We start from the raw sequence: 45,584 nt of genomic DNA, 5'->3' as shown, positions 1-45,584 counted from the left end.
CGGTGGCGCGGGGGAGGGCAACGATGACCTGGGCTCGGGTGGCGGCGCGGGCGGCGGAGTTGTGCTCATCCGGGCCAGGACGTTCTCGGGCGCTGGGCGCTTCTCCGCGGATGGGTTCGCCGCCAGCCACACGCCGGGCGACGATGGCGCGGGCGGTGGTGGCGCGGGCGGTGTCCTCATCCTTCGCGCGCAGGACGCACTGTCCTGCGGGAGCGCCCAGGCCGCGGGTGGCAACGGTGGCAACGTCAACTACCCGGGCTGGGTGCTCGGCCCGGGCGGTGGTGGTGGTGGCGGCGCTGTGCTGTTGCAAGGGGCGACGGCGTCGTGCCCCAGGATTGTGTCGGGCGGCGTTGCCGGGACCCTCACCCCGTCGGATGGCGGAACGCATGGCGCGGGTACGGGGAGCGAAGGCTTCGTCGAGGAATACCACGTGGCCTACCGCACGCCCGGGACGCCGTCTGTCAGCGCTCCCGTGTCCGGAGCGGTGGGCGTTCCTCTCCGTCCTCGCTTCGAAGGCCGGGCGGACCCTGGTGTTCGAGTCCTCGTGTTCGTCGATGGCGTGGAGCGGCTTCAGGTGAGCTCTGGCGCGGATGGTGTGTTCACCGCTGGCATTCCTCCGTATCAGGCGCCGCTCGATGTCGGAACGCACACGGTCCACGTGGTGACGGAGGCGATGGGGGCGTACAGCGCGCCCTCCGCGCCTGTGTCGTTCTCTGTCGCGGCCACCCTGGAGGATGGCGGCGTGGTGGTGGAGCCCATCCTGGTGATTCCGCAGGACGGAGAGACGGTGGGAACCACGCCGCTGTTCGCGGGCGTCGCGCCCAACGGGCAGACGGTGGGCATCGAGGTGGACAACGGCCCCGAGGTCATCATCCCCGTGGATGGCGCGGGCCGCTTCCGCTACCAGTGGCCTGCTGAATCGCCGCTGGCGCCGGGCCCTCATTTCGTCACGGTTCATTCGCACAACGAGGCGGGAATCAGCGGGCCCTACTCGCAGCCCATCCGATTCGAGTCCCAGGCGGTGAGCAGCGAGGGTGACGGAGGGACGTCCGGGCAGGATGCGGGCGCGTCCCAGGGAGATGGTGGCCCCCAGGTCCCGGAGGACGGTTGGCCGGTGCTGGTGGTCCCCGCTGATGGCGAGGTCGTGGACTCCACGCCGCTCTTCGCGGGCGCGGCAACGGCTGGCGCCACGGTGGTCATCGAGGTGGACGGCATGGAAGTCGCCACGGTGACGGCCGATGACACCGGGGCCTTCCGTTACCAGGTGCCCCGCGAGAGCGCGCTGTCCGTGGGCTCGCACGAGGTCGCGGCGCAGGAGTACCTCGTCACCTCCAGTCGCGTGCCGGCGCGCTCGCGGACCACGGGCTTCGAGGTGCGGGGGCCCGCGGCGCTCGACGTGGGGTGTGGCTGCGGCGCCTCGCCCGTGGGCGTGGTGGGCTCCTGGGTGTTGCTGGCGGGACTGGCCGGCCTGTCGCGGCGGCGGCGCGGATAGCGGTCCGCGAACGGCCGGCCTGCCCGGTGCGCTAGTCGTCGCCGAGCAGGCTGCCCAGGCCGACGCCCCCCAGCACGCTGCCCTCGTCGCGAGCGCCACCCGGGCGCGCGGCGGAGAGGATGCGGCCCGCGAGCCGGCTGAACGGGAGCGACTGGAGCCACACCTTGCCGGGGCCGCGCAGCGTGGCGAAGAAGAGGCCCTCGCCGCCGAAGAAGGCCGTCTTGATGCCGCTCACCATCTGGATGTCGTAGTCCACGGTGGGCTGGAACGCGACGATGCAGCCGGTGTCCACGCGCAGCAGCTCACCCGGGCCCAGCGTGCGCTCGTGCAGCGTGCCGCCGGCGTGGATGAAGGCGAGCCCGTCACCCTGGAGCCGTTGCATGATGAAGCCCTCGCCGCCGAACAGGCCGGTGCCCAGCTTCTTCTGGAAGGCGATGCCCAGCGACACGCCCTTGGCCGCGGCGAGGAAGCTGTCCTTCTGCGCAATGAGCTCGCCGCCGAGCTCACGCAGGTTCACCGGGATGATTTTTCCCGGGTAGGGCGCGGCGAAGGACACCTTGCGCTTGCCGCTCCCGCTCTTGTTGAGGAAGACGGTGGTGAAGAGGGACTCACCCGTCAGCAGGCGCTTGCCCGCGCCGAGCAGCGAGCCGAAGAAGCCGCTCGTCTTCTCCGAGCCGTCACCGAAGATGGTCTCCATCTCGATGCCGTCCTCCATGTACATGAGGGTGCCGGCTTCGGCGACCGCGGCTTCTCCGGGGTCCAACTCCACCTCGACGAACTGCAGGTCCTCGCCGTAGATGTGGAAGTCCACTTCGTGCATGCGTGCCATGGATGCGCTCCGTCGTGAGGAAACGGCGCGCACCATAGCCGCCCAGCGGTGGGGCTACCGCGACAGAATCAAAGCCAGGGTGGCCACGAGCCGGGCGTCGTCGCCGCCAATGGCAGGCGGAATCGACAGCGATACCGGGTTCTCCAATCCGGCGAGGCACGAACGCCAGCCTTGATAGCGGCCTTCCTCGGAGGCGGTGAGCTGATAGCTGCACCGGCCCACGTCGCCCTTGAACGTCCGCGGCGTCACCTGGAAGTCGGTGAGCTGCCCGCCGAACGTGCCCTTGGCGCGCAGGGCTCCTTCTTCCTGCGTCATCCGCAGGTCCACGGGGCCGCTTCCATAGATGCCGCGGATCCGCGCGGCGTCCAGCGTGAGGTTGAGGGGCCTGCCGAAGGCGCGGCCTCGAAAGGAGCCGTCGCTGAAGCCGACCTGCAGGTCAGGGCTGGTGAGGTCGCGGTCGGTGACACGCGCGTTGAGCGCGACCCGAGGCGTTCGCAGGTCCAGGTACTGGACGGGCTGGGCCCAGGCCGAGCCGGCCGCTGCAAGCAATGCGGCTGTGAAGATACGTGAAGTTCTCATGTGTTGAACGTAGCTGGCTCGCCAACCCGTCACCCGTGTCTTAGGTGTGGTGCACGAGATGAGGCGTTGGCCCGCCTGGCGTACGGGCGGGTTGCCGGGCATCGGCCATGGAGGTCGTCATGTCCCCGCGTTCCGGGCGCGGTCAGGGCTGGTGCCGGTGAGAAGGAGGTGGTCGTTCGTGGCGGAGCTGACCCCAGGTGTGGAGCAGGAGGCCCGGCGGCCCGCCGTGTCCCTGTCGCTGGCATGGCGGTGGTTGATGTCGCTGGGTGGCATCCTCACGTTGATGGGCGGGCTGCACGCGTACATCGCGGTGCGCCTGTTCGTGAGCCCGCGGCTGCCCCTGCCGTGGGCATGGCTGGGGCCCTTCCTGGTGGCGCTGCTCTTCCTGTCGCTGCCGGTGGGAATGGTGGTGTCGCGCCGCGAACCGACCCTCTGGACGCAGGTGCTCCAGTGGACGTCCTACGTGTGGCTGGGCGCCTTCGGCATCCTGCTGAGCGCGGTGGTGGTCGCGGACCTGGTGGGGCTGGGCCTGTCGTGGTCGGGCGTGGTGACGGACGCGGTGGCCCTGGCCAGGGGCAAGGCCCTGGTGGCGGTGGGGGTGACAGTGCCGGCGGTGGTGTACGCCTTCATCACGGCGCGTGGCCGGGCGACGGTGGAGCGGGTGACGGTGCCGGTGGTGGGCCTGGCGCCCGGGCTCAGCGGCCTGAAGGTGGTGCAGATTTCGGACATCCACGTGGGGCCCACGTTGGACGGCCGCTGGCTGCGGCGCGTGGTGGAGCAGGTGAACGCGCTCCAGCCGGACGTGGTGGCCGTGACGGGCGACCTGGTGGACGGCGCCGTGGACGCGCTACGGGACGAGGTCATGCCCCTGTCGGAGCTGCGCGCGTCCCTGGGCGTCTTCTACGTCACCGGCAATCACGAGTACTACCACGGGGGACCGGCCTGGGCAGCGGAGGTGGCGCGCCTGGGGCTCACCGTCCTTCAGAACGAGCACCGGGTGGTGGAGCGCGACGGAGCGCGGCTCACCATCGCGGGGGTGACGGACCATGACGCGGGCCACATCATCCCCTCGCATGCCAGCCGTCCGGAGTTGGCGCTGCGCGGGGCGCCGCAGGGCGTGCCGCGTCTGTTGTTGGCTCACCAGCCCCGGTCCGCCCTGCGCGTGGCGGAGGCTGGCGTGGTGGTGGACCTGCAGCTTTCCGGGCACACGCACGGCGGACAGGTGTTTCCCTTCATGTTCCTCATCAAGTTGCAGCAGCCGGTGGTGCGCGGTCTGGCAACCATTGCCGGGGTGCGCGTCTATACCCACAGGGGGACAGGCTATTGGGGGCCTCCGCTGCGGTTGGGGCCCTCGCCTGAGATTGCGGAACTGACCCTGGTGCCTGCCCCGGGTTGATTGCGCACCATGTGCAACTGTTGAGTATCCGCCTAGAGTCCGGGGCCTTCTTTACTGAAGAGGGTCACTCCCCTGGATCTGGCAACGCTCAACAAGCTGCTCGCGGTCGGTGTGCAGAACGGTGCATCGGACATCCACTTCCGGCCGGGGGATCCGCCCATCTACCGGGTCAATGGCGCGCTCCGGCCCTTGAAGATGGAGAAGCTACACGCGGACCATACGCGACAGGTGGCAGTCCATGTCGTGTCGGACCCCGAGGTGAAGAAGCAGATTGACACACTTCAGGAGTGCGACGCGTCCTACAGCCTCCCGGGCGTGGCGCGCTTCCGGGTGAATATCTACCGGCAGCGGGGCTCGCTGGCGTGCATCCTGCGCATCATCCCGGATGAAATCCCAACCATTGACGGGCTGGGATTGCCGCAGGTGTTGAAGAAGATTGCCGGCAACGAGCGCGGGTTGGTGCTGGTGACGGGGGCGACGGGCTCGGGGAAGAGCTCCACGCTGGCGGCAATGATTGACCACATCAACCGCACGGAGAACCTGCACGTCCTCACCATCGAGGACCCCATCGAGTTCATCTACAAGAACATCAAGTCCTCCATCTCCCAGCGGGAGATTGGTCCGGATACGCAGAGCTTCGCGATTGCGCTGCGCGCGGCGCTGCGCCAGGACCCGGACGTCATCCTGGTGGGCGAGATGCGCGACACGGAGACCATCGACATCGCGCTCAAGGCGTCGGAGACGGGCCACCTGGTGCTCTCCACGGTGCACACGACGGATGCGTCACGCACCATCAACCGCCTGGTGTCGGTGTTCCCCGCCGAAGAGCAGACGATGGTGCGCATGCGCCTGGCGGACTGCCTCAAGGCCACGGTGTCGCAGCGCCTGCTGCCCAGGGCCAGCGGGAAGGGCCGCACCGTGGCGTTGGAAATCATGGTGCAGACGAAGACGGTGGAGCAGTACATCCGCGACGACCGCGCCAACGAGCTGAAGGACGTCATCGAGAAGGGCCGAGACATGTTCGGCATGCAGTCCTTCGACCAACACCTGACGCAGCTCTATCGGGAGGGGCTCATCACCCTGGAGACGGCGCAGAGCGCGGCCTCCAACCCGGCCGACTTCCAGCGCGCGCTCGAGTTCGAGTGAGCGCCGGGCCCGGATGACGGGGCGGGCAGCCGCCTCGCCCGGGCTTGAGGGCCTGGCGCTCGCTCCCCGTCAGGACAGGGCCACCGAGGCGAAGGTCGGCTGCGCGCAGGGAGCCTTGCGCCCTGTACAATCCACGCCACTGCGAGGGGGCTGCCGATGCTGACGTTCGAAGTGGATGCCGTCGAGGAGGCTTCGGCGCCTCCCGTCACCGCGCCGTTGGGGACGTTCGTGAAGGACGCGCTCTGGATGGCGCCTGGGCCGGACACGCGGGTGCTGGAGACCCACGGCGTGCATCCGTTGCTCGCCGCCGTCCACACGGCCTTCGCCGAGCATCGGCCGCTGGTTCTCTCGCCGGACGCCATCTGGCTCACGATGGCGCAGGGGGTGGCGCAGCACATCCGGTTGAACGCGGAGGCGCTCCGCGGCCGGCTTGTCCAGCATGAAGGCCGCAAGAAGCTGACCGTCGAGGTGGATCAGCTGCCGACGAATGACGCGGACTTCCTGATACTGTTCTCCGCGTTCCGCTGCCAGCTCCGCCAGGCCCTGGGCCCCGGGCTGCCCCGGTTGCTGTCGTGTGATTTCTCCACCAGCACCGACATCGAGCGCATGGCGGGAGACGTGGTGCTGATGGACGCCATGTCGCCGTACTTCGACTATGAGATGCTGTGTGTTTGCGGCATCCCCCGAATCACCCTGCTGGGGACGCCCGAGGACTGGCGGTCCATCCGCCGCCGCATCGACGTCATCCAGGAGCTGGACCTGGCGTGGTGGACGTCTTCCCTGGTGCCCATCGTGGACGCCTTCGTGAGCGCGGCCGAAGGGAACCCCGACCGTGAGTACTGGAAGCAGCTCTACAAGCCCAAGGCGGCGTATGGAGTGGACCTCGCCACGGGCTGGATGGCGCGGCTGTTCCCCTACGTCGCGACTCGTGGGGCCTACACGGAGAGGAACCCGCTCCTGAGCATCTCGCATGCCGAGATGATGGCTTCGCGTGCGACGGCGCCGACGCTCGCGTGGAATGCCCCGCGGCTTGGTGTGGCGCTGAAGGATGTTCCCGCGAACCTGTCGAGCGTGGCGCTGCATGTGGAGACACAGCCCGTTGTCTTTCGTGAGACGTGGACACTGGAGGCGGGCGTCCTGAGCGTGGCGGTGGATGGCACGGGCGCGCTCCTGCCCAGAGCCGGGGTCGTCGTGCGGCGCGGCGATGGCTGCTCGCTGATGGAACTCGTGGAGCGAATCCTCGCGGAGCACACAGGGACACGCGCCACCCGCGTGGGTACCTTCAGCGGAGCCGCAGAGCTCAACGCCCTTTATGATCAGCTTCAGGAGGCCACGCTTCTACCCGGCGGCCGTGCGTGGCGCCTCCGGCCCTGTTCTGAGCACGCGGAGGTCCGCATCCCCATCGACAATGATGGGCGCAATGTGTCGGCGGTTCTGGCACTCGTCGACCTCCCTGATGGCACCGTGCTCGCGTGGCGGGATGGACTGGACAGTGGCCTCCATTGCGTCGTCCGTTTGAACGCGAGCCAACTGGTGCCTTTGCCGAAGCCCAAGCCGGATGAAATCCAAGGCTGGACGGTGGCCGGTGGGCGGCCCGGAATCCCCATCCTGCGCGCCCAGCAACGGGCCGCAGAGGTTCCCGTCGTCGGTACTTCCCTCGTGGCCGTCCTCGCCCAGGCGCTCCAGCATGGCGGCTCCACGGACCTCCCCACCCAGGGAACGCTCGGCGAGCGGCTGTTGCCCTGGGAACTCCCGCGAAGCTAGCGGGCGCGCGGCAATCCCCAAGGGAAATAGCAGGGTCAAATCAGACCCGATACATGTGGATAGGTGTTACCTCTGACCCGCTGAACGGGCGTTTCAGGGCACCCGACTCCGTGGGTTTGAAGGTCCAGGAATTGAAGCAAAGGTTGATATTTCCGCTATTGCTGGTTATTGTCGCGTTGTGTCCAGCGCCCCCGCCCCCCTGATTCGCCGTGCGCAGTCCCTCCTCGATGCCCGCCATCTGGTGGAGGCTGGCGCACTGCGTCTGCCCCTCGAGCCCACTGCCGCGCCCGTACGGCGTCACCGGAGCGCGCCCAAGGGGCCTCGGGTGATGCTCGTCTCGGAGGAGCCGCTCTTCCGGCTGGCGATGGGCCGCGAGCTGGCGTCAGACTTCGAACTGGTCCCCACGTTGGGCATCGCGTCGGCGGATCGGCGGATGGACCTGGGCGTGGTGCCCGAGGCGGTGATCGTGGACCTGGACTCCGTGGCGCGAGCGGCCGTGCCGACCTTCCTGGCACGGCTGGTGGAGCGCGACCTGGCGGGGCCACGCATCCTCGTATCGTCCTACTTCCGTCCCGAGGTGGCGGCGGCCTACAGCGCCTCCAGCCTCACGCACTTCGCGCTGTCCCGCCCGTGGCGCCCGGGCGCGCTGCGCACGCTGGTGGAGTCCGTCATGGGGCTCTCCGGGCTGCGCGCCATGACCGCGGGGCGCTGAGGAACATGGCATGAGCCACGCGGCCCCCTTCTCCGAGCGGCTGGTGGATGCGGGCCGGGGTCTGCTCACGGGTTTCTCGAGCGCGTCGGTGGGCGTGGCTCGCAGCGTGGGCGTGGTGCTGAAGGCGATGGGCGGAGGCGTGGCGCAGTGCGCGCGCGGCCGGCCTCGTGAGGGACTGCCCCAACTGGGACAGGGCCTGACGCGCGTGGCGCAGCTCCCCGCGGATGCCGTGTTGATGGTGGGCGGGCGCGTGCTCAGCTCGGTGCAGGTGCTGGTCGGTCTGGAGCCGCCGGGCCGCCGCCTCTCGGCGGAGGAAATCTCCCGCCTGCGGCCCATCTTCGGAGACAGCCTGAACTACGCGGTGGTGCGGTTGAAGGTCGGCCGGCTGGGCCTGCTGGGCCTCCCCGGGCGGGCCTTCGCGCACGGCAACACCGTCTTCGTTCCGCCTCGGAGTGGGGGCGTGGACTTCGGCCTGCTCGTTCATGAGCTGACGCACGTGTGGCAGCACCAGCACGGCGGCACGGCCTACCTGAGCGCCGCGCTGGCCGCGCAGTGGTCCGGCGATGGATACGACTGGCGCAAGGGCGTGAGCCGCGAGAAGCGTTGGGCTCAGCTCAACCCCGAGCAACAGGCCCAGCTCATCGAGGACGCGGCCGTCGCCGGCCTCATCCCCTTCACCGCGTCTGTGTCCCCGCGCATGAAGCTGCGGGGCTGGTCAGACGCGGCGCTCGACCTGCTGGATGAGGCCGTGGTCTGCCTGCACGCGGGCCGCGGCGCGCCCTGAGCGCTCACAGCTTGGGCGGGTCGTGCTCGGCGAGGAGCCGGGACACGCCTACCGGGAGGGGCTCGCGAAGCTGGGCGCAGCCCGCTCATCCTGGCCGCGCTGTCGCTGGCGCCGCGACGCTGAGTCGTCGCGGGGGGCCTGAACGCCAGCGGGGCCCCGGGCCCGACGAGAAGGTCGGACGCGGAGCCCCGTGGGTGCTCGCTCATGACTGTGCGGGCGCTCAGCCCCGGTACTGGTGCACCGCCATGATGGGGTAGTTCATGCTGGAGATGGTGACGCGCTGCGAGCCATCCGAGTTGACGTTGTTGGAGCCGATGAACGTCGGCTTGCCGTCCTTCCAGCCCGCGAACATCACCACGTGCTGGCCGCCGTTGGTCTTCATGGAGACCACGTCACCCGGCTTCGCGTCCTTCAGGTCGATGCGCTTGAACTGGGGGTCCCTGTCCAGCTTGGCCATCAGGCCCATCACGCTGTTGTCGTGCTGCGAGTCGGAAATCTGGCCGGACTGCTCCAGCACGGCGGACACGAAGTTGGCGCAGTTGACGTTGTTGGGGACCCAGTCCTCCATGTCCGCGCCCACGCCGTTCTTCTCCAGCTTCAGCGAGCCCGCGTTCTTGCCCAGGTGCTGCGACGCGATTTCGAAGGGGCTGCCCTTGGGGCCGCGGATGCCGGGGCCGGAGCTGCTGGGGCCCTGCACGTCCTGCGTACCGCCGCTGCTGCCGCCGCCGCCCGTGGCGCCACCCGCGCGGCCCGCGGAGCCGCTCTCGAAGGAGTCCTTCGAACCGGGGATGTTCAGCGACTTGCCGGCGTAGATGAGGTCCGCGTTCTTGATCTGCGGATTCGCCTTCATCAGCGCGCTGACACTGGTGTTGTAGCGCTGCGCCAGGTGGGAGAGGGTGTCGCCCGACTTGATGCGGTAGCTGCTGCTCATGGGGGGCTCCGTAGGCTCTGGAGCGGCGCGAGGGCGCCGCATGTGCGTCTTGCACCTATTCTCGAAGCCTGAGACCCGGAGTTGCGTGCCTCTTGATTTTCAAGGCCAGCGCCCCGGAACCCCCCGTGATTCCAGCGAATTTCCCCGACGGTGGGTCGAAAAACACTTCAAAAGGCGTCCTGGCCTCCGCGGAGGCTGCCAGCGCCAGCGAGCTGCCCTACCTTGGGCGGCATGAGCGCGCTGTCCCGGAGATTGAACCTGGACTGGGTGCTGCCCTCGCTGGCGGTGGGGGGCCGCTTCCCCATCGATACGGCGGAGCACCTCGCGGGGGCGCTTGGCATCCGCTGTGTGGTGGACGTGCGGGTGGAGGCCTGTGATGACGAGCACGTCCTGCGCGAGCACGGCATCACCTTGTTGCACCTGCCCACCGAGGACCTCCGGGCCATCCGTGGCGACCGGCTGGATGACGGCGTCGCGTGGGTGACGGACCAGCTGGCCCGGGGCCACAAGGTCTATATCCACTGTGAGCATGGGGTGGGGCGCAGCGCGCTGCTCGCCTTGTGCGTCCTGGTGGCGCTGGGGCATCCGCCGTTGGAGGCGCTGTCCCTGGCGAAGCGGCGGCGCTGGCAGGTGTCACCCAGCACGGAGCAACTGCGCACCTTCATGGCGTGGGCGGAGGCCTGGCGTCAGCGGAACGCGGCGACGTGGCGTGTGCCCACGTTGGAGGAGCTGGCCGCGATTGCGCACAGCCACCTGACCCAGCCGCCACCCGCTTCCCGCGAGAATGAGGACTGAGGGAGCGCCGCGATGCTGGTGTGTCCGGAGCGCATCCGCGAGAAGTGGAGCCGACCACGGAGGCGCGGGCGCTGGTCAGTGCCTGGTGGGTGTGGACGCGCGGATGTAATGACGTGCAATCCCGGCTTTACTGTCGTCCCCTGACATCTGGTGGCTGGCGGGTGCCGAGGCGCTTGAAGCGGGCCAAGGCTCCGCGCATGGTGTTGGTGTGAGCTCCATTCCTCATCCTGACTTCACGGCCGCGCGTTTCGCCTCCTGTCCGGACGCGCGCTTCCAGCCTGCGCCCGCGGACGGCGTGTTGCCGGAGGGTTTCTTCACCACGACGAATCTCCCCACCTACGTGCGCGTGGGCGGCGCGTGGCGCATGCCGCGCGAGCCGCGCATGGACGGGGCGCTGGTGCTGGATGCGCAAGGCGAGCTGTGGATTCGCGAAGGCCGTCGCGTGCGTGCGGGCGAGCGCGTGGTGGTGGGCTTCGCGGAGGACGGCAGCGAAGGCGTGTTCGTGAACGCCGCCTACCTCGCGGATGAGGGCGAGGGGGAGTTCAAGTTCATGACGAGCGCGGTGTCCCGCGAGAAGCCCATCGACTACGCGCACATGGCCCGGGTGCTGGTGGACGAGCGGGAGCGCGGGGGCTACCCCATCTGGGTGACGGGGCCGGCGCTGGTGCATTCGCGAGCGCGCGCGGACATGACGTGGTTCGTCGCCAATGGCTTCGTGGGCGCGCTGCTGGCGGGCAACGCGGTGGCGGTGCATGACATCGAAGCCTCCATCTTCGGCACCACGCTGGGGATGAGCGGCTCGGGCGAGGCCACCTCGGGCGGCCACGGCCTGCACATGCGCGCCATCAACAAGGTGCGGGCGGCGGGTTCCATCGCCAAGGCGGTGGAGGCCGGGGTGATTACCAACGGCATCATGCACGCGTGCGTGGTGCACAAGGTGCCCTTCGTGCTGACGGGCTCCATCCGTGACGACGGGCCGCTTCCGGACGTGGTGACGGACAACCTGGAGGCGCAGGTGGCGATGCGCGAGCACGCGGTGAAGTCCACCATGGCGGTGATGATCGCCACGGCGCTGCATGCCATCGCCACCGGAAACATGCTGCCGGCGTTCGTCACGGAGAAGGACGGCTCGCTGCGAGAGCTGCCCACCATCTGCGTGGACTCGTCCGAGTTCGTGGTGAGCAAGCTGAAGGACCGCGGCACGCACCAGGCCTTTGGCGTGGTGACGAACGCGCAGGACTTCATGCATGTCCTGCGGCTGTACGTGGAGCGTGACCTGGCGGCGCGCGGGCTGCCGGTGCCGGGGGACGCGCTGAGGAAGTAGCGAGCGCCTCCCGGCCGCGACGGCGGGCCTGGCATCAGTGGCCAGGCTCGCCTGGGTGTCTTCGCGTCAGAACGACTCTTCCGGCACCTCCATCAGGTCCAGGTTGCCGTGCTCCACCATGCGGGCGGCGTGGGCGACGCCGGGCAGCACCTCGTGGCAGAACCAGCGGGCGCTGGCGAGCTTGCCCACGTAGAAGGCGCGGTCCCCGGGGTTGCTCTTCATGCGCTCCAGCGCGACCTCCGCGTGGCGCACCAGCAGCCAGCCGATGACGACCTCCGCGACGGCGGCCAGCACGCGGTTGCCCTGCAAGCCCACGTGATAGACGGACTCGCCCAGCTTGCCCATCAGCGTGCCGAGCATCGTCTCCAGGTCGCCCAGCGCGCGGCCCAGCGCGGCGCGCTCGGCCTCCAGCTCCTTGCCCTCTCCGGTGCGCTCGGCCGTCTCGCGAATCTGGGACAGCAGGCCCTGGAGCGTCGCGCCGCCGTCGCGCGCCACCTTGCGCATGAGCAAGTCGAGCGCCTGGATGTGCGTGGTGCCCTCGTAGAGCGTGTCGATTTTCTGGTCCCGGATGTACTGCTCCACCGGATAGTCCTGCAGGTAGCCGGAGCCGCCGTGGACCTGGAGCGACAGCGCCAGCAGCTCGTAGGCCTTCTCCGAGCAGTAGCCCTTCACCAGCGGCAGCAGCATGTCGTTGAGCGTGTCCAGCTCACCCGCCTCGGTGGCGCGGTGGCCGCCCTTGCGCTCCACGCCGTCCTGGATGAACGCGGTGTAGAGGCACAGCGCGCGCATGCCCTCCGCGTGGGCCTTCTGCGCCATCAGCATTCGGCGCACGTCGGGGTGACGGAAGATGGGCACGCGGGGCGCCGTCTTGTCCCGGGCCTGCATCAGGTCCGCGCCCTGGAGGCGGTCCTTGGAGAAGGCCAGCGCGCGGCCGTAGCCGGCGGACAGCGTGGCCATGGACTTCACGCCCACCGCCATGCGGGCCTGCTCGATGATGTAGAACATCTGCCGGATGCCGTCGTGGACCTCGCCCAGCAGCAGGCCGCGGCAGGGCTTCCCGTCGCCGAAGGTCAGCTCACAGGTGACGGAGCCCTTCAGCCCCATCTTCTTCTCCAGCTTGGTGCACACCACGCCGTTGGCTTCACCCAGGCTGCCGTCCTCGTTCACCCAGTACTTGGGCACGACGAACAGCGACAGGCCCTTGGTGCCGGGCGCCGCGCCTTCCGGACGCGCGAGCACCATGTGGATGATGTTCTCGGACATGTCCGAGTCGCCGTTGGTGATGAAGCGCTTCACCCCTTCGATTTCCCAGACGTCGTCGGAGACACGGCGGGCCTTGGTGCGGGCGGCGCCCACGTCGCTGCCGGCGTCGGGCTCGGTGAGCACCATGGAGCCACCCCAGCGGCGGTCCAGCATGTGCGGCAGGAAGCGCTGCTTCTGCGCGTCCGTGCCCAGCCGGTCGATGATGCGCGCCAGCAGGTTGCCCAGCGTGTAGAAGGCCAGCGAGGCATTGGCGCCCACCAGCAGCTCGAACGCGGCCCAGCCCAGGGAGGGCGGCGCGCCCAGGCCACCCAGGTGTGGCGGCTGCTCCAACAGGTGCATGCCCGCGTCGAAGAAGGCGTTCATCGCCTTCTTGAGTCCGGGCGGCAGCGTCACCTCGCCATTCTCGAGCTTCGGCGGGTTGTGCTCCGGCTCCTCGAAGCTCTGGGCCAGCTCGTTGGTGCTGAGCTGGGCGAACATCTGAAGCATCTGGCGTGCGGCCGTCTCGTCCAGGTCGCCAAAGGGTGCGTGGCCCAGCGAGGCTCGGCCGATATCGAGGAACTCGAAGAGGTTGAACTCGATATCGCGCAGGTTGGGGACGTAGTGGTTCGAAGACGACATCTCGGGCTCCTCGCGGGTGTGGGGCCGCGAGGCTAACCCGAGATTGATTCGCGAGTCAGTGACTCTTGAGCTGCAGGGTGGGCACCGCGCCCTCGCCGAGGACGAGGTGCACCTGCCCCACCTTGGACGCGAGGTCCTTGTAGGCTTCCAGTTCCTTGAGGCGCACCAGCAGCGGGTTCTCCGCCAGCACCTTGGCCGTCTGCGCCATGGAGCGGGTGGCGGCCGTCTCCTCGCGCCGCAGGATGACGTTGGCCTCCGCTTCCTTCTGCGCCTGGATGACGCGGTTGAGCAGCTCCTTCATCTCCCCCGGGAGGACGACGTCCTTGATGCCGAAGCGCAGCAGGTCCAGGCCCACCGTGTGGGCGCGGTCCTTCACCTGGGTGAAGAGGCTTTCGGCCACGGCTTCTCGCGATGCGAGCAGCTCATCCAGCGTCCGCTCCGACACGGCCTCGCGCGCGGCCAGTTGCATGGCCAGGTAGAGGACGTCATCCGGAGCGCGGGACACGACGGCGAGCCGGCGCGCGTCCGAGACGCGGAAGGCCGCTGACAGGTTGAGGCGCAGCGTGACGCGGTCCTTCGTCATCACCTCCTGGCCGGTGACGTGGAGCAGGCGCTCGCGCAGGTCGATGACGGCCAGCTGTACCTTGCGGGCGACGGTCCACGCGGCGTGGCGGCCCGGAGGAAGTTCGGCGTCCAGCACGCCATCCACGTAGCGGAGCACGACGGTGCCCTCGGTGGCGGTGGCCTCCGTGTAGTCGCTGGCGGGGACCAGGGCGCGCACGTCGTCACGCATCGGCGCCGTGGTGACACCCGAGGTGTCCACGCGCTCCACGCGCACGGTGGGCGCGCCGGGCGTCAGCTGACGGCTGGGAAGGCGCTCCACCGTCCACACCTGGTGCAGGCCCCGGCCGAGCCACCGCACGGGGCGGCCCTTGTGGAAGAGGATGGCGCGCTCGTCGGCGCTCAGCTCCACGACCTGCAGGTCCGTCTCCGGCACGAGGGCCAGGAACGCCGGGTCGAGCTGGACGAGCGGCTGCTCGGTGCTCACGCGCACCAGTCGCACCTTTCGGAAGGGGTGGAGCAGCCAGTACCGGCCGGGAACGAGGTAGCGCTCCGGCTTCTCGTCCACCAGCACGAACGCCCGCTCATTCTGCCCGATATCCACACGCATGATGCTCATCGCGCACCTCCTTTCCCCCGCCGGGGGAGCTTGAAGAACCGGGACGTTTCAGTGCGCGTCGTCGCGCGTGTCCCGGGTACTGCTGAAAAGCGAGGGCCCCACCGTTCACGGACGTGGAGCGCGGACTGCCTGTCCTGGCCGCTTCCTGGCTGCTCGCGCCTGCGCGCCGGGCACCTCCGCGGACGGCGGCAGGGGCTTCCGTTGACGGCTCGGAAGGGGCCTTGTCGCCCTGGCGGAACACCGGGCATCGAGGTGGGAGGAGTGGGAAGCGGTGGACCCGCGCTCGCGTCAGGTCGCGGCGGAGCCCTCTGGATTGAACGAAGGAATCGAACCTTCTCCGCAGGATTTGGACCTGTGCTCTACCAGTGAGCTAGTTCGGAGCCAGGCGCATCAGACGCCTGCTTCCTGTTGGACCCGACGGGGGCCCGGCCGGGCGGTCCGACATGAGGAAACCACCGCGAGCGATGGACCCGGGGACACCCGCGCCGGAACCTGGGTGCAGCGCGCCCATGTCCGGAGCTGGGAGCCCGGGGACAGCCCCGTGACGCCTCTGGATTCCGCCGAGGTCGAGCGACGGCCCGTGGCGTGGAGTCTGACATGGCGAAAGGCGCCGGTGTTCAGGCTGCCCTTGCGCATGCTGGAATGGCCGGGTCGCGCTCCGCATCGGGACTCAGGCATCGGAAGTCGGGCGCCGAGCCTTCCTATTCGCATGCGCGAGGAGTGGTTCCATTGCGTCAGTCGAGACTTGTTCCGATGGGCGTCGCACTGCTTCTGCTTCAGTGGGCCTGTGTCGCTGGAAGGGAGGCTTCGTCATCGCTGGAGGCGGGCGCTGCCTATGTCGTGTCGCCGTCAGTTGAAGGGCAGGGGGAGTCCCACGGTGCCTTCTTTCCCCTGGGGTGGGATGAAGGCGCTGGGTACGCCGGAACGGAGCCACTCGCGCTTCGGCCAGTGAGGCGAGGAGGAGGAGGTCGCCCGAGTCGCCAGCCGCCAGCGCTCAATCCTCGGCCATCAACCATGCAGACCCAGGTCGCTGCTCGCCGGAGCGCGGACCATGCGGTGGTCGTCCAGGCTCGGCAGGTCTACCAGCAGCGGCTGTAGGCGGCTCAAGCGACCTACCCGAACAGCATTGGGTATGAGAACCACCACTTCATCCCGTTGTACCTGGGCGGCGCGAATAACGGGCAGACGTACCGGTTGCCGACCGCGTACCACAAAGCCGTGACGCAACATTTCCGCCGAGCCTGGCCGTATGGCCAGGGGCGTCGCCCCACACCGCAGGAACTTCAAAAGATTCTCTTGGAGGTCTACTCCGAGTATCCCATTCCCCAGTTGATTGGCATCACGCCTTGAGCATGCGAGAGACCATCGAGTTCAGAATCGCCGAGCGGGATGCTCGGGAGCACCTTGACCCGGGGCTCGGCGTCTCGTTGGGCGGCTCCATCCGCAAGGTGGTGCTGCCCGTCGACGATGCCTGCGTCGCACGGATTGCACAGCTCAACCACGCTTACGCGAAGCATGGTGGCGCGTTCTTCATGTCCTGGCGGCTGCACCGGCGCTACACGGCACGGGAGCTTCAATCCGCGGAGGTGCTCAATCTCGTCGTTCGCGCGCACTTCGAGCCGACAGGGGCCATGTGCGGTACGACGTATGATGAGTCATCCACCTGCCGGCACTGTGGCGCAGGCGCTCGGCAAGTCTCCGACCTCATTCTCGACACCCGACGCATTCCGAAGGGCAAGGACATCGCCCAGACCCTCGCTGGAGAGGTGGTGGTGTCATCACGGCTCGCGTCGGCTTTCCAGATGCACGGTCTTCGCGGTGCGGAGTTCCGGCCGGTGCTTCATCAGGGGAGGGGCAAGCTCCTGCCTTCGGATTGGTTCCAGCTTGTCGTCACTTCGAAGCCCCTGACGCTGAATGCGAGGACGGTGGCGGGAAACAACCCGTTCGACCTCGACGAGCGCAACGTATTCCGCTGCCCCTCGGGCCACACCGCTGGTCTCAACCAGATTTCGGAGCTGTACGTCGACCGAGCCAGCCACGATGGCGCTGACTTGTGGGTGACCGACAAGTTGTTCGGGGACCGGCGTGGAGAACTGAGGCCCGAGCCACGTTTGCTCATCTCCCCGCGCCTCCGCGACGCACTGCAGGCGATGCGTGCGCAGGGGTATGCACTGGAGGCCGCCCACTTTGTGTAAGAGGGCGGCCTGCGGCTGCGTGCCTCGGCGTTACTTCACGGCGTCAGCGTCCTGGGGCACCAGTGGGATGGGCGCCTTCGCCGTCTGCTGCGCGGGCGTTGCCAGGATGGCCTCCTCCGGCTCGGCGGGCTGGAAGGATGGTTCGGGCTTCATCTGCATGCACTCGGCCGCGTTCCGGGCACCGGGCCGCTTCTTCCCCGAGGACGAGCGCGACTGATTCGCCTTCGCCACCGTCGCCGAAGACAGCTCGCACATGGGCGGCGTGTCTGTGTCGATGATGGGCTTCATCACCTTCGGCGGTGGCGCGGTCTGTGTCCCTTGTGACGACGAGCTCCGTCGAGCCGAGGACGACACGTCACCCCGGAGCGCCGCGTCGCTGCGCTGCGTGGAGTCTGTCTGCGTGTTCGCCAGTCCCTCGCTGCTGGACGTGGAGGTGGCCGTCGCCACCGCGGAGGGCGCGGGCTTCTTCGCTGCTTCGCCCAGCGCCTCCGCGAGCAGGTTGTTGCTCTCATGCATCTGGTTGCGCGCCCGCTCCATGCTGGCGTCGTGACGCGTGAGTTGCTCCGTGAGGGTGGTTTGATGCTGATTGCGCTCGTTCTCGATGCTCGCCTTCAGCGTGTCCCGCTCCTGCACCACCTCGCTCAGCCGCTGCTCCAGCGCGCCCTTCTCCGTGTTCAGGATGGTCTCCGCCCGGGCCATGCAGGCCGCGAGAACCTTCTCCTCGGACGCCCGTTCCGGCAGGGGTTCGCTCCGGTTCCACGCCACCAACGCGCTGCTCTGCCAGCGGTAGTCCGTGTGCATCACGCATTCCTGCACCAGCCGCGTGAGCCGGTCCTCGGACCACACGGGCACAGGCCGGGCGCAGGGCCCCACTTCCTCCTTGAGCGTGGAGGGAAAGGCCCGGGTCTGCTTCACCCAGCAACCGTCCCGCTGCTCCATCCGCACCGAGGTACACGCGCTCGCCACCATCGCGAGCGACACCGCAGCCACAAGCCTCATGTCTCCCTCCGTCCCCTACGCCCATTGGCCCGTGCTTCTCCGCGGGACGGTAGGAACGGCAAGGGCCCGCGCCCATGTCTGTGAACCCTGGAGCCGTGTGGGAATGTCCAGGGACAGACCTTCAACGGCAGGCGAGCGAGCGCGGAACGACCCACCACGGTGTGTTGGCCAACGCTCCGGCCCGTGTGGCCGAGGCACAGTCACATCGCCCGCGCCTGCCCGGTTGCTCCGCGAGGCCGCTCAGCGGAGCAGCGCTTCCGTGTGGCTCAGCAGTTCCGGCCCACCGGGCTGTCCGTGTCCTGGGACCACCACGCGTGCCTCCGGAAACCGTTGCCGCATTCGCGACAAGCTCGTGGGCCAGGCCGCCACGTCCGCGTCCGCTACGTTGCCCAGGTTCGTCGAGGCGCCGTCCTTCACGAAGCAGCCGCCGAACAGCACGCCGCTGTCCCGGTGCCACACGACGATGTTGTCCTTCGCGTGGCCGGCCCCCGGGAAGAAGAGCTCCAGGGAGCCCACCGTGCTCGCCTCCGCGAAGGTCTCCGAGGGGCCTGGCAGTCCCAGGGACGCGGCAATCCGCGCCGTCTCCTCCAATCCATGGACGGGGATGCCATGCGGGACGAGCGCCGGAACACCGCCGAGGCGATCCTCATGGAAGTGCGTCACCACCGCCGTGCGGACCGGCCGCCGAAGCGTGTCCCGGGTCCAGTCGAGCAGCAGCGCGCCCTGCCGTGCATCCCAGCCCGTGTCGACCAGCAAGGACGTTTCACCGTCCTCGATGATGAGCCCGTTGGTGGAGACGCGACCGAATGGCTTCAACGTCACCACCGTGACGTGCAACCACACGCCAGGTGCCAGCTTCCGCACGCTCACGTCATCTGCCAGCACGTACTCGTCCGGACCCTGGGACTGCGCCTCCACGGGGGTGTTCCGCTCCACTGTCGCGGCCGGGGTGGAGCGGGAGCAGGCGGTGCTCAGGGGGATGAGAAGAGCACCGGCACAGAACCAACGAAGGGGAAGCAGCGTCATCGTCAAATGGCCTCGGTAGCGGCGATGCCGCGGCGGGGAATGGAGGAGTTCGAGCGGCACGCCGAGGCGGGCCTGGGACCTGGCGCGGTGCATACCGAATCAGTGCGCCTCGGAGAGATGGGACGTGGCGAGCCAGCCCTCGCTGTCGAACCGGTAGAGCCAGGTGGCATTCCCTTCACCCCAGTCGACCAGTCCTTGGCCCGGGGGCAGGGACGCGTCATTGGAGACGTAGCGCTGAAGGCAACTCAACCTGCGCGGCAGCGTCTGGACTTCACGCAGGTGCCCGCCTCGCGTGAAGAGCACCCGCACCGGGACGGGCCGGTTGCACGCGTAGCCCTCGCCCGGAAAGGCATAGTCCTGCTCTCCATCCTGGTCGAAGTCACCCGGTACGCACGGCCAACCGTTCTTTTGCAGGGCGTCCAGGTCCACGCCGATCTCCTGAAGGTGGGGCGCCGCGTCTCCGGCGTTCCCTGCGCACAAGCACCGGAAGTTCGTTTCGGGGTCGCATCCGCCCTCCACGAGCGCAATCGACACGCCCGGCGGCGTTGTGTCGTCGCGGAGGGGGGCCTCCGCACAGCCCACGGCCATTGCCAGAAAAGACGCCCCGATGAAGGTCCAGCGCAGCCGAATCACGTGTCGATGCCTCCTGGGCGCAGTCCAGTGCAAGCCTCGTGCACACCCTGGAGTGGCCGGGCTGTGGCCCTCATGCACCAGAAGCGTGGTTCAGGAGCCACGCGCTCAGCGCCGCTCCACCTCCCACCACCCGAACCACATGGTCCGCTGTTCCGTGAGCTGCACCCAGCCGGGCGCATGCGCGTACGTGCGTGGGAGTAGCCCTGCTTCCGTGACGGCCCGGGCGGTCTCCTCGAATGAGTACAGGTGCAGCGTCACCGCCGGCCCCGCCGTTTGAATCGGCTGCACGGGCGCCTCGTGCCCGTCCAACCCCGGCCGCCGCTCCAGCACGGTGAGGAGCAGCTTGCCGCCCGGCTCCAGCGCCTCCGCGAGGTGCTTCAGGACGCGCGGCAGGTCGTCGCAGAAGTCCAGGCAGCCAATGGCGAGCGCGACGGTGAAGCGGCCCCAGTCAGGAGGAATCGGCTGGTGGTAGCTGTGTACATGCCACGCGCCACCCGGCCGCGCTGTCCGAGCCAGCGCGAGCATGTCCTCGGAGAGGTCGGTGCCAACCACTGCGACGGAGGTGTCCAGTCCCCGGGTGTGGAGCCCCGGCCCGCACCCCACGTCGAGCACGCGGGCGCCGGGCGCCACCACCGCCGCGAGGAACCGCTCCACCCGCTCCTCGTACCGGTGCAGGGCGGGGAAGAGCGCCTCGTAGGCCGAGGCAATCTCCCCGTACACCTGCTTCACGCCCTCTTCCTGTGCATCCCGCGACACGGTTCCTCCGGCTCGTGCGAGCGGCCCCGGTGGCGGACCTGCTTCGCTCAGGGGCGCGCTCCGGCGCCGGCTTACCGTACCCGCCGGGGAAGGCCTCGGCGGAGAACCCTAGCACGCGGCATCTGCCTCAGTCCGCGACCTGCCGGAGCACCGCGAGCGAGCGGCCGATGAGCTCGAACGTCTCACCTTTCACCGGCTCCGGTCCCCGGTTGTCGTCGGTGGTGCAGAGCTCCAGCTCCCAGCGCTGGCCCTGCGCGGTGGGCGGCAGCTTGTACGTCACCGGCTCATGGTGCGAGTTGAGCAGTATCAGCAGCGCGTCACCGATGATGCGCTGCCCGCGCTCGTCCGGCGTGGGGATGGCGTCGCCGCCCAGGAGGAACGCCAGCGAGCGCACGAAGGGCTGCTCCCAGTCCTCCGCCTTCATCTCTGTGCCATCCGGCCGGAACCACGTCAGGTCCTTGTGCTCGGAGTCCCACAGGTGCTGGCCCTTGAAGAAGCGGCGGCGCTGGAGCACCGGCTGGCGGTGGCGGAAGTGGATGAGCTTGCGCGTGAACGCCAGCAGCTTCCGCCGCCGCTCATCCAGGTTCCAATCCACCCACGACAACGCGTTGTCCTGGCAGTAGGCGTTGTTGTTGCCCCCCTGCGTGCGGCCCATCTCGTCACCCGAGACAATCATCGGGATGCCGGTGGACAGGAAGAGGGAGGCCAGCAGGTTGCGCTTCTGCCGCTCGCGCAGGGCGATGACGTCCGCTTCGTCCGTCTCACCCTCCACGCCGCAGTTCCATGACTGGTTGTCGTCCGCGCCGTCGCGGTTGTGCTCGCCGTTGGCCTCGTTGTGCTTGTGGCTGTACGTCACCAGGTCGTGCAGCGTGAAGCCGTCATGCGCGGTGACGAAGTTGATGCTCGCCTGGGGCCGCCGGCGCGCCTCCGCGTACAGGTCCGCGTTGCCCGTGAGCCGGTAGCCCATCTCGCTGGCGAGGTTCTCATCCCCCTTCCAGAAGCGGCGCAGTGCGTCCCGGTACTTGCCGTTCCACTCGCGCCAGGGCGGGGGAAAGCCGCCCACCTGGTAGCCGCCGAGGCCCACGTCCCAGGGCTCGGCGATGAGCTTCACGCGGCCGAGCACCGGGTCCTGGTGGATGATTTGGAACAGCGCCGCGTTGCGGTCGAACGCACCTTCGCCCGTGCGGCCCAGCACCGTGGCGAGGTCGAAGCGGAACCCGTCCACGTGCATCTCCGTCACCCAGTAGCGGAGGCTGTCGATGATGAGCCGCGCCGCTGGCGGGTTGGACGCGTTGACGCTGTTGCCGCACCCGGTGAAGTCCAGGTAGTGCCGCCCGTCCGGCATCAGCCAGTAGTAGCTCGCGTTGTCGATGCCCTTGAGCGACAGCGTGGGCCCCAGGTGGTTGCCCTCGCAGGTGTGGTTGTAGACGACGTCGAGGATGACCTCGATGCCCGCGGCGTGCAGGTCCCTCACCATCGCCTTGAACTCGGCGACGGCGGCGCCGGGCGTCTTGCGGCTGGCGTAGTACTGCTCCGGCGCGAAGTACCCCAGCGTGTTGTAGCCCCAGAAGTTGGACAGCTTCTTGTCGTCGAGGAACGAGTCGTCCGCGAAGGCATGCACCGGCAGCAGCTCCACCGACGTGACGCCCAGCTTCTGCAAATGCTCGATGACGGGGGGGCAGGCCAGGCCCGCGTAGGTGCCACGCAGGTGTTCGGGCACGCCAGGGTGGCGCATGGTGAGGCCGCGCACGTGGGCCTCGTACAGCACCGTCTTGCGCCAGCTGATGTCCGGGCGCCGGTCATTGCCCCAGTCGAAGTAGTCGCTCACCACCACGGACTTGGGCACGCCCGCCGCGCTGTCGCGTTCGTCTCGCGCCAGGTCCTGCTGCTCGTGCCCCAGCGGATAGCCGAACACCGGCTGGCGCCAGTCCACGTCGCCGTAGAGCGCCTTGGCGTAGGGGTCCACCAGCAGCTTGTGCGGATTGCAGCGGTGGCCCTTGGCGGGCTCGTAGGGGCCATGAACGCGCAGACCGTAGAGCGTGCCTGGCTCCAGGCCCGGCACGTAGCCGTGGTGCACGAAGTCCGTGGACTCCGGCAGGCCGAACCGTTCGATTTCACGCGCCGGGTCCGCGGGGTCGAACAGGCAGACCTCCACGCGGGTCGCGACCTGGGAGTAGATGGCGAAGTTGACCCCTGAACCATCGAAGGTGGCGCCACGAGGCCAGGGCTTGCCCGGCCAGACTTCCCGACTCATTGCAGGCTCTCGATTCTGATGGAAAGGCCTGCCCAATGTGGGATTGCACCTCTGGGCTGGCAAGCGTCACGCGGCGACAGCGTGGTCCAGTGAGCGCCAGGTCCCCAGGGCCCAGTCCTGCTCGTCCGGGTCGTCGAAGCTCACCACGCACAGGGCGCGGCGCTTGCCCGAGGTACACAGGGCGGTCAGCCGGCACTCGCCCGGCTCCATGCGGAGTGAGGCCCGTCCGCTGACCCGCTTGCCGTGGTGCTCCAGGTCCATCGCGCGGCGCTCCATGAAGGAGGGCATGAGGCTGGCGGCGCCACCGTCCTCCAAGGGGACGAAGCGCACGCTGCGCCGATGGTCCCGAGCCACCCATGTCCCATCCTGCAGGTGCGCCTCCGCGAGCGACCCCGGGATGCGAATCTCCCAACCCGCCGGCAGCGCCACCTGGACCTCGCCGCGCCGGTAGCCCATGGGCGGGCCGCCGGGTGCCCGCGAGGCGCGCTGGTGGACTTCCTCGGCCAGGGTGCCTCCCACGCCCAGGAAGCCGAGCACCTCCTGCCACTCCCGCCACGGATAGGCCAGGGACGGGTCCTCGCGCCAGGCCTGCTCCAGCAGGCGGGCCACGTCGCGCATCAGGTTCCGCTCGCCGTTCAGCAGCGGTGGGCGCCAGACCACGTCCGTCCACAGGTGGCACCGCGCGCGATTGAGCCGCATGCGCGCGTCGATGCCCGGCGTCCACCAGGGGAACACGTCGATGCCCCTGCGCGGGTCCTCGTACACGTCCTCCAGCCAGCGCGCGTCGCGAGGCCCCAGCGGCGTCAGCAGCGCACCGGGATATTCGAAGGTGTGGCCGAAGCGCATGGACAGCGCGAAGCCGGACTCGCCCTGACGGCGCATGCGCAGCACCCACCCCACGGCTTCCTGGAGCGACGCCAGCATGTGCACATCCACGGGCCCGGCGTCTCCCGTGTGGAAGTAGCCGGTGGGGTCGCCCCCCTTCGACGACGCGCGGCCCTCCGCCCATGAGATGCCGAGCGCGTCACCCATGGCCCTCAGCGTGTCGCAGAGGAAGCGGTGGTAGCCGGGGCCCACGGCGGACGTCTCCGCGGACACGGAGACGTGGGCGCCCGAGGTGGCCGCCAACACGACCTCGCCCGCCGCCGGATGCAGCCGCAGCCGGAGCGTGGGGGCACCCTGGGGGCCGGTGCCCGGTACGGCGCTTTCGAGCAGCTCGCCATGGTGCTCGTGGAACCACGACGACATCCGCTGGAGCCAGGGGACGGGGCCCTCAGGAGGGGAGAACAGGTGTTCGCTTCTCCGTCGCCTGCCGGCCAATGCCAACTTCACGCTCATCGCATCCCACCAGATTCTGAACCGCGCTTCAGGTTCGGTTCACTATTTCAGCGTGGCTCTCCTCGAAGGTGCCACCGACGGGCAGTGGCTGCCCGCTCGTCCTCAACGTGGTCACGCACGGCAGGCGTGGGTTCATCCATACGGCGGGCCGTGTGCGGGGCTTCAAGTGAAAGTCATCAGCATCCGTTCGGGCAGGCGGCCAGATGCCAGGTGCCCATTGCGGAGGGGGGCCCCAGGTTGGAGGAAAGGAGGCCGCCATGAGCAAGAAGGACGTGCTGCACACTCCACCTGAAGCCGTACCCACCGCGCCTGACCGGAATGCAGACACCGAGGACGGGCAGCGCTCGCCGCGCGGCAGTCCGCCCGCGCTGAAGCCGGAGGGTGGTCCCGCCGGTACGCCGGGGACGGGTGGCAGCCAACGCATCATCGAGCCGGTGAAGTCGCCGCAGCCGTATCCTGGCTTCAGCGTGAGCTGAGTCCCACGCTGATGACACACAGGGCGATGTCCGCGGCACAGGCGCCGCGGGCATCGTCTCTTTCGCTGTCGTGTCTTGCGCCACAACGGGCAATGCCCGCGGCACGGTCGCCGCGGGCATCGTCTTGTTTCCGTGAAGTGAGGGCCGGCCTAGCGCGTCGTCCCCTTCTCCGGGAGCGGCGTGGGCGGCGTCATCCGGGTGTCCGGGTCCGTCATGCCGCTGCCGCCGGTGCCTGGCTCCAGCGTGGAATCGTCATTGGCATCCATCTCACCGGTGTCCGTGTTGTCGAGCGGCTCCACGTCACCCGCGCCGCCCGTGCCCGGCTCGCTGCTCATGTCCGGGTCGAGGTTCGGGTCCACCTCCCTGCCGGTGCCGCCGGTGCCTGGGGTCAGCGTCGGGTCCGCGTTGGGGTCCACGCTGTTCGGGTCCACGGTCTCCGAATCGGGCGACAGGGCCGGGTCATCCATGCCCGTGCCGCCCGTGCCAGGTGGTGTCGTGGTGTCCGTGCGGGTGTCCGTACTCGTGCCGGTGTTTGGGTCACTCATCGTGCCCATGCCGCTGGTGTCAGTGGTGTCTGTCGTTTCTCGGGTCGCGCCCGAGTCGGACTTACAGGCAGTGCCAAACGCGAGGGCACCGGCGGCGAGAGAGGCAAGGACGGCCTTCGTCTTGAGGAACTTCGTCATGGTTCGTTCTCCGGTCGGTTTGTGTCTGACTGCTGCTGGCCGGGAACGTGAGCAGCCGATGGCCGGTCTGCTAGAGGCCCCTCCCATGGCCGCCTGCTCTTCAGGCGGCGGTGGAAATGAGACGCGGGGACGGCTTGCCGTGCGGGCAATGTCTTCAGTGGGCGCTGTTGGGGCCCACCAGCCGCGGGCGGTCGTCTCCCCGGTTGCCCTGCGCGCGTCTGCGGAGCGAGTCACGCCAGTTCGGCGTCAGCAAGGGACACTCCGCCAGCCGCGCGGCGTCCTCCGGCGCGTGGCCGTGCATGGCGTGGTTGGCGAAGGCGATGGTGAAGGTGGGAAAGGGGCGCTCAAGCAACGCCATCGCGTCGCCTTCCTGGACGGGCCCTTCCTCCAACACGCGGTAGTACCAGCCGGTGCGGCCGGTCTGCTGGAGCAGCAACGACAGGTCGCGCTGTCCCCAGCGGCGCGCGGGCTTCCAGCAGGGCTGGCGAGGTTGGGATATCTGCACGCGTGCGCCGCCCACACGCAGCACGTCTCCGATGCAGACGTCCGCTTCCGTGACCTGGGAGAGCACCCAGTTCTCACCGAAGGCGCCGGGGCCCACGTCGGCGCGCGCCAGGCGTTCACGCCAGAAGTCGTAGTGCGTGACGGGATAGGCGAAGACCGCCTTCTCCGGGCCTCCGTGAACCTTGCGGTCCGCCTGGCCATCTCCGGCGAGCCCCGTGCGTGACAGCCACACCGGGCCCGTCACGGGCTCCTTGAAGATGGCGCTGGTCCAGGGCCGCTCCAGCGGCGAGGCGGCGCCCGCCACGCCCAGCTCCCGGGGCATGCCCACTCGCAGCGACAACAAGCGCGTCACGAGGGTCTCCATGCCCGCGGACAAAGCAGGCGCGGACGCGCCTGTCCAGCATGGCAACGCCCCATCAGCGGCGCCGCGAATCCCGCGGTGCCGGATGGGGCGCTGCTTCAGGGTGACGCCGCGAGGGCTAGAAGCCAGTGCCGCCGTCGTTGATGACGCCGGAGGGCGCGGGGACGGTGTTGGACGTCCCGGTGCCCGTCGGAGCGTCGAGCCCGGGCGTGGTGCCGATGCCTGGCGTGGGCAGCACTCCGGAGCCGCCCGTGCCCGCGTCCGTGTTGTAGGGCGTGGTGCCCGGAACGGTGGACGTGGCGCCCTCCGCGCCCGTGTTGTAGGGCGTGGTGCCCGTAGCGCCGGAGCCGCCCGTGCCCGGCGTCGTCGTGGACGTTCCTGGGGGCAGGGTGTTGGGGTTCGTCGCCGGGGGCAGGGTGTTGGGGTTCGTGTTCGTCGAGCCCGTCTGCGGCGTCGTGCCGGGGCCCGTGCCCGGCGTGGTGTTGCCCGGCGCGGTGCCTGGCGTCACCGTCTGTCCGGTGGACGGGTCCACCTGCGCCACCTGCACCGGAGCCTCCGTCGCGCTACACGCGGTCCCCAACGCCAGGGTACCCGCCAGTGCTCCGGCCCACATCCAACCCCGCTTCATCTGGTTCGCCATGCTGCTCCCTCCGTCGTGGGTGTGTGTCAGCTTGCGTGCGTGGGCTCGTCGCGCCCCGAATGGCGCGGCGGCTCCCGTTTCTGCGATTCCTTTCGGGCGGATTGGCGCTTCAGCCTGCGCTCCGACAGCACCAGCAGCAGGGCTGGGAAGGCCACCAGCATGATGAGGAGGTTGGTGGCGAAGCCCAGATTGGCAAGTGCGCCAATGGAGTTGAGGCCCGGGTGGTCAGCGAGGAGGAGCGCACCGAAGCCCATCGCGCTGGTCAGCAAGCCGCCGCAGATGGCCTTCCCCGTCTCTGAATATACCGACACGAAGTCATGGCCCGGTGACGACAATCGCGTCAGCAGGTGCACCCCTGCGTCCACCGTCGTTCCGATGAGAATCGGGATGACGAGGATGTTGAGGTAGTTGAACTCCAGCCCCAGCAGCGGCATCAGCCCCAGGAGCGCCACCAGTGACACCACGGTGGGCGCCATGCACAGCAGGGCGATGCGCAGGCCTCCCAACGTCAGCCACATGGCCAGCAATACGGCCAGCGTGGTGCCGCCGAGGATGAGTGGTGCCTCGTGCGTCACCATGTCGAGGATGTCCGCCATCACCATGGATTCGCCGGCCGCGGAGACGCGCGTGCCTTCCGGTGTCCCCACGCCGCGAACCTCCCGCGCCAGCGCGCGGACCGCCATCCCGTCCGACTGGTTCACGGACGGGTAGACCATGACGAAGCCCCCCGACGTGCCCTGCCGGCCCAGGAATTGTTGCTGGACGCTCGGCGGCAGGTCGTCACGGGTGAAGGGCGGTGAGACCGCTTGCCTGCGCAGCGACGCCACCTGCTCCCGTTGCCGTGCATCCAGCCGGTCCTCCGGGACGCGCTCCAGCAGCCGCGAGATGTCCTGGAGGACGCGCTGCTTGCGCGGCTGGTCCTCGGGCACCAGCGAGGACAGCGAGGCCACGAAGTCGATGGTGGAGTCCTTGCCCCGCTCGCGTTGCCGCGCGTGGAGCCGCTCCACCATCGCCTGCTCCTCCTCGGGCGATTGGGTGAGCACCACCACTGGTGTCTGCGAATAGCCGATGAGCCGGTTGACCTCGCGGTCCAGCTTGAAGGACGGCAGGTCCTGGTCCTCCAGCGAGCCGAAGTCGAAGTCGAAGCGCACGCGCCCCGTCTGGCTCAGCAGCCCCAGGAGCAGCACGGCGGACACGGCGGTGATGACGTGCCGGCGGCGCAACAGCAGCTGGCCCGTGGGGGAGCGCGCGGTGGTGAGGGAGGAGCGCCGGGGTGTCCAGCCCCAGCGCGAGGCCAGGCCCAGCAGCGCGGGCAGCACCAGCACATTGGCGGCGATGAGCACCACCATGCCCACGCCCGCGATGACGCCGAACTCACGGAACGCGCGGAAGCGCGAGGTGCCCAGCACGAAGAACGTGATGGCCGCCACCAGCGCGGAGACGAGCGCCGCGCCGCCAGTGTGTGTGAAGGACGCGCGCGTGGAGTCCTCGGACGTGTGGCCTTCGCCGCGCAGGTGCAGGTAGCGCCCCAGCAGGTGGATGCCGTGCTCCAGGCCCAGTCCTCCGAGGATGGCGCCCAGGAAGCCCGTCAGGAGATTGACCTCGCCGAAGACGAGCGCCACCAGGCCGTACGTCCACGCCAGGCCCGCGCCCACGGGCGTCAGCACCAGCCCCACCGCCAGCGCGCTGCGGAAGTGGAAGAGGAGGTAGAGCAGCATCAGCGCGGTGGCCACCGCCGAGGCCACGCCGATGTCGCGCGCAATCTGCCTCTGCTGGTCCAGCTTCTTCTGGAAGGTGCCGGTGATGTCCACCTTGAAGCCGGGCCCGTACTTCGACAGGTCCTGCGCGGCGAGCAGCCCGCGCACCTCATCGGTGACCTTGCGCGAGAAGCCCAGGTCCGCGGACGTGGTGTCCGGCTTGGCCAGGAGCACGATGCGGCGCTGGCCTTCGTCCAGGTAGTAGTCACCCTGGCTGGTGGACAGCCGCTGTCCAGCCCCGCCCGCGTACTTCGCCTCCAGGTCGGAGAAGTCCAGGGACGGCGGCTCCTCCTCCACCAGCGGCACGTAGAGCGGGTTGGCCTGTTGTTGTTCCCACTGGAGCCGCGCCTTCAAGCGGCGGTGCACCTCCCGCAGGTCCTCTTCCGACAGGAAGTACAGGGCCCGGTCGCGGAAGAAGGCGCCGGGGCGCTGCGCCTCGACGAAGCGGATGCCGGGCAGGGCCTCCAGCTTGGGCGCCAGGTCGTCCGCGAAGCGCTTCAGGGACTCGGGGTCCGCGCCTTCCCCCACCACCGCCACCCAGCCGAGCGCGCCGAAGCGGCGCTCCAGCTCCCGCAGGTCCTGCACGCTCTCGAAGGAAGACGGGAGCAGGTCCACGAGGTTGGCGTTGAGGTGCAGTCCTCGCGCGAGGAAGCCACCCAGGGCGGCCAGCACCAGCGCCAGCAGCAACGCCAACACCGGACGCCGGTGGTTGTGCGCGGCCATCGCGCCCAGTGTGCGCTCCACGCGACCCATCCACCGCGGCTCGCCCGGAGGTGTCGTGTCGTTCGGATGCGGTCCCATCATCGGCCCGCGGCCACCACCCGCGGCCCCGGACCTCCCGGTCGCGCGGAGGGCGGAGCGGCTTCCCCTCCCTCGTGTGCCCGCATGCGCGAGCCCGTGTCGCCGGGGAACGTGACCATGGTGGGGGTGTGATGCAGGCGTCCACGTCCGCTTGTCTGGCCACCAGGTAGGGTCAGCCAACAGCGCGGATGGGCGCCATCCAACCCGTCACGTCCTCCAGGGCGGCGGCGTGTCGAGTGTCACAAGCAGGCGAGCATCCGCTCAAGGAGGGCGTTACATGAGGCAAGTGATTCGCAGCCTTACTTTCCGCCTCACGGCATAAACGCGTTGACTCTCCCGTTAGCGCGTGCCCAAGGTGTCCGGCGATTCGGCCAGTCAACAGATGCAGGTGTCGCAAGCATGAGTGAGAAGCGTTGGTCGGAGCGGTTCGAGGGCGTCATGGGCCGCCTGGCGGTGCGGAACCACCGGAAGCCCTTCCAGGCGCTGCTGCTGGCTCTGGTGCTCACCGTGCTCGGCGCGTACTTCGCCAGGACGCTGACGCTCAACGCGGACTTCGTGGGACTGCTGCCGAAGAACTTCCCCAGCGTTCAGGACATCGAGAAGCTGCGCAAGCGCTTCGGCGGTCAGGGCAACGTGGTGGTGGTGGGGATGGGCGCGGATCCGGAGGTGCTCAAGCGCTTCGCGGACGACATGGCGCCGAAGCTCGGGGCGCTGTCGGAGATTCGCTACGTCTCCCACCAGCGGCCCCGGTCCTTCTTCGACGAGCATTCGCTCTACTACGTGGACGTCGACGACCTGGAGACCATCCAGGAGCGCATCGACGCGCGCATCCTCTGGGAGAAGCAGCAGGCCAATCCGCTCTTCGTCTCGCTGGTGGAGGAGGACCCTCCGTCAGTGGACTTCGCAGACATCGAGCAGAAGTACACCGGCCGCGCCAACCAGCGCCTCTCCGGGCAGGGCGACCTCTATTACATCAACCCCACCGAGCGCATGGTGGTGCTGATGGCGAAGCCGCGGGGCAGCGCCGCGGACCTGAACTACTCGAAGAAGGTCGTGGGCCAGGTGGAGGACTTCCTGGCGCAGCAGGACCTGTCGAAGTACGGGCCCGGCTTCAAGACGGCCGTCACCGGTACCTTCAAGAAGAAGATTGATCAGCAACGCGTCATCGTTGGCGACCTGGCGAGCGCGTCCACGCTGGCCATGGTGTTGCTGCTGGCGTACCTGGCCTTCCACTTCCGCAGCGCGTTGTCGGTGGGCCTCACCATGGCGCCGGTGATGGCGGGCCTGGGCTGGACGTACGGCTTCGTGGGGCTGGCCTACGGGCAGGTCAATCTCCTGACGGGCTTCCTCGCGGCGGTGCTGGGCGGCCTGGGCGTGGAGCACGGCATCCACCTGTTGGGGCGCTACACGACGCTGCGCTCGGAGGGGATGAACTCCGAGGAGGCGGTGGATGAGTCCTTCCGGCACACCGGGTTCTCCGCGCTCATCGCGGCGCTGGTGGCGGCGCTCACCTTCCTCAGCCTGGCCATGTCGGAGTTCAGGGCGTTCCGCGAGTTCGGCATCATCGCCGCGGTGGGCATGTTGGTGAGCATCTTCTCCTACGTGCTGCTGCTGCCCGCGCTGCTGGGGCTGGCCACGCGCTTCGGCTGGTCGCCGCGGGTGCAGCAAGAGGGGACGGCCGGGCCGCTGAGCCTGCTGGCTCGCTGGCTGCCGCGCTCCTACCGGGGCGTGGGCATCGTGGTGGGCGTGGGCGTGCTGGCGCTGGTGTCACAGGCGTACCGCATCTCGTTCAACTACGACTCGCGCACGCTGGAGGACTACAAGCAGGCGTCGGCGGTGCTGGACCAGAAGGTGAACGACATCCTGGGCTACTCGCAGACGCCGGTGGTGGTGCTCACCGATTCGCAGGAGATGGAGCGCGAGGTGGTGCGCCAGTTGGAGGCGCGCAAGGCGGCGCGGGGGAAGGACTCCACCATCGACTTCGTGGGCGCGTTGGATGACCTGGTCCCCAAGCGGCAGGACGAGAAGCAGGCCATCCTCCAGGCCATCTCCGCGAAGTTGGAGAAGCTGGACCCGGAGCGGCTGCCCGAGGACACGCGCAACACGCTGGTGCGCGCGCTGAACATGGCGAAGGCGAAGCCCTTCACCCAGGAGGCCCTACCTACCAGCGTGCGGCACCAGTTCGAGAGCCTGGATGGCAGCACGGGCGGCGTGGTGCTGGTGTACGCCGGTGGCGTCAGTCTGTCGGACGGTGAGGGCACGCGGAAGTTCGCCAAGGAGGTGCGTGGCCTGCAGATGCCGGACGGCAGTCAGGTGTCGGCGGCGGGTGAGGCGCTCATCCTGGCGGACATCCTGGACATGGTGTCGCGCGAGGGGCCGCGCATCCTCGCGGCGGCGGTGCTGAGCGTGCTGGTGGCCATGTGGCTGACGCTGGGCAAGCTGCGCACCGCGCTCATCTGCATGTTGCCCACGCTGCTGTCCGTCGTCGGCCTGGTGGGGCTGATGTCGCTGCTGGGGCTGCAGTTCAACTACCTCAACATCATGGTGCTGCCGGTGCTGGTGGGCACCACGGTGGACGCGGGGGTGCACCTGGTGCAGCGGTTGGGCGAGCGCGGCGCGGACTTCGTCTCCGTGTACGCGGAGACAGGCCGGGCCATCATGGGCGGCCTGCTGACGAGCGCCATCGGCTTCGTCGCGCTCATCCTGGCGAAGCATCCGGGCCTCAACTCCATTGGTGACCTGGCCAACCTGGGCTTCGGCATCAACCTGGTCATCGTGTTGCTGGGCTTCCCGTCGCTGCTGCTGATGGTGGAGCGCTGGCGCCGCAAGCACAGCACGTCCTCGGAAGAGCAGACCGAGCAGCCCGCGCCGGAGGCGTGAGGGCCTTGAGGTGGGCGATGACACGGATGTGGATGCGGAGCAGTGGGCAGCGGTGGCTGATGCTGGCGACCGTCGGAGCGGCGGCCCTGGCCGGCTGCCGTCACGGTTCGGAGCGCGAGGAGAAGCGGGGCGAGACGCGCTGCGCCGAGTCCCGGAACCTCACGTGCGTCACCGGGGTGAACTGCACCATGGACCGCGAGCGCGGCTGTGAGGTGTGCCGGTGCTCCACGGCGAGCGGGCTGGAGCCCACCGATAATCGCAGGCCCGCGGCCATGGAGCCGGAGCGGCGCTGGTAGTCGCCGCGTGCGTCAGCACCCGATGACGGGATAGTCCGCGGGGCGCAGGAGGAGGCGCCACGCGTTCCCCTCGCGGAAGAGCAGCCCGGTGACGGCTTGCCCCTTGAGCCCCACGTGGACCAGGTACTGCGTGTCTCCGCCGACTCGCAGGGAGGCGACGAGCTCCGTGCTGGCCTCGCCGTAGTCCGCGAAGCTGACGACGAGCGGCCGCCGGTCGACGTAGAGCAGGGATGCGCCAGGGGAGTCGCCCGGCGAGATGTGCGGCGCGCCCGGGAAGCACTCCAGCCGAGTGAAGGGGCCCTGTCGTTCCTGCGTGCACGAGTCCAGCGGGACGCGTGTGTCGTCGCTGTGGCCATCGAGGCTGGACTCCAGCGTCACATGCCCTTCGGGCGAGGTCTTCCACCGGTAGCCAGGGGCTGGGAAGCCCGCGGGCGTGAAGGGGGAGGCGCCTTCGTCCACGGGACGCTCGAACGCGTCCGAGAGCCACTGCCCCGGGACCGGACGCTCCCGCGCCGTCTTGGGCGCGGGCATGCTCACCGTGCCGGTGACGGTGCCCGCCAGGGCCACGATGTACTCACCGATGTCCGGCGTCCCCTTCTCCTGGGTGTAGACGCCCACGGTGTGGCAGACGGGCGGCAGGTCCACGTCCTCTTCGCTCGTGCACACGGACTCCGTCCGCTGGAAGCGCGCCACCGCCATGCTCTGCGTGCCGACGAGCGTCATGACCTGGAGCCGTGTGGCCACGTCCTCCGGCGCCTGCTCGCCCAGGACGACGCGGGCGATGCGGCCGGAGAACGCTTCAATTTGATACGGCGCGGTCCACCGCTCCTCGGCGGCGGCCCCGAACGAGGCCAGCGTGACTCCCAGCACCATGGCGTAGCGCATGACGTCCTCCTGTTGAGGGCTGGGATAGCAACGCGCGTACCAGGGCCTGGAGGCTCGGACTGCGGCCCGCCAGCCACACCCTGGCGTCAGGCAGGCCACCCGCCGGGGCGCCGCTCGAGGGAGTGCCGCCGCGAACGCGCGAATCCGCCGATTCGGCGTGAAGCCGCGCCCTCCCGGGGCCGGGGGCCGCCGGTTAGCACTTCACCATGACGAACCGGGCGGCGTGGACGCGCCGTGAGGCCCTGGCCCTCGCCGGGCTGGGACTGGCCGGTGCGCGCTGCCCCTGGGCTGCGGACACGCAATGGACGCGATGAGGACGGACGACATGGAGCGCAAGGACGTGAAGGACGTGGTGGTGGTGGGTGGGGGCCCGGGAGGGTTGAGCGCGGCGCTGGCGCTGGGGCGTGGCCGCAAGAAGGTCCTGGTGTGCGACGCGGGTACGCCTCGGAACGCGGCGGCAGAGGAGGTGCATACCTACCTCACGCGGGATGGCATCCCGCCCCGGGAGTTCCGGCGTGTCGCCTGGGAGCAGATGCGCCCCTATGACGTGGAGCTGCGCGAGGCGCGGGTGCTGGACGTCGAGCGCGCGGGGGCGGTGTTCCGCGTGGCGCTCGAAGGGGGCGGCGTGGTGGAGGCCCGCCGGGTGCTGCTGGCCACGGGGATGGTGGACGTGATGCGAGCGCTGCCCGGTTACAGCGACTTGTGGGGCAAGGCCATCTTCCAGTGCCCGTACTGCCATGGTTGGGAAATCCAGGACCGGGCCTGGGGCGTGCTGGCCACGAACGAGGTGTCGCTCGACTTCGCCGTGATGTTGACGGGGTGGACCCGCGACCTGGTGGTGTTCGCCATGGACGGTTTCGAGGCCCCCGCCGACAAGCGTGCGCTGCTGGAGAAGGCAGGGGTTCGGCTCGAGACGCGGCGTATTCGCGGCCTCATCGCGGCCGGGGAGAAGCTGGAGGCGGTGGAGCTGGAGGACGGTACCCGGGTGCCCCGGGAGATTCTCTTTGACCGTCCACCCCAGCGGCAGTCGCCGCTCGTGCAGCGGCTGGGGCTCGAACTGGACGAGGAGGGCTTCGTGAAGCTGAAGGGCCCGGGCGAGACGTCGGTGCCGGGCATCTACGCGGCGGGGGACCTCGGAACCCGGGCGCAGGCGGCCATCGTGGCCGCGTCCGCGGGGATGATGGCGGCGGGCATGTTGAACCATGACCTGAACCTGGAACGGGCGGGCGCCGCGCATGGACCTGCTCGGGGTTGAGCCCGCCGGCTTCGCTCGCTACGAAGGGGCGATGCCGCCCGTGCCACGACAGCCGTCCTGGGGGCCCGATTCGTCGTCGCGCCTGGACTTCGAAAAAGGGCGGGTGCCGATATGGGCGGGGCGCCTTCAGGTCCACCCTCGGGGCGGGTGCGCCACCGCCGTGCACGCCTACGCAGTGGTGATGCTGGTGACGCGAGGCGAGTCGAAGATGCGGCACGCGGGGGACCTGGTGGTCCGGGCGGGAGACGTCCACCTGATTCCGCCCGGAGATGCGCACGGGGCCGGCGCTTCGAACGCGGAAGGGTGGGGCGTGGCCTTCCATCCGGACGCCTTGGGGGAGGACGGTGGGGCCGCGAACCGCCTGGGGCCGTTGCTGCGGGTGCGCAAGGGCTGTCACCCCGTGCTGCGGCCCTCGCTGCCGCAGCGCCGGAGGCTGGCGCGGTGGATGCGCCTGCTGTCAAAGGAGGTGGAGCGGAACGAGCCGGGGGGCGAGGAAGCTGCGCGCTCGCTGCTGCGGCTGGTCCTCATCGAGCTGGAGCGCATGACGGTCCAGACGGGCGCGAGCGAGCCGCCGTCCCTGGGCTTGAGTCGCAAGGCGCTCACGTACATCGAGACGCACTGTCTGGAGCCGCTGTCGCTCGCGCAGGTGGCGAAGGCGCTGGGGCGCTCCTCCTCGCATGTCGCGGGCGTGGTGCGGCAGGAGACGGGCCGCACGGTGGGCGAGTGGATTCTGGAGTGCCGGATGGCGGAGGCACGCCGCCGGCTGCGTGGCACGGACGAGCGCGTGGACATCATCGCGGAGCGCGTGGGCTACGCGGACGTGACGCACTTCATCCGCCAGTTCCGCCGCGTCCACGGGGTGACGCCGGCCGCGTGGCGGCGCAAGGCGACGGCGGGGGGGCCATGAGCCGTCCCCTCCGAAAGTCACGGAGGGGATGCCGAGACGTGCGGGGGTGAAGTAAGGGGTCTCCCTGGGCCCGGAGCCGAGGGAGAGCCATGAAGAAGGCGCTGGTCATCGTCGTTGGCGCAGCCGTGCTGCTGCTCGTGTTCATGTTCGTCGCCGGTGAGCAGCCGCCGGGGCAGCCGGAAGCCAGCGGTGGTGGACGCCAGTTGGACCTGTCGGGCTTCGACCCGGCCCGAGTCTCCGGGCTGGAGCTCTCGGGCGTCCGCCGCGCCACGTTGCAGCGGGACGGTAGTGGGTGGACGGTCGCGGACCCGGGCTCGCCGGAGAGCCGCTTCCTGGCGGACGAGGCGATGGTGAAGGGCGCGCTGGAGTCCCTGAGCCGGGTGGCCGGGGCGAAGTTCGTCACCGGCGAGGCCGGCCGGCTGAACGAGTTCTGGCTGGATGACGCGCGCGGGCTGAAGGTCCGCATCCTCCAGGAGGGCCGCCCTCCGCTGGAGCTGGTGCTCGGGAAGGATGGGGCGTCGAACGGCGGAACCTACGTGCGCAAGGCGGCCAACGCGGACGTCTTCGAGCATCCCACGTTGTTGGGCTGGTTGTGGCGTCGGCGCGTCATGGACTGGCGTGACGCGCGGCTGGTGCGGGGGGCGCCCGGGGACATCACGCAGCTGGTGTTTCGAGTCGGGGACGAAGCGCCGGTGACGGTGACGTCGAGTGGCGCGCCCGGCGGCTGGCGGCTCGCGGAGGGGACGCAGGTGCCGGAGGGCTTCCGGTTCAGTTCGCACGTGGTCGAACAGGTCGTGCGGGACTTGTTGGAGGTCGAGGCGCAGGACGTGCTCGCGGGGGAGGCCGCCACGGAGGCGAAGGCCGCGCTCGCCCAGGCGCATGACGCGGTGGAGGCGCGCCTCAAGAATGGGAAGACGGTGGTGCTGCGGCTGAGCCGTGCGGCGGAGTCCAAGGACACCGTCTTCGTCCAGTTGGAGGGAGATGCGCGGGTGTACGAGGTGTCCGCGGTGGCGGCATCGCAGGTGCGCAAGCGGCTGGTGGACTTCCGCGACCTGCTCCTGCTGCGGTTCGCGTTGGAGAAGGTGAACCAGGTGCGCATCCAGGCCGGTGACACGACGGTGGTGGTGGTGAAGGAAGCGCAGGGCTGGGTGCTGCGTGAGCCGCAGTCTCCGCCGGAGTCCTTCCGGTTCGACGCGTCACAAGTGGAGACGCATCTCATCTGGCTTCAGCGGCTCGAGGCCTCACGCCTCCTCTACGCGGCGGGGCAGGACGCGCAGGCGGGCCTGTCTCCGCCCGTGGCCTCCGTGGAGGTGAGCGAGGAGGGCGGCGCCGTGCAGACGCTGTGGCTCGGGAACGCAGTGCCGGACGCACCGGCGGGCTACCCGGAGGTGTACGCCCGAGGCTCGCGCGACGGCTTCACATATGCCGTGGAGGACAAGGCTCGCGCCTGGTTGTCGCGTGGCCTTACGCTCTTCAGCGGGCCGTAGGTTCCACCGCGGGCTGCCTTCGAGGCGCTGAGCGTTCGTGTGTGGCAAACTCCCTTTGGATGGAGGCTCTGAGAAGAGCCTTCTCTGGGGAGGAACAGCCATGGCTTCGTTGAAGCTACGTTGTGCGTTGCTGGTGGCGTTTCTTCAAAGCGGATGTGTTGGCACCGTGGCGCAGAAGTACTGGCGGGACGCCGGCGGGCACATCGTCGTCGCAGGCCCCATGCTGGGCCCCTTCGACAACCTGCCGACGTTGGCTCCCAGGCTGTGTGAGGCGATTCGGGTGATGCCAGGGGCAACGGTTGGCAACAGACGAGAAGGACAGGAGTACTGCGGCCTCATCTATCAGCGGAATTTCGAAGCGGCTTTCTTCGCCAGCTACCCGTCTTCGATCAGTTCCCCCGTGCAGCTCCCGGGAGGAAGAAAGTCCTGTTCCGTCCCGAGCGCGGTGAGCGACCCCGACGCTTACAACATCAGCATCTACGCCGATTTTCACAGTCACCCATCGGTGACGACCTTCTCCAACGAAGACCTGCAAGCGCAGCGACAGCGGTACTACTTTCGCGTCATGTTCAATCCGCTCTGTGAGGTCTACCTTTACGATTTTCAGGAGCGGACTGTGTACCGGCTGATGGATGGCGAGTTTCATCCGACGAAGCGAGTCACGGATGATATCCGTGGCGAGTAGGCCGAAACTCAAGCTGGCATCGACAGCAGTCGAACTGGAGGATAGGTAGATGAAACCAGTCGGCTTCATCATCCTCATGAGCCTCATGAGTGGATGCATGCACCTGCGGTCCAAGACTCCAGTTGCTCCGCCCGAGGTCTCCGCCGGTATTCAGTTCCCGGAGTGGACGAAGGAAGCCTCGACCACCGTGGATGGCACTCAGTTGAAGGCGCTCCAGCTCGCGATGGAGGACTTCCTGCCTCCCGGAACGAAGCCCCCCAAGAACGCGGATGCCATGACGCAGTGTCTCTATCGCATCGAGACGTATGACGCCTGGCTCCAACGGGGCGAGAAGATGACCTTCGTTCACTTCACGCCCAAGGAGCAGGAACGCTGTGGCCTGCGGCCCGAAGTCATGGACCCTGGCGCGAGCTATGCCATCAGCGATGACGGCGTCATCTTGAAGCGGGACTGAGCTGGGCGCGGCCTACGCCGCCCGCTCGGACGTCCGTGCCTGCCACGCGGCGACGAAGTCCGCGAGCCCGTTCAACTGCCGGTCGTTCAGCGTGGACTGCCACCGCGCCTGCCGCAGCTCGCGGTACGCGGCCGGTGCCTCCCAGCCGCGCGCCACCATCACCGCCAGCCCCACCAGCGGGCCCCGGCCCACGCCGTGCTCGCAGTGGGTATACAGCGTGCCGCCCTGCTCCAGCCGGGGCAGGGCCCACTCCACGCCCCGCATCAGCTGCTCCACCGACGGCGGATAGCGGTCCGTCACCGGCAGGTTCAGCAGTTCGATGCCCAGCGCCTTCAACGCCTCCGCGTCGTCACAGCGCTCACCCCGCACGTCAATCACCGCGGTGATGCCGCGCGTCTTCAGCTCCGTGTACCGCGAGCGAGGCACCGCGCCACCCACGTACAGCCAGTCATTCACCTGAGACACGTTCAACCCGCGCCCCGGCAGCTTCGTGGTCCACTCCACGCAGCGCGCCACCGAGCGCAGCACCTGCTTGCGCACCCAGCCGCGCACACCCGGCACGTGGTGCACTTCCCGCAGCAAAGCAAAACTCACAGGTCGCCCTCGAGCGTCACTTCCATCAGCCCCGTCACCGGTGCCTTGCCCTCACGCTCCAGCACCGCCCGGTGCAGGTACGTCACCGGTGAGCCCACCACCGAGCGCACCAGCCCGCCCAGCACCGCGCCCAAATCCTCCACTGGCGCGCTGCGCTGCATCAGCGAGGTGGAGCGCAGCACCATGGCAGAGGCGCCATCCGCGAACAGCTCCACCGTCCACGAGCTCCGCTCCTTCAAGCCTTCCCGCGCGAGCGTGAAGTGCTCCAGCGAGCGGGCCTTGGCGCCTTCCTCCCACGCGTACGCGGGGCCGTATTCACCGTCCTGCCCCTCACGCGCCAGCAGCACCAGCTTCTCGCCGCCGAGCAGCGCCCGGAAGCGCACCCACCGCTTCGCGAGCTTCGCTGGCGCAATGGTGGAGCGCGTGTGGTCCGCGTACCCGCCCCCCGTGTAGACGACGTCCTCGCCCTTGGGCCGCTTCACCGTCGCCTTCAACGCGCTGAAGGCCAGCGTCACCTCGTGGTGGTAGCGGTCCTTGCCCACCTCCACCTCGGTGCCTTCCTGGCCCTGGGGCGTCATGGGCGCGGCGTACTCCAGCAGCACCCGCCCGCCATCCAGCGGGACTTCCACGCGCGTGGCCCCATCCGCGGAACGGGCCGAGCACGGCCCCATCTTCAGCGTGGAGCTCTCCGCGTCATAGCGCCAGTCGCGCGCCTTGACCTTCGTCTGCGCCGACCAGGCCCGCTGCCCCGGCGTCAGCACCGTGGTCCGGCACAATCCGGTGCGCGAGCCGGGACCGATGTTCGTCACCGTCAGCTGCACGAAGATGAAGGTGCCGCCGTCCAGGTCGCCGATGAAGGTGAAGTTCTCCCCGTAGTTGTCACTGGGGGACAGCTTCGGCTCCAGCACCGCGCCCGCCGCCGCCACCGAGGGCAGCACGAGCGCGGTGGCCACAGCCAGGCCCTTCAGCACCTGGAGGCGCCCTTCAGGCCGCATGGGGGCGCTGCTCCATGAGCGCGTCCTCGGAAGCCGCCGCTTCGTTGTTGAAGACGTAGTCACGCTGCAGCGGCAGGTTCCACGCGAAGTACACCACGCCGCGCACCAGCCACCACCCCAGCGCATAGGCCAGCTGCGGGTGCAGCGTCAGCAGCGCCACGCCGCCCGCGTTGAGCAGCGCGCTGGTTCCACTCACCACCGAATAGCGCGCCAGCTGCCGCCCCACCGCGCCGGTGCTCTTGAAGGTGAGCACGCGGTTGATGGAGTAGTTCACCACCGCGCCCAGGCCGCAGCCCAGCACCGTGGCCCATGCGGGCAGCATGCCCGCCCATTCCACCAGTGCCAGCACCAGCGCGAAGTCCACCGCCGTGGCCACCGCGCCCGCCAGGGCGTTGAGCCCGATGATGGCCTTGCCAGAGCGCGCCTCCTGACGCTTGGGCGCCAGCGCCTTCACCAGGTTGCGGAAGCGGGAGAGCGCCGTGACGTTGCTCATGACGGCCACGAAGACGAGCCCCACCACCGCGAGCCAGTGCATGGGGTGCTTCTCCTCGGGCCAGAAGACGGCCTCCAGGATGGGCGACAGCGCCGTGCCCGCGCCCATGAAGAGCACCCGCTCCAGCCGCTGCATGGCGCCGTCGCGCACGTTGACGCCCAGGCCTTCGCCCTTGGCGCGCACGTAGGGCACCAGCGAGGAGCCGAGCAGCGCCATCAGCGCGGGCAGCAGCACCCAGGTGTCCCGGTAGTACCAGGCCAGACCCATGAGCATGGCCGAGTCCACGTACCGGTCCAGCACCGAGTCCAGCGCCGCGCCCGCGGGGTTGGCCTCCTTGCGCGTGCGGGCGATGCGCCCGTCCATCACGTCCAGGATGCCCGCGAACAGGAAGAGCCAGCCGCCCAGCGCGAAGCGGCCCGCCGCCACCGCCACGCCGGAAGAGATGCCCAGCAGGCCCGACAGCATGGACAGCGCGTTGGCCGGCAGGCCGGAACGCAGAATCACCGCCCACAGCGGCTGGATGACCCAGAAGAAGTAGTGCCGAAGGAAGAAGCCCACCAGCCCGTTGTTGCCGCGCTTGAGCGTCTCCTCGTCGCGGGGAATGCCCTTGAAGGCGCAGCGGATACAGAAGAGGAGCAACCCGCCGATGAAGTACGTGCAGGCGACGATGGCCGGTGCCAGCGCCGTCCAGATGCGGGCGGACGGAGACAGGTTTCCGGTCAACCACGCCATCAGGTTCTCAAGCACGGGTGTCTCCTCTTGTAGTCAACGACACGGCCCACGGTGCGGTGGCCGTCCAACGGGCGTAGACGCTCTCGACCGCCAGGAATGCAACCGCCGCCACGCCCAGGCCCGCGAGCACGTCCAGGATGTAGTGGTGCGTCAGGTATACGGCGGAGAAGGCGACGAGCAACGCGAACAGCCCGGTGGAGATGCGCCACGCCCAGCCGCGCGACCATACGAACAGCATCACCAGGAAGGGGTACGCCGCGTGCAGTGAGGGCATGGCCCCGAACACGTTGGTGCTGCGCGAGTAGAAGCTCGCGAAATAACTGATGCCCAGCAGCTCGTCGAAACGGGCGGTCCCCGCGGGGTTGGGGGGCGCGGCCAGGTCGGCCGGTCCCGGGCCGTACTGGAGCACGTACCAGGGCGGCGCGGCGGGGTAGAGCACGTAGATGACGATGCCGATGGCGTTCGCCGCCAGGAAGCCCCAGCACAGCCTTTCGAAGAGCGAGTCCTTCTTCACGAAGAAGAAGATGGCCAGGATGAAGACCTCGTACAGGTACGCCGCGTAGGCGAAGCCGCAGAGCAGGTCCAAGGCCGGGGTGAAGCGCGTGGACCACCATTCGGGCCAGTGGGTGCCGCCGGGCGCCGGGAACCACTGGCGCTCCAGCTCCCACAGGTCGCCCGTGTGGATGGGGCCCCGCAGGAACAGCCAGAGACCCTGGCTGTCCAGCAGCATCCCGGTCAGCCAAAGCGCGAGCCCACCGCGGAGGAAGCGCTGAAGGCGGGGGCCCGACCAGGCCACCCCCAGAATCAGCGCGTCCGCCGCGACGTGGTCCCACCGCAGCCGGCCGGTGGCGTACACCAGCGTCAAGTGGCTCAACCCCAGGACGGTGGAGAGCCACGTGAGCGCGGTGACCTTATTGGGAGAGCGGGAGGTCATCTCCGTAATAGTCGAGCCCGAGGTGGGTGATGGGGTCCTCGCCCGCGACGACGCGCAGCGTGTTCTTCAGCTTGGTGAGCTGGATGAAGAGGTCGTGCTCCACCGGCAGACCCGGCTGCGCCATGGGGGTCTTGAAGTAGAAGGACATCCACTCCTGGATGCCGCGCCACTCCAGCCGCTTGGCCAGGTCCAGGAACAGCGCGATGTCCAGCACCAGCGGGGCGGCCAGGATGGAGTCGCGGCAGAGGAAGTTGACCTTGATCTGCATCGGATAGCCGAGCCATCCGGTGATGTCGATGTTGTCCCAACCCTCCTTCGCGTCGCCGCGGGGCGGGTAGTAGTGGATGGACACCTTGTGCGCGTACTTCTTGTACAGCTCCGGGTACAGCTCGGGCTGCAGGATGGTGTCCAGCACGCTCGACTTGGTGACTTCCTTGGCCTTGAAGGCCGCGGGGTCGTCCAGCACCTCGCCGTCGCGGTTGCCCAGGATGTTGGTGGAGAACCAGCCATCCAGACCCAGCATGCGGGCCTTGAGCGCGGGCGCGATGACCGTCTTTATCATCGTCTGGCCGCTCTTGAGGTCGCGGCCGGCGACGGCCACCGACTCCTGCTTGGCCAGCTCCTGGAGCGCCGGCGTGTCCACGCTGGCGTTGGGCGTGGCGTTCGCGAAGGGCACGCCCTCCTTGATGGCCGCGTAGGTATACAGCGCGGTGGGGTTGATGTCCGGGCTGTTCTCGTCCAGCGCCTTCTCGAAGGCGGCCAGCGTCTTGAAGGACTCGGGCAGCGGACGGAAGGTCTCCACGCTGCTGCACACCACCATCACGGCGCGCGTCGCGTTGAGCTCCTTCTTGAAGTCGCGGATGTCCTGGCGCAGCGCTTCGATGCTCTCGCGGTGCGTCTTGGTGGCCTTGGTGTGGTTGGCCTCGATGCGGCGCACGAACTCAGGGTCGTGCACGCCCTGCTTCGGCTTGATGCTCTGGAGGAACGGCTTCACCTCCTCCAGGTGCTTGTCGCTGAGCACGCCCGAGCGCACGGCCACTTCGTACGCGTCCTCACGGATGATGTCCCAGGCGCCGAAGGCAACGTCCTTCAGCTCCGCCAGGGGAACCAGCTCGTTGAGCTTCACGGTGCGCCCGTCGGTCCGCTTCCCCAGGCGGGCGGTGCCCATCTGCGTGAGCGAGCCAATGGGGTGACCCTTGCCCTTGCGCGCCAGCTCGACACCCGCCATCAGCGTGGTGGACACAGCGCCCAGACCCGGAATCAGGACCGCGAGCTTGCCGTCCGGCTTCGCGACCGACCTCTTGTTTTCCATCGTGATGTTCCTTCGTTAGACGTATTCGAGTCGGCCGTATGCGGGTCGGTACGATACCGGTCGTGCATGCGGAAAATCTCGAAAGCGGATGGTTGATACTCTAAAGCGTTCATCACTTCAACGTCATGAGCGTGGCGGCTCTTACCACCCGAGGGCGCCGCACTCATGGATCAGGCCAGCCAGAGGTACAAGGCGAGGCGATCGACGCTGTCAGAGAAACACCAGGTCGTCAGAAGGACGACATCCACGGCACACTCCTCGGACAGGTTCGCCATGGGTTGATGACGACCCGCCCTGCTTGAAGGATGAAGAAGGTGTCAGTGGGACAGGGGGAGGCGGAGCCGTCGCGAGGCGCCGTCCTACCGCTATGACGGGCCCATTCCGATGGGGCCGTCCGGTTCAGTGGGGAAGCGGGGCGCTGTCGTCCAGGTCGAGCTTCTGGTGGTCGCCCGGTGTGTAGGGCTGTCCGGTGAAGGCGGCCTTCAACATGCCGGTGAGCTGGACCATGCGGCTGCTGGGCGTGTCCCAATACTCGGCCTTCTCCACGCGGACGCAGAGCAGGGCGAGCTCGGGGTCGTCCAGGCCCTCGGGGAACCAGGCCTTGAGGGTGGGGTTCCACAGCTCGCGGGCCTTCTCCTTGTCGAGCACCAGCCGGCAACGGCCGCTCACGGAGACGTAGTGGTCCCGGGTCGGGTCCGAGTACGCGAGGTTGACGTGGTGGTCGTGCGTCACCTCGTCGACCTTGGGGGCATGCTCGCGGGTGAAGAACCAGAGCTCTCCGTCGAAGTCTCGCGCGTGCGTCCACATGGGGCGGCTGCGCAGGCTGCCATCCGCTTCCACGGTGGTCATCATCGCGACCTTGATGTCCTTGATGAGGTCATCGAAGTGCTCGGTGACGTCTTGGGTGTCCTTTTTCTTCCTGGCCATCGCTGCCTCCCTTGGGAGCACAAGGTAGGCAGCGTGGAGGTCGGCGGGCACATGGCGGTGGGTTGGTCGCCGCCAGGGCAGGCGGGCCTGTGGTAGGTGGCCGGGCAGGAAAGCGAGGGTTCGGATGCTGAAGACGGCGTGGAACGAGTGGAGCCTCAAGGCGCTGCAGTTGGAGACGGCGATGCTGGCGCTGGAGGAGATCGACCTGCCTGAGGAGATGCACGCGCTCCAGGAGGCGGCGGAGGAGAAGCTGCTGGCGCTGGCGCGCGCGTGGAAGGCCCGTCAGCCTCAGCGCGAGCCGCGCACGTGGGAGCGGCAGACGCTGCCAGACGGCATGCCTCGCGACGCCGAGCTCAAGGACCTGGCGGAGGGCTTCAAGGAGGACGGCAAGTCGTGGACGCTGCTTCGCGCCACCAGCGACCTCAAGGAAGTGGTGGAGACGGTGGTGTCGGAGGGCCGCGCCTGCATGGCCGCGGGCGGCGAGTACTACCTGGGCCAGTGGGACGCGAAGGAGTCCGTGCTGGAGGTGGGCCGCGACGACGAAGCGGACGAGCCCGGCACGGGCCTGGTGCTGGAGCCCACGGGCGAGCTCCAGTACACGCCGGACCCGGAGCTGTAGCCGCCGCTCAGCCCGCCAGCTCCTTCTCGATGCGGGCGCGGAGCTTCCCGTCGAGCCTCCGGCCGAAGCCCGCGCGCACGTTGTCGGCGGCGTGCGAGGGGGGCGGGTGGCCGGCGGGGGCAGGCTGTGATGCGGCGACGCCGGGCAGGAGCAGGCCCCCCAGGGCGCGGTGAGCACGTCGCGGCGGGACGGGGCACGGGAGGACAGGGCGGCCGATATCCGCGGCTGCTCGGAAGTGGACTGGTGACAGTTCCGCGCGGTGCCGGTGTTCTCTTGCACGAGCGGGGCGACGACGCCTCCCGATGATTCCTCCTGGCCCGGGTGCCCGCGCGATGCGGGCCGGGCCGCATTCAAAACAGTCCAGGAAGGTCCAGGCGATGAATCGCAAGGTCTCGGTATGCGCGGGGATGATGGCGGCGGTGGTGGCGTTTTCGGCCTCCGCCGAGGAGGCGGTGGGCGGGCCGTCCTCGAGCGCCGCGAGCGGAGCGGCGACTGTCGATTGGCCGGGCGTGGCGCGCGAGCTGTCCGCACCGCCGCTGGTGGCCGCGGCGGAGCAACCGGTGAGCCACACCCTGGCCGCCGGGGCGCCCGCTGGGAGCGCGCCCGCGTCCGGCGCTGTGAGCCCCGCGGCGCCGTCGGATGGCGCGTCCTCCATGCCCGTCGCGCCTGACGGTGCCAATGCGCCTTCGGCAGGCGCGCCCGAAGCGAAGGCGGCGGCCGACGCGAACGAAGTGCACATTCCGTTCAGCCTCACCCTGGTGCCAGGGCTGAGCACGTCGGGTTTCCACACCGGCAACGTGGTCAACAACGTGTCCATTGGCCTGGTGGCGACGCACGCGAAGCGGGTGGACGGTCTGGCGATGTCGCTGGCAGGCAACTGGGTGGGGGAGGGC

General features: G+C 68.9%; 40 protein-coding genes, 1 tRNA gene and 1 pseudogene. 19 read left to right on the top strand and 23 right to left on the bottom strand.

Features of this window, described 5'->3' with window-relative positions:
• Nucleotides 1-1,492: MYXO-CTERM sorting domain-containing protein (locus HNV26_RS20805; protein WP_301340300.1), on the top strand; the 1,492-nt coding region annotated here is incomplete at its 5' end.
• 31 nt (nt 1,493-1,523) lie between these two features.
• Here HNV26_RS20805 and HNV26_RS20800 read toward each other — a convergent pair.
• Together HNV26_RS20800 and HNV26_RS20795 are read right to left on the bottom strand one after the other, a co-directional pair.
• A complete protein-coding gene (locus tag HNV26_RS20800) occupies nt 1,524-2,321 on the bottom strand; it encodes a TIGR00266 family protein (protein WP_171442937.1) in 798 nt (265 codons plus the stop codon).
• A 54-nt stretch (nt 2,322-2,375) separates the two neighbouring features.
• Nucleotides 2,376-2,900 carry a hypothetical protein gene (locus tag HNV26_RS20795; RefSeq protein WP_171442936.1) on the bottom strand — a complete coding sequence of 175 codons (525 nt, stop codon included), beginning with the start codon at nt 2,898-2,900 and terminating at the stop codon, nt 2,376-2,378.
• 178 nt (nt 2,901-3,078) lie between these two features.
• Here HNV26_RS20795 and HNV26_RS20790 point away from each other — a divergent pair, with 178 nt between their 5' ends.
• The 5 genes from HNV26_RS20790 (at nt 3,079) to HNV26_RS20770 (ending at nt 8,702) form a co-directional block, all read left to right on the top strand.
• Entirely contained in the window at nt 3,079-4,296 is a 1,218-nt protein-coding gene (locus tag HNV26_RS20790) for a metallophosphoesterase (RefSeq protein WP_171442935.1), read from the top strand.
• Between the two features lie 72 nt (nt 4,297-4,368).
• Nucleotides 4,369-5,442 (top strand): type IV pilus twitching motility protein PilT, encoded by a 1,074-nt coding sequence (locus HNV26_RS20785; protein WP_171442940.1) that lies wholly within the window; start codon nt 4,369-4,371, stop codon nt 5,440-5,442.
• A gap of 156 nt (nt 5,443-5,598) precedes the next feature.
• On the top strand, nt 5,599-7,206 hold the full coding sequence (locus HNV26_RS20780; protein ID WP_171442934.1) for a DUF4419 domain-containing protein: 1,608 nt from the start codon (nt 5,599-5,601) through the stop codon (nt 7,204-7,206).
• Between the two features lie 178 nt (nt 7,207-7,384).
• Nucleotides 7,385-7,918 carry a hypothetical protein gene (locus tag HNV26_RS20775; protein WP_366816911.1) on the top strand — a complete coding sequence of 178 codons (534 nt, stop codon included), beginning with the start codon at nt 7,385-7,387 and terminating at the stop codon, nt 7,916-7,918.
• 10 nt (nt 7,919-7,928) lie between these two features.
• Nucleotides 7,929-8,702, top strand: coding sequence for a hypothetical protein (locus HNV26_RS20770; protein ID WP_171442933.1), 774 nt, complete (start codon nt 7,929-7,931; stop codon nt 8,700-8,702).
• A gap of 220 nt (nt 8,703-8,922) precedes the next feature.
• Here the strand turns inward: HNV26_RS20770 and HNV26_RS20765 are convergent, their stop codons facing one another.
• Nucleotides 8,923-9,633 carry a C40 family peptidase gene (locus HNV26_RS20765; protein ID WP_171442932.1) on the bottom strand — a complete coding sequence of 237 codons (711 nt, stop codon included), beginning with the start codon at nt 9,631-9,633 and terminating at the stop codon, nt 8,923-8,925.
• A gap of 150 nt (nt 9,634-9,783) precedes the next feature.
• Between HNV26_RS20765 and HNV26_RS20760 the strand changes: the two genes are divergently transcribed.
• Nucleotides 9,784-10,428 carry a protein-tyrosine phosphatase family protein gene (locus HNV26_RS20760; RefSeq protein WP_171442931.1) on the top strand — a complete coding sequence of 215 codons (645 nt, stop codon included), beginning with the start codon at nt 9,784-9,786 and terminating at the stop codon, nt 10,426-10,428.
• Nucleotides 10,429-10,636: 208 nt separating this feature from the next.
• Nucleotides 10,637-11,752 carry a putative NPN-dependent ornithine cyclodeaminase gene (locus HNV26_RS20755; protein ID WP_171442930.1) on the top strand — a complete coding sequence of 372 codons (1,116 nt, stop codon included), beginning with the start codon at nt 10,637-10,639 and terminating at the stop codon, nt 11,750-11,752.
• A gap of 66 nt (nt 11,753-11,818) precedes the next feature.
• On the opposite strand, the gene HNV26_RS20750 is transcribed toward HNV26_RS20755, so the two are convergent.
• The 3 genes from HNV26_RS20750 to HNV26_RS20740 form a co-directional block, all read right to left on the bottom strand.
• Entirely contained in the window at nt 11,819-13,633 is a 1,815-nt protein-coding gene (locus HNV26_RS20750; protein ID WP_090486671.1) for an acyl-CoA dehydrogenase, read from the bottom strand.
• Between the two features lie 55 nt (nt 13,634-13,688).
• Nucleotides 13,689-14,813 carry a slipin family protein gene (locus HNV26_RS20745; protein WP_171442929.1) on the bottom strand — a complete coding sequence of 375 codons (1,125 nt, stop codon included), beginning with the start codon at nt 14,811-14,813 and terminating at the stop codon, nt 13,689-13,691.
• 313 nt (nt 14,814-15,126) lie between these two features.
• Nucleotides 15,127-15,191: transfer RNA gene (locus HNV26_RS20740), tRNA-OTHER, on the bottom strand.
• A gap of 974 nt (nt 15,192-16,165) precedes the next feature.
• On the opposite strand from HNV26_RS20740, the gene HNV26_RS20735 reads away from it, so the two are divergent.
• Nucleotides 16,166-17,008 carry a hypothetical protein gene (locus HNV26_RS20735; protein WP_171452856.1) on the top strand — a complete coding sequence of 281 codons (843 nt, stop codon included), beginning with the start codon at nt 16,166-16,168 and terminating at the stop codon, nt 17,006-17,008.
• Nucleotides 17,009-17,038: 30 nt separating this feature from the next.
• On the opposite strand, the gene HNV26_RS20730 is transcribed toward HNV26_RS20735, so the two are convergent.
• From HNV26_RS20730 to HNV26_RS20705, 6 genes are all read right to left on the bottom strand, one after another.
• Nucleotides 17,039-18,007, bottom strand: a complete 969-nt coding sequence (locus HNV26_RS20730; protein WP_253816848.1) for a hypothetical protein — start codon at nt 18,005-18,007, stop codon at nt 17,039-17,041.
• Nucleotides 18,008-18,247: 240 nt separating this feature from the next.
• Nucleotides 18,248-19,033 (bottom strand): MYX family subclass B1 metallo-beta-lactamase, encoded by a 786-nt coding sequence (gene blaMYX, locus HNV26_RS20725; protein ID WP_171442927.1) that lies wholly within the window; start codon nt 19,031-19,033, stop codon nt 18,248-18,250.
• Between the two features lie 99 nt (nt 19,034-19,132).
• Nucleotides 19,133-19,462 (bottom strand): hypothetical protein, encoded by a 330-nt coding sequence (locus tag HNV26_RS20720; protein ID WP_253816847.1) that lies wholly within the window; start codon nt 19,460-19,462, stop codon nt 19,133-19,135.
• A gap of 309 nt (nt 19,463-19,771) precedes the next feature.
• Nucleotides 19,772-20,422 (bottom strand): class I SAM-dependent DNA methyltransferase, encoded by a 651-nt coding sequence (locus HNV26_RS20715; RefSeq protein ID WP_171442925.1) that lies wholly within the window; start codon nt 20,420-20,422, stop codon nt 19,772-19,774.
• A gap of 127 nt (nt 20,423-20,549) precedes the next feature.
• Complete coding sequence (gene glgX, locus HNV26_RS20710; protein ID WP_171442924.1) at nt 20,550-22,676, bottom strand: glycogen debranching protein GlgX; 2,127 nt, start codon at nt 22,674-22,676, stop codon at nt 20,550-20,552.
• Nucleotides 22,677-22,742: 66 nt separating this feature from the next.
• Entirely contained in the window at nt 22,743-24,014 is a 1,272-nt protein-coding gene (locus HNV26_RS20705) for a hypothetical protein (protein ID WP_171442923.1), read from the bottom strand.
• Nucleotides 24,015-24,271: 257 nt separating this feature from the next.
• Here HNV26_RS20705 and HNV26_RS20700 point away from each other — a divergent pair, with 257 nt between their 5' ends.
• On the top strand, nt 24,272-24,490 hold the full coding sequence (locus tag HNV26_RS20700) for a hypothetical protein (protein ID WP_253816846.1): 219 nt from the start codon (nt 24,272-24,274) through the stop codon (nt 24,488-24,490).
• A gap of 149 nt (nt 24,491-24,639) precedes the next feature.
• Here the strand turns inward: HNV26_RS20700 and HNV26_RS20695 are convergent, their stop codons facing one another.
• The 4 genes from HNV26_RS20695 to HNV26_RS20680 form a co-directional block, all read right to left on the bottom strand.
• A complete protein-coding gene (locus tag HNV26_RS20695; protein ID WP_171442921.1) occupies nt 24,640-25,173 on the bottom strand; it encodes a hypothetical protein in 534 nt (177 codons plus the stop codon).
• 154 nt (nt 25,174-25,327) lie between these two features.
• Nucleotides 25,328-26,029: an MOSC domain-containing protein gene (locus HNV26_RS20690; protein ID WP_366816910.1), complete on the bottom strand. Its 702-nt coding sequence runs from the start codon at nt 26,027-26,029 to the stop codon at nt 25,328-25,330.
• Between the two features lie 127 nt (nt 26,030-26,156).
• Nucleotides 26,157-26,678: an Erp protein gene (locus HNV26_RS20685; RefSeq protein WP_171442919.1), complete on the bottom strand. Its 522-nt coding sequence runs from the start codon at nt 26,676-26,678 to the stop codon at nt 26,157-26,159.
• 26 nt (nt 26,679-26,704) lie between these two features.
• A complete protein-coding gene (locus tag HNV26_RS20680) occupies nt 26,705-29,179 on the bottom strand; it encodes an efflux RND transporter permease subunit (protein WP_171442918.1) in 2,475 nt (824 codons plus the stop codon).
• A 456-nt stretch (nt 29,180-29,635) separates the two neighbouring features.
• Here HNV26_RS20680 and HNV26_RS20675 point away from each other — a divergent pair, with 456 nt between their 5' ends.
• Together HNV26_RS20675 and HNV26_RS20670 are read left to right on the top strand one after the other, a co-directional pair.
• Nucleotides 29,636-32,116 carry an efflux RND transporter permease subunit gene (locus HNV26_RS20675; RefSeq protein WP_171442917.1) on the top strand — a complete coding sequence of 827 codons (2,481 nt, stop codon included), beginning with the start codon at nt 29,636-29,638 and terminating at the stop codon, nt 32,114-32,116.
• Nucleotides 32,117-32,133: 17 nt separating this feature from the next.
• Nucleotides 32,134-32,412 carry a hypothetical protein gene (locus tag HNV26_RS20670; protein ID WP_090486621.1) on the top strand — a complete coding sequence of 93 codons (279 nt, stop codon included), beginning with the start codon at nt 32,134-32,136 and terminating at the stop codon, nt 32,410-32,412.
• Nucleotides 32,413-32,424: 12 nt separating this feature from the next.
• Here HNV26_RS20670 and HNV26_RS20665 read toward each other — a convergent pair whose 3' ends face one another.
• Nucleotides 32,425-33,297, bottom strand: a complete 873-nt coding sequence (locus HNV26_RS20665) for a hypothetical protein (RefSeq protein WP_171442916.1) — start codon at nt 33,295-33,297, stop codon at nt 32,425-32,427.
• Between the two features lie 325 nt (nt 33,298-33,622).
• On the opposite strand from HNV26_RS20665, the gene HNV26_RS20660 reads away from it, so the two are divergent.
• From HNV26_RS20660 to HNV26_RS20640, 5 genes are all read left to right on the top strand, one after another.
• Entirely contained in the window at nt 33,623-34,552 is a 930-nt protein-coding gene (locus tag HNV26_RS20660; RefSeq protein ID WP_253816845.1) for an NAD(P)/FAD-dependent oxidoreductase, read from the top strand.
• Entirely contained in the window at nt 34,533-35,459 is a 927-nt protein-coding gene (locus tag HNV26_RS20655) for a helix-turn-helix domain-containing protein (protein ID WP_171442915.1), read from the top strand. Before HNV26_RS20660 ends, HNV26_RS20655 begins: the two co-directional genes overlap by 20 nt.
• 89 nt (nt 35,460-35,548) lie before the next feature.
• Nucleotides 35,549-36,946 carry a DUF4340 domain-containing protein gene (locus HNV26_RS20650; protein ID WP_171442914.1) on the top strand — a complete coding sequence of 466 codons (1,398 nt, stop codon included), beginning with the start codon at nt 35,549-35,551 and terminating at the stop codon, nt 36,944-36,946.
• Between the two features lie 100 nt (nt 36,947-37,046).
• Nucleotides 37,047-37,631 carry a hypothetical protein gene (locus HNV26_RS20645; protein ID WP_171442913.1) on the top strand — a complete coding sequence of 195 codons (585 nt, stop codon included), beginning with the start codon at nt 37,047-37,049 and terminating at the stop codon, nt 37,629-37,631.
• Nucleotides 37,632-37,680: 49 nt separating this feature from the next.
• Nucleotides 37,681-38,085: a hypothetical protein gene (locus tag HNV26_RS20640; protein WP_171442912.1), complete on the top strand. Its 405-nt coding sequence runs from the start codon at nt 37,681-37,683 to the stop codon at nt 38,083-38,085.
• A gap of 12 nt (nt 38,086-38,097) precedes the next feature.
• On the opposite strand, the gene HNV26_RS20635 is transcribed toward HNV26_RS20640, so the two are convergent.
• From HNV26_RS20635 to HNV26_RS20610, 6 genes are all read right to left on the bottom strand, one after another.
• A complete protein-coding gene (locus HNV26_RS20635) occupies nt 38,098-38,679 on the bottom strand; it encodes a protein-tyrosine phosphatase family protein (RefSeq protein ID WP_171442911.1) in 582 nt (193 codons plus the stop codon).
• Nucleotides 38,676-39,674, bottom strand: coding sequence for a hypothetical protein (locus HNV26_RS20630; RefSeq protein WP_171442910.1), 999 nt, complete (start codon nt 39,672-39,674; stop codon nt 38,676-38,678). The genes HNV26_RS20635 and HNV26_RS20630 overlap by 4 nt, the downstream gene beginning before the upstream one ends.
• The gene (locus tag HNV26_RS20625; protein ID WP_171442909.1) at nt 39,664-40,914 is read right to left on the bottom strand and encodes a GtrA family protein; all 1,251 of its coding nucleotides are present in this window, start codon (nt 40,912-40,914) and stop codon (nt 39,664-39,666) included. Before HNV26_RS20625 ends, HNV26_RS20630 begins: the two co-directional genes overlap by 11 nt.
• Entirely contained in the window at nt 40,907-41,833 is a 927-nt protein-coding gene (locus tag HNV26_RS20620; protein WP_171442908.1) for a phosphatase PAP2 family protein, read from the bottom strand. Before HNV26_RS20620 ends, HNV26_RS20625 begins: the two co-directional genes overlap by 8 nt.
• The gene (locus HNV26_RS20615) at nt 41,811-43,145 is read right to left on the bottom strand and encodes an inositol-3-phosphate synthase (protein ID WP_171442907.1); all 1,335 of its coding nucleotides are present in this window, start codon (nt 43,143-43,145) and stop codon (nt 41,811-41,813) included. Before HNV26_RS20615 ends, HNV26_RS20620 begins: the two co-directional genes overlap by 23 nt.
• A gap of 399 nt (nt 43,146-43,544) precedes the next feature.
• Nucleotides 43,545-44,072, bottom strand: a complete 528-nt coding sequence (locus HNV26_RS20610) for a pyridoxamine 5'-phosphate oxidase family protein (RefSeq protein WP_171442906.1) — start codon at nt 44,070-44,072, stop codon at nt 43,545-43,547.
• A 124-nt stretch (nt 44,073-44,196) separates the two neighbouring features.
• On the opposite strand from HNV26_RS20610, the gene HNV26_RS20605 reads away from it, so the two are divergent.
• Both HNV26_RS20605 and HNV26_RS20600 read left to right on the top strand, forming a co-directional pair.
• Nucleotides 44,197-44,691, top strand: coding sequence for a hypothetical protein (locus HNV26_RS20605; protein WP_171442905.1), 495 nt, complete (start codon nt 44,197-44,199; stop codon nt 44,689-44,691).
• A 377-nt stretch (nt 44,692-45,068) separates the two neighbouring features.
• A pseudogene (locus tag HNV26_RS20600) lies at nt 45,069-45,584 on the top strand (hypothetical protein); the annotation flags it as partial.

Source organism: Myxococcus xanthus, from assembly GCF_013116825.1.
Taxonomy (GTDB): domain Bacteria; phylum Myxococcota; class Myxococcia; order Myxococcales; family Myxococcaceae; genus Myxococcus; species Myxococcus xanthus_B.
The sequence above is the reverse complement of the archived record's forward strand: the minus strand, read 5'-3'. Positions and strand labels throughout refer to the sequence as shown.

What these genes read in the sequence shown, in the direction of transcription:
- HNV26_RS20770 (WP_171442933.1), top strand. Translation starts at nt 7,929, where the DNA reads ATGAGCCACGCGGCCCCCTTCTCCGAGCGGCTGGTGGATGCGGGCCGG.
- glgX (WP_171442924.1), bottom strand. Translation starts at nt 22,676, where the DNA reads ATGAGTCGGGAAGTCTGGCCGGGCAAGCCCTGGCCTCGTGGCGCCACC.
- HNV26_RS20685 (WP_171442919.1), bottom strand. Translation starts at nt 26,678, where the DNA reads ATGGCGAACCAGATGAAGCGGGGTTGGATGTGGGCCGGAGCACTGGCG.
- HNV26_RS20765 (WP_171442932.1), bottom strand. Translation starts at nt 9,633, where the DNA reads ATGAGCAGCAGCTACCGCATCAAGTCGGGCGACACCCTCTCCCACCTG.
- HNV26_RS20675 (WP_171442917.1), top strand. Translation starts at nt 29,636, where the DNA reads ATGAGTGAGAAGCGTTGGTCGGAGCGGTTCGAGGGCGTCATGGGCCGC.
- HNV26_RS20645 (WP_171442913.1), top strand. Translation starts at nt 37,047, where the DNA reads ATGGCTTCGTTGAAGCTACGTTGTGCGTTGCTGGTGGCGTTTCTTCAA.
- HNV26_RS20615 (WP_171442907.1), bottom strand. Translation starts at nt 43,145, where the DNA reads ATGGAAAACAAGAGGTCGGTCGCGAAGCCGGACGGCAAGCTCGCGGTC.
- HNV26_RS20660 (WP_253816845.1), top strand. Translation starts at nt 33,623, where the DNA reads ATGGAGCGCAAGGACGTGAAGGACGTGGTGGTGGTGGGTGGGGGCCCG.
- HNV26_RS20735 (WP_171452856.1), top strand. Translation starts at nt 16,166, where the DNA reads ATGCGAGAGACCATCGAGTTCAGAATCGCCGAGCGGGATGCTCGGGAG.
- HNV26_RS20630 (WP_171442910.1), bottom strand. Translation starts at nt 39,674, where the DNA reads ATGCGGCCTGAAGGGCGCCTCCAGGTGCTGAAGGGCCTGGCTGTGGCC.
- blaMYX (WP_171442927.1), bottom strand. Translation starts at nt 19,033, where the DNA reads ATGACGCTGCTTCCCCTTCGTTGGTTCTGTGCCGGTGCTCTTCTCATC.
- HNV26_RS20650 (WP_171442914.1), top strand. Translation starts at nt 35,549, where the DNA reads ATGAAGAAGGCGCTGGTCATCGTCGTTGGCGCAGCCGTGCTGCTGCTC.
- HNV26_RS20750 (WP_090486671.1), bottom strand. Translation starts at nt 13,633, where the DNA reads ATGTCGTCTTCGAACCACTACGTCCCCAACCTGCGCGATATCGAGTTC.
- HNV26_RS20655 (WP_171442915.1), top strand. Translation starts at nt 34,533, where the DNA reads ATGGACCTGCTCGGGGTTGAGCCCGCCGGCTTCGCTCGCTACGAAGGG.
- HNV26_RS20705 (WP_171442923.1), bottom strand. Translation starts at nt 24,014, where the DNA reads ATGAGCGTGAAGTTGGCATTGGCCGGCAGGCGACGGAGAAGCGAACAC.
- HNV26_RS20800 (WP_171442937.1), bottom strand. Translation starts at nt 2,321, where the DNA reads ATGGCACGCATGCACGAAGTGGACTTCCACATCTACGGCGAGGACCTG.
- HNV26_RS20795 (WP_171442936.1), bottom strand. Translation starts at nt 2,900, where the DNA reads ATGAGAACTTCACGTATCTTCACAGCCGCATTGCTTGCAGCGGCCGGC.
- HNV26_RS20670 (WP_090486621.1), top strand. Translation starts at nt 32,134, where the DNA reads ATGACACGGATGTGGATGCGGAGCAGTGGGCAGCGGTGGCTGATGCTG.
- HNV26_RS20745 (WP_171442929.1), bottom strand. Translation starts at nt 14,813, where the DNA reads ATGAGCATCATGCGTGTGGATATCGGGCAGAATGAGCGGGCGTTCGTG.
- HNV26_RS20780 (WP_171442934.1), top strand. Translation starts at nt 5,599, where the DNA reads ATGCTGACGTTCGAAGTGGATGCCGTCGAGGAGGCTTCGGCGCCTCCC.
- HNV26_RS20620 (WP_171442908.1), bottom strand. Translation starts at nt 41,833, where the DNA reads ATGACCTCCCGCTCTCCCAATAAGGTCACCGCGCTCACGTGGCTCTCC.
- HNV26_RS20700 (WP_253816846.1), top strand. Translation starts at nt 24,272, where the DNA reads ATGAGCAAGAAGGACGTGCTGCACACTCCACCTGAAGCCGTACCCACC.
- HNV26_RS20640 (WP_171442912.1), top strand. Translation starts at nt 37,681, where the DNA reads ATGAAACCAGTCGGCTTCATCATCCTCATGAGCCTCATGAGTGGATGC.
- HNV26_RS20730 (WP_253816848.1), bottom strand. Translation starts at nt 18,007, where the DNA reads ATGAGGCTTGTGGCTGCGGTGTCGCTCGCGATGGTGGCGAGCGCGTGT.
- HNV26_RS20605 (WP_171442905.1), top strand. Translation starts at nt 44,197, where the DNA reads ATGCTGAAGACGGCGTGGAACGAGTGGAGCCTCAAGGCGCTGCAGTTG.
- HNV26_RS20665 (WP_171442916.1), bottom strand. Translation starts at nt 33,297, where the DNA reads ATGCGCTACGCCATGGTGCTGGGAGTCACGCTGGCCTCGTTCGGGGCC.
- HNV26_RS20610 (WP_171442906.1), bottom strand. Translation starts at nt 44,072, where the DNA reads ATGGCCAGGAAGAAAAAGGACACCCAAGACGTCACCGAGCACTTCGAT.
- HNV26_RS20695 (WP_171442921.1), bottom strand. Translation starts at nt 25,173, where the DNA reads ATGACGAAGTTCCTCAAGACGAAGGCCGTCCTTGCCTCTCTCGCCGCC.